The sequence below is a fragment of the Dyella lutea genome, assembly GCF_024158035.1.
Taxonomy (GTDB): domain Bacteria; phylum Pseudomonadota; class Gammaproteobacteria; order Xanthomonadales; family Rhodanobacteraceae; genus Dyella_A; species Dyella_A lutea.
This window is the reverse complement of sequence record NZ_JAMZEK010000002.1, coordinates 57476-115146: the sequence shown is the minus strand read 5'-3', so window position 1 is coordinate 115146 and position 57671 is coordinate 57476. Positions and strand designations below refer to the sequence as shown.

The window sequence follows — 57671 nt, the reverse complement described above, 5'->3', positions numbered from 1 at the left end:
CCGCCATTTCGTGCCGTTCGCCGGCGGAGCGCCGGCGAACGTGGCCGTGGCCGTGGCCAGGCTGGGGGGTGAAGCACGCTTCGCCGGCATGCTCGGTGAGGACCGCTTCGGCGACTTCCTGTTGGCCCACCTGCGGGACGCCGGCGTTTGCACAGACGACGTGGCGCGTACTGACGAGGCGAACACGGCGCTGGCGTTCGTGAGCCTGGACGCCGACGGGGAGCGGAGCTTCAGCTTTTACCGCCCACCTTCGGCCGACCTGCTGTTCCAGCTGTCGCATTTCCGCGAAAACGCGTTCGAGGGTCTGCGTATCTTCCACGTCTGCTCGAACAGCCTCACCGAGCCGGAGATCGCAGCGGTGACGCTCGAGGGCATGCAGCGCGCGCACCGTGCCGGCGCGCTGGTGAGCTTCGACGTGAACCTGCGCCCGTCGCTGTGGCCGCGAGAACGCGACCCGCTGGACCATGTATGGCCGGTACTGCACGCGGCGGACGTCGTGAAGCTCAGCGCGGAGGAGCTGAGCTGGCTGGCGGTGGATGGCGAACAGCCCACGCTCGATCGCCTCTGGCGCGGACGCACCCGCCTGCTCGTCGTTACCGACGGGCCTCGCACGATGCGCTGGTTCCACCCCGACGCGGACGGCGAGCTGCCCACATACGCGGTCGATACCGTCGACAGCACGGGGGCCGGAGACGCCTTCGTCGGCGGCCTGCTGTGCCGGCTGGCCCAGCTGGATGGCGACGGCGACCTGCTCGACCACCTGGTCGGCAAGCTGCCCTACCTGCACGAGGTGCTGCGCTACGCGGCGGCCTGTGGCGCACTGTGCGCATCGCGCCAGGGTTCGTTTACCGCCATGCCGACCGATGCCGAAACCCGTGCCTTCATGGATACCCACGCATGAGTGACACCACGCCCCCCTTCCCCGATTTCCGCTCGCCGTCCTTCCTGCGTGAGCACATCGCGCAGACGATGGCGTTCTACCACCCGCACGCGATCGACCCCGCCGGCGGCTTCTTCCAGTACTTCAGGGACGACGGCACGATCTACGACCACAGCCACCGCCATCTGGTGAGCAGCACGCGCTTCGTCTTCAACTACGCGATGGCGTGGCTGGCCTTCGGCGATCCGGACTATCTCGACGCCACCCGGCATGGCCTGCGCTACCTGCGCGAGGTACACCGCAACAGCGCCAACGGCGGCTATCACTGGACCATCCGCGACGGCCGGCCGGAGGACAGCTCCAACCAGGCCTACGGCGTGGCCTTTGTGCTGCTGGCCTACGCCACGGCGGTGAAGGCCGGCATCGATGAAGCCAGGGCCTGGATGGACGAGACCTGGGACCTGCTCGAAGCCCGCTACTGGGAAGCCGAGGCCGGGCTCTATCGCGACGAAGCGGACGCCGACTGGCATTTCTCGCCATACCGCGGCCAGAACGCCAACATGCACCTGTGCGAGGCGATGATCGCCGCCTACCAGGCCACCCGCGAACCGCGCTACCTCGACCGCGCGCTGACCCTGGCCGACCACATGACCCGCCGCCAGGCGGCCAAGGCCAGCGGCCTGGTGTGGGAGCACTACGACACGGCGTGGAACATCGACTGGGCGTTCAACAAGGACGACCCGAAGAACCTGTTCAAACCGTGGGGTTTCCAGCCCGGCCATCAGACCGAGTGGGCCAAGCTGCTGCTGATCATGGATCCGCTGCTGCGCGAGCGCGGCACCGGGCAGGACTGGCTGGTGCCGAAAGCGAAGGAGCTGTTCGACCGCGCGCTGGCCGCTGCCTGGGACGAAGTGAACGGCGGCATCTGCTACGGCTTCGCGCCGGACGGCAGCGTCTGCGACGGCGAAAAGTATTTCTGGGTGCAGGCCGAATCGCTGGCCGCCGCGGCGCTGCTGGAGGATCGCACCGGTGACTCCGCCTACCGCGAGGTCTACGAGAAGATCTGGCGCTACAGCTGGCAGCACATGATCGATCACCGTTACGGCGCCTGGTATCGCATCCTTACCCAGGACAACCGCAAGATCGACGACAAAAAGAGTCCTGCGGGCAAGACCGACTACCACACCATGGGCGCGTGCCACGAAGTGCTGGCGCTGCTGACCGGCTGATCCCTCGACCCCCGGCAGCCGGCTTCCGTCGGTCGCCGCCCCCGCGCGGGCCGGGCAGGAACCGGTCCGCATCCGCAGCCTGTCCCGCGTGGCATCGCAGGAGCGGTCCACGCCGGCCTCTCACGACCGGAGTCTGCATGTCGCGCGCCCCTGCCCCCTGCCTGTCCGTCCTCGTCCCCCTGCTGCTGGCGGCCTCGTCCGCGCTGGCCGGCGCGGCCTTGCCTTCGCCCGCCGAGGCGGTCAATCCGCTGATCGGCAGCAGCCACGGCGGCAACACCTTTCCCGGCGCCATGCGGCCGTTCGGCATGCTGCAGTGGAGCCCGGAAACCACGCGCGGCAAGCACAACCGCACCACCGCGCCGGGTGGCTATGCCTACGACCACCCCCGCATCCGCGGCTTCGCGCTGACCCATCTTTCCGGCACCGGCTGCGCCGGCGCCAGCGGCGACATCCCGTTCATGCCAATCACCACGGCAGTGACCCGCTCGCCGTCCGCCGACGCCACCGACAGCCTCTATGCCAGCGATTTCAGCCATGCCGACGAGACCGCCCAGGCCGGCTACTACCGGGTGAAACTGGCCAACGGCAGCACGGTAGCGCTCACCGCCGCGATGCGCAGCGGCATGGCCGACATCGACTTCCCGGCCGGCAAGCCCGCCAACTTGCTGATCCGCACCTCCGACTCCGAAGTCGGCTCGAGCAACGCCCATGTCATGGTCGACCCGGCCGCCCGCACCGTCACCGGCTCGGTCACCAGTGGCAACTTCTGCGGCTACCTCGCCAAGGCCGACCGCAAGAGCTACTACACGCTGTACTTCGTCGCCGAATTCGACCAGCCGTTCATCGCCCGTGGCGCCTGGGTGGACGGCACCGTGCACAAGGGTGCGAAAGCCGCCAGTGGCGGCACCACCTACGGCAAGAAGGGCTTCTTCCCCGACGGCAAGGGCTCGGGCGCGTGGATCGACTTCGGCAACAAGGGTGCCAGGGTCGGCGTGCGCGTGGGCATTTCCTACGTCAGCCTGGCCAACGCCCGCGCCAACCTGCACGCGGAGATCCCCAGGGGCACCACCTTTGCCACCGTCCGCGAAGAGGCCACCCGGGCATGGAACAAGGAACTCGGTCGGATCGCCATCGACGGCGGCACGCCGGACCAGCGCACCACCTTCTACACCGCGCTGTACCACGTGATGATGCATCCCAACGTCTACAGCGACGTCAACGGCCAGTACCGCGGCTTCGACCAGAAGACGCACACGGTGACCGGCACGCAGGAGATGCAGTACGCCAACTTCTCCGGCTGGGACATCTACCGCTCGCACCTGCAGCTGGTCACCTGGCTGGATCCGAAGCGCGGCAGCGACATTGCGCAGTCGCTGTACAACCAGGCGACGCAGAACCACGGCGAGTGGGACCGCTGGACCCACAACTCCGGCGGTACCCACGTGATGAGCGGCGACCCCGCCGTGCCGGCGCTGGCCGATATCCATGCCTTCGGCGGCCACGATTTCGACCTCGCCGGCGCCTATGCGTCGCTGAAGAAGGCCGCCACCGTGGTCACCGCCCACGATCTCTCAGACGCCGGCTGCAACGTCGAGTGCGTGGGCGAGCGCCCCTCGCTCGACCAGTGGCTGACGCTGCACTACATCGCCCGTCAGTCGCACGCCTGGGGCGGCGCCGGCGAGACGCTGGAGGAGACCACCGCCGACTTCGCGCTGTCCGAGCTGGCCCGCCTCGCCGGCGATGCCAGGGGCCAGGCGCAGTTCCTCACCCGTGCCGGCTACTGGCGCAATCTTTTCAACCCGGACGCGACGCCGGCAGTCGGCTACATCCAGAACCGCAACGCCGACGGCAGCTGGCCCAAGTTCACCCCGGACACCGACGACGGCTTCGTCGAAGGCAGCGCCTCGGTCTACCTGTGGATGGTGCCGTACGACGTGCACGGTCTGTTCGACAGGCTCGGCGGCAAGGCCACCGCGACCCGGCGGCTGGACGCGTTCTTCCATACCCCGGACGGCCAGTGGGCACTGACCCATGCCGGTCCGCTGCACGCCGAGCTCGACAACGAGCCCTCGGTCGCCACGCCCTGGCTGTACGACTACACCGGCCAGCCGTGGAGGACCCAGGAAGCGGTGCGCATCGTCACCGACACGATCTGGAAGAACGCGCCCGACGGCATCCCCGGCAACGACGACCTGGGCGAGATGTCGTCCTGGTACGTGTGGGCCGCGCTCGGCATGTATCCGGAAATTCCCGGCCGCGCCGAACTGGTGCTGGGCAGCCCGCTGTTCCCGCATGCGGTAATCCACGGCAGCGGCGGCGACGTCATCATCGACGCGCCCGGCGCCTCGGCATCCACGCCGTTCGTGCAGTCGCTCACCCTCGATGGACAGCCGCACGACAAGCCTTGGCTGACCACTTCGCTGGTCGAGCATGGCGGCACGCTGCATTACGTGCTCGGCAGCAAGGCCGATACGCGCTGGGGCGCGGGTGATGCGGGCGAGCCACCGTCGTTCCCGCCGCCGCATGGCTGACATGACCATGATCGCGTAAGGTGGAGGAACGGCTGCGGCAACGCGCCGTTCCTCCGCAACTTCTTGCCAACCCAGGGGAACCCCATCCCATGCGTATCCCATCGATGCGGCACGCCACCGCCCTGGCGATGCTGTTCGGCGCGGCGCTACCGCTGCACGCCGCCGATACCACGTCCGGCGCGTTCAATCCGCTGGAAACCTTCGCCCCGTTCGTCTATCCGCATGCGTCCAACGCGATGCGCGATGCCAGCGGCAAGCCCGGCCCGCTGTTCTGGCAGAACCGTGCCGACTACACCATCCAGGCCTCGCTCGATCCGGTCGCGCGCAAGCTCACCGGCAGCGAGACGATCACCTACACCAACCACAGCCCCGACGCGCTCGACGTGATCTGGCTGCAGGTGGAGCAGAACCGCTACACGAAGGACGCCCGCGGCGCCTTCGGCGACGGCAAGTTCCCGACCGAGTTCACCGACGGCGAGCACATCCGCTCGGTCGAGGTGGAAGACGCCTCCGGCCATCGCCAGAAGGCGCAGTGGATCGTCAGCGACACCCGCATGCAGGTGATCCTGCCCGCGCCGCTGAAGGCCCGCGACGGCAAGCTGAAGCTGCACATCGCCTGGGACTACACCGTGCCCGGCGAATTCGGCGGCCGCACCGACTGGAACGCCAACAAGCAGGGCGACATCTTCGAGATGGCGCAGTGGTACCCGCGGGTGTGCGTCTACGACGACCTGCGCGGCTGGGATACCCAGCCCTTCCTCAACAGCGAGTTCTACCTCGAGTACGGCAACTTCGATTACCGCATCACCGTGCCGTCGGACATGATCGTGGTCGGATCGGGTGAACTGCTCAACCCGCAGGACGTGCTGACGAAGACCGAGATCAAGCGCCTGGACCAGGCCCGCCACAGCGACGCCACGGTGATGATCCGCACCGCGGCAGAGGTCACCGACCCGGCCTCGCGCCCCAAGCAGGGCGGCACGCTGACCTGGCACTTCGCGATCAGGAACGCCCGAGACGCGGTGTTCGGCGCCTCCAGGGCGTACATCTGGGATGCCGCGCGCATCAACCTGCCCGGCGGCAAGACCGCGCTGGCGATGTCGGCCTACCCGGTGGAGAGCGCCGGCGACAAGGCCTGGGGCGTGGCCACGCAGGACCTGAAGAAATCGGTGGAGTTCTTCTCCAAGACCTATTTCCCGTATCCGTACCCGGTGGCCATCAACGAAGCGGGCACCGCGGGCGGCATGGAGTACCCGGGCATCACCTTCGACCACAAGAAGGCCGCCGGCCCGATCCTGCGCATGCTGATCGCGCACGAGATCGGGCACACCTGGTTCCCGATGATCGTGGGCAGCAACGAACGCCGCGACGCCTGGATGGACGAAGGCTTCAACACCTTCGTCGACGTGTACGAAGCCGAGGCCTTCGACGGCGGCAAGTACGCGCCCAAGCGCGACAGCGAGTACGCACCCGGCAAGGGCACGCCGGCCGAGCAGATCGCCGCGCTGCTGAAGGACCCGGACGCCCCGCCGCCGATGACCTACGCGGACGCGGTGAAGGAGAAGTACCGCCACCCGATCACCTACTTCAAGACCGCCTTCGGTCTGGTGCTGCTGCGTGAGCAGATCATCGGCCCGGAGCGCTTCGACCCGGCCTTCCGCCGCTACATCGCCACCTGGGCGTACAAGCACCCCAGCCCGTCGGACTTCTTCCGCTTCATGGACAGCGAGACCGGCGAAGACCTCAACTGGTTCTGGCGCGGCTGGTTCGAGCACAACTGGCAATTCGACATGAGCGTGGACAAGGTCGCGCCGGCCGCAGGCGGCTGGAAGAACGGCGCGGACATCACCGTGTCCAACCACGACAAGCTGGTGCTGCCCAATACCATGGAGCTGACCTACGCCGACGGCAGCAAGCGCGACGTGCGCGTGCCGGTGGAAACCTGGATGCAGCACACCAGCTACGCGGTGCATGTCGATGGCGCCCAACCGGTGACCTCGGTCGAGCTCGACCCGAAGCACGAGTTGCCGGATGAAGATCGCGGCAATGACACGATCACGGTGAAGTAGGTCCGCGACCCGGCGGGCATGTTCGAAAGCCCGCCGCCCTGGCGGGCTTTCGTCTTTTGGGGGAAGCGCGCGGAGCCCGCACGCGCAGATACGGGTGACAGGCAGGCGATGCGGCACAAGGCACTGGATCCCGGCTTTCGCCGGGATGACGGCCAGGGGGCTTGAGGGCGACGCAGCCATCCGGCGCCGATAAGCTCTTGTCGATCGACACCCGTCTACTCCTTGGCTGACTCTCAGTGCCAGGAACCGTCATCCCGGCGAAAGCCGGGATCCAGCGTCTTGGGCATGCAAGGCGCGCTCGACACCGGACTCACCATGACAGCCTATCCACCCATCCGCGTCGGCCTGATCGGCTACGGCTACGCCGGCAAGACCTTCCACGCGCCGCTGATCTGCGCCACCCCCGGCATGGAACTCGCCGCCATCGCCTCGCGCGACGCCACCAAGGTGCACGCCGACCTGCCCTGCCTGCGCGTGCTGCCCACGCCCGACGCGCTGATCGCCGACGACGGCATCGACGTGGTGGTGATCGCCACGCCCAACGACACCCACGCGCCTCTGGCCAGCACCGCCCTGCGCGCCGGCAGGCACGTCGTGATCGACAAGCCGATGGCGCTGGACCTGGCCGAAGCACGCGCGCTCATCGCGCTGGCCGAGGTCTCGCCCGGCCAGCTCTCGGTATTCCACAACCGCCGCTGGGACAGCGACTACCTCGCGGTGAAGCAGGCGATCGACGACGGCGCGATCGGCGAGGTGATGCATTTCGAGTCGCACATCGACCGCTACCGCCCTGCGGTGCGTGACCGCTGGCGCGAATCGGCCGGGCCCGGTGCTGGTATCTGGTACGACCTCGGCCCGCACCTGGTCGATCAGGCGCTGCAACTGTTTGGCCTGCCCGAGCGCGTACACGCCGGCCTGGCGATCCAGCGCACCGGTGGCCTGAGCGAGGACTGGGCACACGTGCGGCTGGACTACGGCACTCGCCAGGTGATCGTGCACGCCAGCATGCTGGTCGCCGGCGGCGCGCGACGCTTCGTCGTCCACGGCACCCGCGGCAGCCTGGTCAAGGCCGGTGCCGACCGCCAGGAGGCGCAGATGCTGGCCGGACAGATCCCCGGCACTCCCGGCTGGGGCGACGATCCCGACGCGCTGATCGTGATCGATGGCGAGGGACGCGAGACCCGGCGAGCGACGGCGCCGGGCGACCAGCGCGCCTACTACGCCGGCCTGCGCGACGCCCTGCGGGGTGAGGCGCCGATGCCGGTGCGTGCAATCGAGGCACTGGCGACCATGGCGGTGATCGAGGCCGGGTTCGCCTCGCAGCGCGAACAGAGGGCAATCGACCTGCCACTCACGACCGACGAGCGCATGGCATTCTCCCGCGCCTGATCGGCGGCGAGGCAGCCAAGCCACGCGCATGCTCCAGGCATCGTCAGCCATCCCATCGCCGGGGCGTTTCGCGGGCACGCCCCGGCAGGCACGACCGTCAGCGCTTCAACGGCAGCGGCGCATTCGACAAGATGCCGATCTCGCTCACGCAGCTGGCCCCATTGACCATGGTGAAAGGTAGGTTGGCCGGCGGCACCGGCACGTCCAGCCACAGATTCCCACCGGGGAACGTCCTCGCGAATTCGACCGCCCTTGCGCCCGGATTGGGCTCCATCGGCGGTGCATTCTTCAAGCCATAGCGGGCGATGACCGCCTTCGCATTGATGCAGACTTCCGGACGGAAATGGACGTCCAGACGAAGCACCAGACGCTTTGCACCGACCACCTCGATTTGGAGATCGCCGATCTCGCTCCCCATGCGCCCTTGCTGGTTCGGATAATCCAGCAGGTCGGAGACCGGTGCCTTGCGATCATCCGGCATCCCGTAGGTGTAATGGCCTATCACCACGCTGCCGCCAGCATTGAACAGCATCTCCGCACGCGCCTGCGACAAAGCCTGGTTCTGCTCAAGCACCTGGACGATCGCATCCCATGCATCGCCTCGTAACGCTCCTGTGATGGTCACCCGAGCGTGACTGGAGCCGGTGAGTGCCATCAAGGGCGCGATGGCGATCGATGCGAGACGTTTCATCCTAATCCTGGCTTCCTTTTGCCTTTTCGCCTCGTGCACAAGTCACTCACACTGGCACTTACAGTCAAGCAGGCACTCCTCCGAAGTCAATGACGAGGCGAAAGCGGGGATACTTCCACGGCAAAGCCGACCGAGCGGCAGGCGCTCGACCACCCCGGATACTGACCATCGTCAAGTAGTGACCTGCCCGCCCGGAGGATGCTCTGGCCCCACGTAAGCGGGACGAAAGCCGGCACGCGCAGGCTCGGGGCGTCCGGGGCTCGTCCCCGCGATGATCGGGGAGATTCGCCATGCGCCGCCTTTGCCTTGCCTTGTGCCTGTTCGCCACGGTCCTGGTCACGTCGCCAGTTCGCGCCGCTGGCGGCCCGTTCGGCATCGACCACCGCCTGCACTACGACAACAGCGGCATCTGGAAGCGCAACAACCAGCTGGCGCTGATGTACGGCAGCATCCTCACCGTCGGCGTCGGCGCGCTGGCGCTGGGCGACAACGACAAGCTCGGCGACACCTTCTGGCGCTCGGTCGATTCGATGGTGATCACCGGCGTCGCCGCCACCGGCATGAAGTACACCTTCCGCCGCGAGCGACCATCGCAGACCGCCAGCCCGGACCAGTGGTTCAAGAGCTCGCACGCGCAGAGCTTCCCCAGCGGCGAGGTCGCGGCGATCTCCGCCGCGGTGACCCCGTTCATCGTCAACTACGGCGACGAACACCCCGCGGTCTACGCACTGGCCCTGCTGCCGGCCTATGACGCCGTCGCACGCATGAAGGTCCGCGGCCACTGGCAGAGCGACGTGCTGGTCGGCGCCGCGCTGGGCACCGGCATCGGCATCTGGTCGGCCAAGCGGAAGTCCCCCCTGATCCTGAGCTGGCTGCCCGGCGGCTTCCAGGTCGGCTTCATCCACCATTTCCGTTGAGCGCCTGACAGACCATCAGAGCGGGGCTCCGCGCGGCGATGCGCGGCGACCGGATCCGGAGCGGGAGTTCGCGGGATGGTCTGCGCATGCTTGCGCCGACACGGTCGGCCGACCCGTTCCACGCTCTCGTCCTGGCGCGCTCCTACCCGCGATGAAGACAGGTGACAAACGACACTTCGGGGCGCCGTTTGCACCGTGCTAGCTTGATCTGCGGCAGGTCGGGGAGACCGGCGAACAGGGAGCAGTGCGCGTGTCCAGCATCAGCGTTGAATCGGTAACCAAACGGTTCGCCGGCCATACGGCCGTGAGCAATCTGTCGTTGCAGGTACCGTCCGGTGGCATCTATGGCCTGCTCGGCCCCAACGGCGCGGGCAAGTCCACCACCATCCGCCTCATCATGGGCATCCTGCAACCCGACGAAGGACGCATCGCCCTGTTCGGTCCCAGCGGCAGCGGCAGCGGCCGCAACCTCTCCTCACGCATCGGTTACCTCCCCGAAGAGCGCGGTCTCTACAAGAAGATGAAGGTGCTGGATCACCTGGTGTTCCTGGGTGAAGTGAAGGGGATTTCGCGCGCCGAGGCGCGGCGTCGCGCACTGGTCTGGCTGGAGCGCCTGGAAATCGCCAACTGGACGCAGAAGAAGGTGGAGGACCTCTCCAAGGGCATGCAGCAGAAGGTTCAGTTCGCCGGTGCGCTGCTGCACGAACCGGAGCTGGTGATTCTGGATGAACCGTTTTCCGGCCTCGACCCGATCAACGCACAGGTCATGAAGGACATCGTGGTGGAGATCGCTGCCGGCGGCCGCACGGTGCTGTTTTCCACCCACGCCATGGAGCAGGCCGAGCGCATGTGCGATCGCGTGGCGATCATCGCCCGCGGCAAGCTGGTGGCGAACGGGACCGTGGCGCAGGTGAAGGCCGACTTCGGCGGACGTCACGTCGCACTGGGGTTTTCCGACAATCGACCGCTCGCCGACGCCGTACTCGCCGATCCGCGACTGATCGCACGGATGGACGACTACGGCGCCAGCGCCGAACTGAAGATGGCTGAAGGCGCACAGCCCGAGCAGCTGCTCGCGGCACTGGTCAACGCCGGCGTGGGCCTGCGCCGCTTTGAAGTGGTGGAGCCCTCGCTGCACGCCATCTTCGTGGCCAAGGTCGGCTCCGATCTCGACGCCACCCCCCTGCCGGTTGCCACCGGAGCCGCCGCATGAACAAGACCTTTGCCGTGATCCGCCGCGAGTACGTGGAACGCGTGCGTACCCGGGCCTTCCTGATCTCCACCTTGCTGTTGCCGGTATTCATGGTGGCGATGGCGGTACTGCCGGCACTGTTGATGCGCGGCGGCGACCACACCAGCCGCGTGGCGGTGGTGGATGCCTCCGGCGCCGGGCTCGGCCAACCGGTCATCACCGCGCTCGGGACCGCCACCTTCGGCGACAGCGCGCAGGTCAGGCCGCGCTACGAACTGACCCTGTTCACCACCGATACCGAACATCTCGACCAGGTACGAAGCGGCCTGATCGCCAAGGCCGGCTTCGCACGGGACACGCAGCCGGATGGCTGGAATGGCGTACTGGTTCTCGATGCCGACACGCTGGCCAGCGGCAAGCTGCACTACTACGGCGACGACGTCAGTTCGCCCAACGGCATGGGCCGGCTGCAACGCGAAATCTCCAAGGCGCTCGCCGGCGTGCGACTGTCGCATGCCGGCGTCGACCAGGCGCTGGTCGCCAAGGCGATGGCGCCCGCGGACGTAGACACCGCCAAGGTCACCGACGGCAAGCTCACCGGACAGAGCGGCAAGGCATCGTTCGTGCTCGCCTACGCAATGGGCTTCATCCTCTATATCGCCATACTGTCCTATGGCAGCCGCACCCTGACCTCCGTCATCGAGGAAAAGAATTCCCGAATCATGGAGGTGCTCACCTCTTCGCTCACCCCGTTCCAGATGCTGATGGGCAAGGTGCTGGGCGTGGGACTGGCCGGCCTGACCCAAATGGCGATATGGGTGGGCACGGCCCTCGTGCTCGGCAGCCAGGGCCCGCACCTGGCCGGTGCATTCGGCATCGGCGCTGCCGCAGGAAATTTCGCCATTCCCAGCATGCCGCCATCGTTGCTGGCGGTGTTCCTGCTCTACTTCACGCTGGGCTTCCTGATCTACGGTTCGCTGTACGCAGCGATCGGCGCGATGTGCAACACCATTCAGGAGGCGCAGCAGTACGCCGTCTTCGTCACCATGAGCATCGTGGTCGGCTTCATGTCGATGTTCGGGCTGATCAACAACCCCTCGGGCATGCTGGGTACCACCATGTCCTTCATCCCGTTCTTCGCTCCGTTCACCATGCCCGTCCGCTGGTCGATGACCGCCGTGCCACCCACGCAACTGGCGCTGTCACTTGGCCTGATGGTGCTGGGTCTGCTGGCCTGCGTGTGGCTGGCCGGGCGCATCTACCGCACCGGCATTCTGATGTACGGCAAGAAGCCAAGCTGGGGCGAACTGTGGCGGTGGATCCGGGCGTAGCGCGCCGGACACGAAAACGGCAGCCCCGAGGCTGCCGTTTCTGCATTGATAGGCTGAAGCAGCGACCGCTTCAGAACGGAATGTCGTCGTCGTCGAAACCGCCGGTATCCGCCGGAGCAGGCGCCTGCCGGGGCATGTCGTTGCCGCCGCGCTGGAAGTCGTTGTTGTTGCCACCACGACCACCGCCGTATCCACCACCGCCGCCACCACCGGAACGGCCACCGCCGCCCTGGCCACGCTGCTGGTAGCCACCGCCACCACCGCCACCGCCGCCCATGCCACCTTCGCTGCCGCCACCGAGCATCTGCATCTCGCTGGCCACGATGTCGGTGCTGTAGCGCTCCACGCCCTGCTTGTCGGTGTACTTGTCGGTGCGCAGCGAGCCTTCAACGTAGATCTGCCGGCCCTTCTTCAGGTACTCGCCGGCGATCTCGGCGAGGCGGCCGAACAGCTTGACGCGGTGCCACTCGGTGCGCTCCTGCTTCTCGCCGCTCTGCTTGTCGGTCCAGCTCTCGGAGGTGGCGACGCTGAGCGTGGCGATGGCGGTGCCACTGCCGGTGTAGCGCACCTCGGGATCGGCGCCCAGATTGCCGACCAGGATGACCTTGTTGATGCCACGTGCCATGGAACTACCTCGCTGTGCTTGACCGGCCCGGGAGGCCGGCCGGCGGTCGTGGATGACCGGGTCACCGGCGTCGGCCGGCTCCGGAATGGCCCCCTATCATAGCCCGAGCCCACCGCCGCGGCTCGGCCCGTGCCCGGGCCGGCATCTCCCGCCGCATCCGCGGCGCAGCGGCGCGCGTAAACACGTTGGACAGCGCCATGACCATGGCGCCACCTGCTCCCGCCGGCGTGGAGGCCGACCTTGAGGACCATCCCCCTGTTGCCCGTGCTCGCGGGCCTGATCCTGTCCGCGGCTTCGGCCGGCCATGCCACGGGCGCCGCGCCCACGGGCGGCACCGGCATCCGCCAGCTCGAGGGCCGGGCCTATGCCACCGGAGACGGTCACCTGATGTACACCGAGAGCCACTGGCTCTACGCCGACCACGGCGTTCCCGCCCGACTGGTGCTGTATCGCTGCCCCGATGGGCGGCCGTTCGCGCGCAAGTGGCTGCGCGAGGACGGGCCGGCCCAGGCGCCGGACTTCGAGCTGACCGACGGCCGCAGCGGCTACCGCGAGGGCGTGCGCCGGACCGGTGACGGCCGGGTCGTGTTCGTGCAGCCGGGTGGCGGGGCCACCGAGCGGAGCGCAAGACTGCCGGCTTCGCCCGATCTGGTGATCGACGCCGGCTTCGACGCCTACATCCGCCAGCACTGGGACCGTCTCGGCCGCGGCGACGCCGAGACCGTGCCATTCCTGATCCCCAGCCGCCTGGGCGCACTCGACTTCAAGGTGCGCCGCCTCGACGACGCACGGGTCGAGGGGCGACCGGCCCGTCGCTACCGGCTGGGGCTGGCCAGCTGGATCGGCTTCGCCCTGCCCCATATCGACGTGGCGTACGACGCCGCGGACCGCGAGCTGCTGCAGTTCGTCGGACTGGCCAACATCAGGGGCAGCAACGGCGACAACGTTCGGGCAAGGATCGTGTTCGATCCGGTTGCCGCGCACCCGGCCACGCCCGGGTCGCTCGACGCGGCACGGGGCGAACCGCTGGATGGCCGCTGCCCGATTCCCTGAGCGGGCGGCTCAGGCGGCGCGGTCGTGCGCTCCGCCGCGCTCGCCCGACAGGGTGGCCACCGGGTAACCCGCCTCCTGCCAGGCCTCCAGCCCGCCCTGCAGTGGCCGCACGTTGCGGTAACCCAGCGACATCAGCAGGCTGGCGGCCTTGGCCGCCGAGACCTCGTTCGGGCAGCTGCAGTAGATCACCAGCTCGCGGTCCCGCGGCACGTCGGCCAGCGCCAGGTGCACGCCCTCCAGGTCGGCCAGCAGCGCGCCGGGGATGGCGCGCCCGTCCAGCAGTCGCGCCGCGGACGAACGCACGTCCACCACCACCGGGTTGCGCCCGGCGGCGATGGCCTCGTTGAGGTCCTCGACCGAGATCCGCGCCATCCGCAGCGAGACCAGCAGGCGGTGGCGCTGCCACCACTTGACCACGATGTAGAGCACCAGCAGGACGGCCAGACCCTGCAGGGCGACCACGCCGGCCTGCTCGATGGCGTCGATCACCCGGTCGATCTGCGGCGCGAAGACGTAGCCCACGCCCACCGCCGCGCCCGCCCACAGCAGCGATCCGACGCCGTCCAGCAACAGGAAGGCGCCCGGGCGAAGACCCATCGCGCCGACCAGCGGCGGTGCCACGGTGGACAGCCCCGGCACGAACTTGGCGACCAGCAGCATGCGTCCGCGCCAGCGCTGGAAGCGCAGCTCGGACTGTTTCACGCAGGAATCGGGCGAGAGCGAGATGCGGCACAGCGTGCGCATCACGCCGCCGCCGAACCGACGACCGGCCAGGTACCAGCCGGTATCGCTGATCAGGCTGGCCGCCAGCGCCGCCAGCAACACGCCGGGTAGCGGCAGCCGATCGCCCGCCGCCAGTGCGCCGGCCACCACCAGGGTCGGCACCGCCGGCACCGGCACGCCAGCCTGTTCGGCCAGCACGTTGATGAACACCACGAACAGGCCGTAGTGCGCGATCAGCGCTATCAGGTCATGAGCCATGCGCGACGTCCCTGACGCGGCCGTAACCGGCCGCAGGACGTCATGATTGGGTCGACAGGCCCGTCTTGCAATCGGCCTCGGCAGCGACCGCCCGGGCGGCGATCCGGCGCGCGCCGACCACCACCAGCGGCAACCACAGCAAGGTCATCGCCGCGGCGCATGCGAACACGCCGGCCGGCCCCAGCCGCCCCAGCGCGTAACCACCCAGCGCACCGCCGACGAAGGCGCCGACGAACTGGCTGGTGGAATACGCCCCCATCGCCGCGCCACGCAGCTCGGCGGGCGCCAGCCGCGAGACCAGGCTCGGCAGCGAGGCCTCCAGCAGGTTGAAGCCGGAGAAGAACAGCGTCGCGGCGACGCCGAGCAGGAGCACGTGATCGCCGCCAAGCGCGAACAGCACCAGCGACACGCCGATCACCACGATGCACGCCTGCACGATGCGCAGGCTCTGCGCGACCTCCTTCATCCGGTGCATCATCCCGCCCATCACCAGGGCGGCGATCACCATCACCGGCAGATACAGCTCCCAGTGCTTCTGCACCGGCAGGTGCAGCTGGTTGACCAGCAGCAGCGGCAGGCCGACGAAGCTGGCGGTCAGCAGCATGTGCAGGAAGAACACCGAGCCGTTGAGCACCATCAGCCGGCTGTCGCCCAGCATCGAGGCGACGCCGCCGAAACTGCTCGCCGCCGGCGCCTTCGAACGCTCCGGCGTGGGCACGATGAGCCACAGCAGGATCAGCGCGAACAGCGCCAGCAGCGACGTGGCCGCGAACAGGCCAGGCAGGCCGTCGATCGCCTCCAGCGGCGGGCCGAGGATCAGCGCGAGCAGGAAGGCCATGCCGATCGACACGCCGATGATGCCCATCACCTTGGAGCGGTTCTCCTCGCGGGTGAGATCCGCCGCCAGCGCGGTGCCGGCCCCGGCGACCGCCCCCATGCCCTGCAGCGCCCGACCGATCACGATGCCCACCAGGGTGTGCGACGCGGCGGCGACCAGCCCGCCGACGATGAACACCCCCAGGCCCAGGGTGATCGCCGGCTTGCGCCCGATGCGGTCGGACAGCATGCCCAGCGGGATCTGCAGCAGCATCTGGCCCAGGCCGTAGACACCCAGCGCCATGCCGATCAGCCAGTCCGACGCATCCGGCATCGTCTGCGCGTAGACCGAGAACACCGGCATGATCAGGAACAGGCCGAACAGCCGCAGGCTGATCACGCAGGCCAGGGTCAATGCGCTGCGGCGCTCGAGTCGGGAAAGTGCACTCACGGGAGGTTCCGGATCGGCGAAGGTATCCGCCAATTATACGAATCGCGACCGGGTCGTCCGTTGTGGCGACGTGTCGCGCCATCGCGCGATCCTGCGCCCGCCCTATAATCGGCCGCTTGTGACCACCCTGACCGCAAAGATGCCGATGCCCGCCGACGCCCTCCGCCCCGACGATTTCACCCGAGTGCGCGAGCTGGCCGCCGGCGACATGCGGCACGTCGATGCACTGATCCGGCACCGGCTGTCCTCCGACGTGGTGCTGATCAACCAGATCGCCGAACACATCATCGCCGGCGGCGGCAAGCGGTTGCGACCGATGCTGCACGTGCTGGCCGCCGGCGCGGCCGGCTACCGCGGCGACAAGCACACCAAGCTGGCGGCGATCATCGAGTTCATCCACACCTCCACGCTGCTGCACGACGACGTGGTGGACGAGTCCGACCTGCGCCGCGGCCGCAAGACCGCCAACGCGCTGTGGGGTAACGCGGCGAGCGTGCTGGTTGGCGACTTCCTCTACTCGCGCTCGTTCCAGCTGATGGTGGAACTGGACGACATGCGCATCATGCGCATCCTCGCCGACACCACCAACACCATCGCCGAAGGCGAGGTGCTGCAGCTGCTCAACATCGGCAATGCTGACGTGGACGAGGCAGCCTACCTGGCGGTGATCGAGCGCAAGACGGCGGTGCTGTTCGCCGCCGCCACCGAGCTCGGCGGCCTGCTCGGCGGCCTGCCGGTCGACCAGGTCGCCGCGCTGCGCCGCTACGGCATGGAGCTGGGCTACGCCTTCCAGATCGCCGACGACCTGCTCGACTACGTCTCCGACGCCGACACGCTGGGCAAGAACATCGGCGACGACCTCGCCGAAGGCAAGCCGACCCTGCCGCTGATCTACGCCCTGCAGAAAGCCAGCCCCGAACAGACGCAGTCGCTGCGCCATGCGATCGAGCACGGCGGACTGGACTCGCTCGACCGCATCGTCGCCGCCATCCGCGACTCCGGCGCGCTGGAACGCACCCATGAGCGCGCGCTGCAGCACGCCCGCGCCGCCCGCGCGGCGTTGGCCGAACTGGCCGACTCACCTCATCGCGACGCCCTGCTGGCGCTGGCCGACTACTCGGTCGAACGCCGGCACTGATCCGGCATCGACCGCCCCACCACGGTGGCCTCGGAACGAGGCCCGGACGGCTCTTTGACGGCATTTGCCCCCGGCGGCACAAATCTGTGGCAGGGTCTGGCGGATGCAGATCAGATCGATCCAAATTTTCGCTCGCTGCTGCGCCTGGGGACTGCTTGCGGGGCTGCTGCCTGGGCCGGCTTCGGCCGGTCCGACGGCGTTTCGCACGATGCGCCTGGATCACGGCTGGGAACTGCGCCTCGCGCCCGGCTCACCGGCGGCGAAAGTGCATCCAGAAGCCGCCCCATGGCAGACCGCCACCGTACCCGGCAGCGTGCAGGCCACCCTGCTCGCCGATGGCCAGTTGCCCGATCCCGATTGGCGTGACAACGAGGCGAAGGTGCAGTGGGCCGGGCTGGCAGACTGGCAGTACCGCCTGCACTTCACCGTCGATCCCGCGCTACGCCACGAACGCCACCTCGCGCTGGTGTTCGACGGCCTGGACACCCTGGCCGACGTCACCCTCGACGGACGCCCGGTATTGCACGCGGACAACATGTTCCGGCGCTGGCGCGTACCGCTCGACGGCCTCGACCGGGCCGCGGAGCACACGCTGGAAATCACTTTCCACTCGCCCGTGACACGGCTGCAGCCGTGGCTGGCGAAACAGCCCTACGCGCTGCCCGGCGAGTTCGACTCCGCCTTCGGCGACGAACCTCCCGGTCGCCAGGTCGCCAACTACGTGCGCAAGGCGGCCTACCAGTTCGGCTGGGACTGGGGCCCACGGATCATCACCGAAGGCATCTGGCAGCCGGTGCGGCTGGAAGCATGGAGCGGCTGGCGACTGGACGATTTCCATGTGGCGCAACTGCACGTCGACGCCGACCAGGCACGACTGCGCGCCGGCTTCGCGATCCGCGCCGATGCCGCCGGCCCGGCGCAGCTCACCGTGCACTGGCGCGCACCCGACGGTCGCGAGGGTTCGGCCACGCGCGCGGTGCAGCTCGTCGCCGGCGAGCAGCAGCTCGACCTGCCACTGACCATCGCCCATCCGCAACGCTGGTGGCCGGCCGGCTACGGCGCGCCGAACCTCTACGCAATGTCGGCCGAAGTCACCGTCGGCGACCGCGTGGTCGCGCAGGAGCAACGCGAGATCGGCCTGCGTTCGATCGAGCTGTGCCGCACGCCCGACCGCTGGGGCCAGAGCTTCGCCTTCGTCGTCAACGGCGTGCCGGTATTCGCTAAGGGCGCCAACCTGGTGCCGTTCGACTCGCTGCCCTCGCGCACCACCGACGCCCGCATGCGCCGCCTGCTGGACGATGCGCGCGACGCGCACATGAACATGCTGCGCGTCTGGGGCGGCGGCTATTACCTGCCCGACGCGTTCTACGCCATGGCCGACCGCCGCGGCCTGATGATCTGGCAGGACTTCATGTTCGGCGGGGCGATCCCGCCGCCCGATGCCGTCTTCCGCGCCAACGTGAAGCAGGAGGCGATCGAGCAAGTGACCCGGCTGCGCGACCATCCCTCGATCGTGCTGTGGTCGGGCAACAACGAGGTGCAGACCAGCTGGGAGAGCTGGGGCGACCGGCAGGCATTCCGGCGGCGCATCGGCCCGACCGAAAGCGCGCGCATCGAACAGGGCATGCAGGCGCTGTTCGACGGCACCCTGCACGACGTTGCCTCACAGCTCGATCCCGACGTGCCGTACTGGCCGGGCTCGCCGGACAGCGAAGGCGGTGCGCCGGCCAACAGCCCGGACAGCGGCGACGCCCACGTGTGGGACGTGTGGGGCGGCTCGGCGCCGGTGGAGAATTACCTCAAGAGCACGCCGCGCTTCCAGTCGGAATTCGGCCTGCAGTCGCTGCCGGTGATGGCCACCATCCGCCGCTTCGCCACGCCGCAGGACCTGGCGATCGACTCGCCGGTGATGCGCGCACACCAGAAATTCGACCATGGCAACGGCAACCAGCGCCTGATGCTCTATGTGCGCCGCGGCTACGGCGAGCCGAAGGATTTCGCGTCGTTCGCCTACCTCAGCCAGGTGATGCAGGCCGACGGCATCGCGCTGGCGGTGGACCACCTGCGCAGCGCACGGCCGCGCAGCATGGGCGCGCTTTACTGGCAGCTCAACGACGTGTGGCCCGGCGCGTCGTGGTCGAGCATCGACGTTGATGGCCGCTGGAAGGCGCTGCAATTCCGCGCCCGGCGCTTCTACGCGCCGGTGCGCGCGGTGCCGCTGCGCCGGGACGGCCGCACCGGGGTGTTCCTGGTGTCCGACCGCACCACGCCACTGGCCGCCCAGTTGCGCACGCGGGTGATCGGCATGGACGGCACGATGGTCTCGGACACCACGCGCGCCGTGACGCTGCCGCCGCTGGCCAGCACGCGCATCGCAGATCTCGCCGATGCCGCGCTGCTGCGCGGCGCCGACCCACGCCGCACCGTGGCAGTGTTCGAGCTGGTCGCCGACGGCGTGGTGCTGTCGCACCATCTGCTGTACTTCCGGCCAGCAGTAGATCTCGCCCTGCCGCAGCCGGACATCCACGCCACCCTGCGGCAGGGCGACCGCGGCCTGGTCCTCGACCTTGAGGCAGCGCGTTTCGCCCGTGCAGTGTGGATCGACTTTGGCAACCTCGACGCCACCCTATCGGACAACGACATCGACCTGCTACCCGGCGAGCCGATCACACTGCGCGTGGATTCGCGCGACAGCCTCAACACACTGCGGCACGCTATGCACCTGCGCTCGCTGGTCGACGCCACCCTGCCGCATGGAACCACGCCATGACGATGACCCGCCGCACCCTGCTCAAGCTCGCCGGCGCCGCGGCCGGTGGACTGGCCTCGGGCACCGGCTTCGCCCGGGCACAGGCCGCAGCCACCGCCCGGCGCTACGCCAGCCACCGTCCGCCGCCGGCCAGACGCCTGTTCACCAGCGCCGCGGTGGAGCGGCAGCTGGCGCAGACCACGGCGAAGATCGGCGATCCGGAGCTGGCCTGGCTGTTCGGCAACTGCTACCCGAACACGCTGGACACCACGGTGCACCTGGACTCGCTGGATGGCCGGCCGGACACCTTCATCGTCACCGGCGACATCGACGCGATGTGGCTGCGCGACTCGTCCGCCCAGGTCTGGCCCTACCTGCCGCTGGCGCGCGGAGACAAGGCGCTGCAGCGGCTGTATCGCGGCCTGATCCATCGCCAGGCCCGCTGCATCGCGATCGATCCCTATGCCAACGCCTTCCTGCCCGACCCGCGCAGCCGCGCCGCACTGAGCTGGGCGCTGCACGACGATACCGACATGCGTCCCGGCGTGGCCGAGCGCAAATGGGAGATCGACTCGCTGTGCTGGCCGATCCGGCTGGCCCATGGCTACTGGCAGGCCAGCGGCGATACCGCGCCGTTCGACGACGACTGGCGCGCGGCGATGCACAGCGTGCTGGCCACCTTCCGCACTCAGCAGCGCAAGCACGATCGCGGCCCCTACCACTTCCAGCGCCTGTCCGAAGTGGCCTCGGAGAATCCGCCACTGGGCGGCTACGGCAACCCGACGCGGCCGGTCGGCCTGATCCACTCGATGTTCCGGCCCTCCGACGACGCCTGCCTGTATCCGCTGTCGGTACCGTCCAACTTCTTTGCCGTCACCTCGCTGCGCCAGCTGGCGACAATGAGCGAATCCATCCACCACGACTCGCGCTTCGCCACCGACTGCCGCGCACTGGCCGACGAGGTGGAACAGGCGCTTCACCGCCATGGCCGCTTGACCGGCAACGACGACGTCTGGGCTTACGAAGTGGACGGCTTCGGCAATCAGGTATTCATGGACGACGCGAACTCGCCCAGCCTGTCCAGCCTGGCCTATCTCGGCGCCTGCACTGCCGACGACCCACGCTACCGACGCACCCGTGCGCTGGCCTGGAGCGACCGCAACCCGTACTTTTTCGACGGCAAGGCCGCGCAGGGTATCGGTGGCCCGCACCAGGGCCTGCGCATGATCTGGCCGATGTCGATCACGATGCGTGCGCTGACCAGCGACAGCGACCCCGAGATCGCGCAGTGCCTGGACTGGCTGAAGACCAGCCATGCCGGCACCGGCTTCATGCACGAGGCGTTCGACCAGGACGACCCGGCCAAATACACGCGCTCCTGGTTCGCCTGGGCCAACAGCCTGTTCGGCGAGCTGATCGTCAGGCTGGCCGAACAGCGCCCCCGGCTGCTCCAGGCCTGAACCCTCCCACCTTCCCCGCCCACGGAGAAACAGCACCATGGTGACCCGCCGCCGCTTCCTGCAAGGTTCCGCCACCGCCCTCACCCTGCTCGGCACCGGGCTGGCGCGCACGACGCCGCTGGCCGCCGCGCTGGTTGATGCGCTGCGTACGCCGACATCCGCCGCAACGCTGGGCGCAGGGCTGGCCCGCTACGTCGACGTGTTCGTCGGCACCGGCGGCCACGGCCACACCTATCCCGGCGCCTCGGTGCCGTTCGGCATGGTGCAGCTCAGCCCCGACACCTACGACGCCGGCTGGGACGCCTGTTCGGGCTACCACCAGGGCGACGGCTCGATCATGGGCTTCTCGCATACCCACCTGTCCGGCACCGGCGCCTCGGACATGCTCGACGTGCTGGTGATGCCGGCGCAGGGTCCGGTGGAACTCGAACCCGGCGACCGCGGCCGGCCGGACATCAACTACCGCTCGCGCTACGACCTGCCGCCGGCGCCGGGCAAGCCGCAGCAGCTGCCGCTGGACGCGGTGATCACGCCGGGCAAGGGCTATCGCCAGCGCTTCAGTCGCGACGAGGAATCGGCGCACCCCGGCTACTACCGCGTGCGCCTGAAGGACCACGACATCCTCGCCGAGCTGACCGCCACCGAGCGCACCGGCCTGCATCGCTACACCTTCCATCGCGAGGGCAAGGGCCATCTGCTGGTCGACCTCGCGCACGGCTTCCACGACGATCCGAAGACGCCCTGCAAGGTCAGCGACGCCACCCTCCGCGTGGTCGGCCATGACACCTTGGTCGGCTCGCGCCGCGTGCACCAGTGGGCCAACGGACGGCACATCCATTTCGCCATGAAGCTCTCGCGGCCGTTCGCTCGTGCCGAGCTGTTCAGCGACGACGCCACGCAGGGCAGCGCAGCCGAAGCCCGTGGCAACCACCTGAAGGCGGCGTTGCATTTCGACGAGGTGGGCGAGGCACCGCTGCTAGTCAAGGTCGGCCTCTCCGGCGTCAACATCGACGGCGCGCTGCGCAACCTGGAACACGAGCAACCCGACTGGGACTTCGATGGCACCCAGGCACGGGCACTGGCCGGCTGGGAACGCGAGCTCGGCCGCATCCGCATCGACGCGCCGTCGGACGAGGTGAAGCGGGTGTTCTACACCTCGCTCTACCACACCATGCTGGCGCCCACGCTGTTCGACGACGTCGACGGCCGCTACCGCGGCATGGATCTCAAGATCCACCAGCTCGAGGCCGGGCAGCACAACTTCAGCACCTACTCGCTGTGGGACACTTATCGTGCCTTGCATCCGCTGTTCACCCTGGTGCAGCCCGAGCGCGTGCCGATGCTGGTGAACGGCCTGATCCGCATGGCCGCGGAAAGCCCGGACGGCCCGCCAGTATGGCCGCTGCAGGGCATGGAGACCGGTTGCATGATCGGCTACCACTCCGCCTCGGTGGTCGCCGAGGCGGTCGCCAAGGGCTTCCCCGGCATCGACGTGGCCAGGGCCTGGCCACTGTTCCGCCAGCGCGCGATGGTCGACGACTACCGCGGCCTGCCGTACTACCGCAAGCTCGGCTACATCCCCAGCGACAAGGACTGGGAGGCCGTCAGCAAGACGCTGGAGTACTGCTACGACGACTGGGCGGTGTCGCACATCGCCGATGCGGCCGGTGCGCACGATGAGGCCAAGGCACTGCGCCAGCGCTCGCGCAACTACCGCAACGTGTTCGATAAGTCAGTCACCTTCGTGCGTCCACGCGGCGCGGATGGAGCGTGGCTGGAGCCGTTCTCGCCCGATGCCGTCGGCCACTCCGACAAGTGGCGCGACTTCACCGAGTCCAACGCCTGGCAGGCGACCTTCCTCAACCAGCACGACCTGGCCGAGTACATGACGCTGTTCGGTGGCGACAAGGCGTTCGAGGCCAAACTGGATGGCCTGTTCAACGCGGCCCCTTCGCTGTCCGGCAACGCACCGCCGGACATCGCCGGCATGGTCGGCCAGTACGCCCACGGCAACGAACCCAGCCACCACGTGGCCTACCTTTATGCCTACGCCGGTGTGCACCACAAGACGCAGTCGCGGGTGCGCATGCTGCTGGACACCATGTACCGCGCCGCGCCGGACGGCCTGGCCGGCAACGAGGACTGTGGCCAGATGAGTGCCTGGTACGTGCTCGGCGCGCTGGGCCTGTACGCAGTGGACCCGGTCAGCACGAACTACGTGTTCGGCAGCCCGTTGCTGGACCGGGCCGAACTTGCCCTCGGCGGCGACCGTACGCTGGTGATCGAGACGAAGGGCAACGGCCAGGACGCGCCGTACATCCAGTCGGTGACATGGAATGGCCAGCCGTGGACGCGCAGTTGGATCGGTCACGCCGAGCTGGCCAGGGGCGGCACGCTGGTGTTCCGCATGGGGCGGACGCCGAATCCGGCATTTGGTCGTGACGTGGCAGACCGGCCGCCATCGATGCGGGTTTAATAGCTTGCATCCGCCCGCGGAGGACCTGGCGAAGCGCGCGGTCCCACGCCCGAAGCCCCGACGTTTCCCGGGGCTTCCTGTTTCCTGTTCAGCCATCCCTCGGCAGCGAACACCGCGTCGCGCCCGGTCCGGCCGAAGAAACCGGCGATCAGGCCAGCGCCAGCCGCAACGCCTCCAGTTGCGCAGCGTAATGTTGCCACTCACCGAGTCCGCGGCTGTGGATGGCCTCGCGAACCTGGGCGCTGCTCGGCGTCGCCACCGGTGCGGTATTGCGTTCGGGGTGCAGGCAATCCTCTTCCAGGTCCAGCCGGCAATACGCCAGCACCTCGTGCATCACCTTCTCCGGCTGCCGGACCAGCGCGGCATATGAAACATCGAGCACGGCACTGGGGAGCGTGGCGCGCCAATGTCTCATCAGACGAACGTACTGCCCGTGGTAATGCGCCAGCGACGCTAGGTCGTAGCTGTAGGCCGAGGTATTGCCGAACATGGCCTTGAGATTGGAAAAGCACACGTCCATCGGTTCCCGCACCATGTGCAGGATCGGGGCATGTGGCAATGCTCGGTGAATGATGTCGACGAACGGGAAGTTCGTCGGCAGCTTGTTGATGTAGTACCCGCGTCCCTGCGCGCGCCACTGAGTCTCCCTCAGGTAGCGCGCTCCGAGCTCCTTGAAATCGATGTCCCTGCTGCGATTGATGAGCTCCAGCCTGCGCTGCACGCCGCCATCGGGCACATCCGCGAGCCACTGCAGCTGACGCAACAGTTCATTGATCTCCCCCGCGGAAACCACTTGCGAATGGTTCGACAACATGCGATCGAGCAGGGTCGACCCGGACCGGGGCATGCCAACGATGAAGATGGGTATGGGGCCACCGGACTCAGGCAGCTGCGTGCTGACGGCCGGGCCGGCCAGGGGCTGGCGAATGATCGCGTCCGTGACTGCAGCTTCACCGGCAGCATCGTACGGATTGAGCGCATGCATGATTGCATTGCTGCGCTCCAGCGCCGACCAGGCCTCGCCGTATTGCCCGAGGTCATCGAGCTCCTTGAAGAGGGCGTGCTCGAATTCGGCACGTACAAGATTGTCCGCGGCGACATGGCTGTTGACCGGGATACGGCCAAGCTGTGCCCGAAGGAAGTCGATGTGGTTCGATCCTGCGGTCTGCCGGCGCAGGCGAGCTCGCGCCATCGCCGCACCGCTGAAGGTCGGCCAGCGGCGCAAGCACGTATCGAGCACCGCCCCCGCCGCCTCCATCTGACCGGAAAACTGAAGCAGCATCGCGTGCAGGTAATGCTCGTCCGGCGTGTCGACACCCGCAGCCATTGCACGCTCGAGCAAGACAAGTGCCGCTGGAATCTCATTGAGCATCCAGCGCAGGTGGGCCTGCACGGCGAGCAACGAGGCTGACGATTCGTGCGCGATCGAGGGGTGCTCAAGGCAAACCCGAGCCGCAATGGTTTCGCCGCGGATGCACAGGCGCCGAGCCAGTTCCGTGAGCAGCGCGGCGTCATCGGGAAGCCCGGACATGACTGCCAGCAGTTCCCTGGTGGATGCGCGCAGTTGGCCACGTTCGAGCAACACGTCGGAGAGTTGCATGCGGGCGACGGCATCGTGGGTCACCCGCTCGAGCAGGGTCTCGAGTGTCGCCTGTGCAGCAACCAGCTGGCGATTTTCGATGTACTGCCGCGCCCGGCGCCGAAGGCGATCCTCCGACGCATGAAGGGGGTCGATTGTCATCGGCAGATGTTGCATCGTGCTTCTCCGCCAAGGCAAATGCCGGCCGCCGCGGTCCAGGTCGGGAACCGGCCGCCTGTTGCCGGCCGGACGCCGCGCGCGTCACCTCGGGATCGCGGCAGCCATGTCACGATCCCGCCCCCGGCCATCCGGATCCCTCGCCGTCCGATGCGCTTTTGCCGGGGCAACGCTGTCCGGTGACCCGGGACCTAGTTGGTGCCGGCGAACGCGTGATCCAGCCAGTCGTGCATCAGCCGGTAGCTGCGCGCGGCGGCGCGGGCGTCGTACATGCAGCCGGGGCTGTGCTGGTCGGTCTCGGTGAAGCAGTGCACGGCGTGGCCGAGCACCACGAACTGCCAGTCGGCCGGGCTGCCGCGCATCTCGTTCATGAAGGCATCGGCATCCTTCATGGTCCAGCTGTCGTCGGCGCCGTTCATCACCAGCACGCGGGCCTTGATCTGCTTCGCCAGGGCGGGATCGTCGGTGGTGAGGCCACCGTGGAACGACACCACCGCCGCCACGTCGGCACCGCTGCGCGCCAGGTCGAGCACGGCCGTGCCGCCGAAGCAGAAGCCGATCGCGGCCAGGTGCGTCAGGTCGATCGGCGCATCCTTGGCCTGCGCCTTGAGCTGCGCCAGTGCCTCGTTCATCCGCTGACGCATCAGCGGGCGGTTGGCATACAGGGGCTTGGTCGCGACCTCGGCCTGGTCATTGCTGGTTGGCCGTACGCCCTCGCCGTAGAGGTCGGTAACCAGGATCACGTAGCGCGAGCCGGCGATCATCTCGGCCTTCTTCACGGCCATGGCGTTGACGCCGTACCAGTTCGGCACCATCACCAGCCCGGGGCGCTTGGCCGAAGTCGCGTTGTCGTAGACCAGCACGCTCTTGAAGGTGGTCCCGTCCCGGGTCCAGGTCACTGTCTTGTGCACCATCGCCGCATGGGCGGCGACCGGACCGAGTGTAAGCAGCAATAGCGAGGCAAGACGAAGCAGGCGCATGGGACGACTCCGTGGTGGCGAAAGGGCGAGCGGTCAGCGACCGGCAGCGTGGTCGGACAGCCTCTGCTTGAGCGGTGCGAAACGGTCGATCAACCGCACGCCCAGGGCACGGGCGGCGACCAGCGGCGGCGCCTGCCAGGCGTAGACCCGGGCCAGCGCATCGAAGCCCAGCGCATCCAGCGTGTCGGCGCTGCGTCGGCGGCGCGCGTAGCGGCGCAGCACGTGCGGTGCGGCGATGTCGCGGCCCGCACTGCGCGCATCGATCAGGGTCTCGCGCAGTTCGGCCACGTCGCGCAGGCCGAGGTTCACGCCCTGTCCGGCCAGCGGATGTACCGCATGCGCCGCGTCGCCGAGCAGCACGAAGCGCGGCGCGTCGTAGCGTTCGGCCAGCTGCAGCCGCAACGGGAACGCCGCGCGCGCACTGCAGCCGGTGACGCGGCCCAGACGGAAGTCGATCGCCACGCCCAGAGCGTCGCGGAAGGCCGCCTCGTCCAGCGCCAGCATGCGCGCCGCCTCATCCTCGGGCAGCGACCAGACGATCGAGCTGCGCCCGTCGGCCAGCGGCAGCAGCGCCAGTGGACCGCCGGGCAGGAAGCGTTGCCACGCGGTGTGTTCGTGCGGCCGCTCGGTCGCCACGTGGGCGACCACGCCGCACTGCGCGTAGTCGCGGCCGCGGGTATTGATGCCGGCCATCGTGCGCAGCGGCGAGCCGGCGCCGTCGGCGGCAACCAGCAGGCGCGCGGCCAGCGTGCGGCCATCGGCCAACGCCACGTCGACCCGGTCATCGCGCGACTCGAAACCGGCCACCTCGGCCGGGCACACGCGCTGCACGCCGGTGCCGTCCAGTGCCTGCCACAACGTCGACTGCACCAGCGCGTTCTCGACGATGTAGCCCAGCGCCGCCAGGCCCTCGCGACCGGCGTCGAAATCGATCGCGGCGCCGCTGGCGGCATCCCACACATGCATGCGCTCGTAGGGGCAGGCGCGTGCATCGCGGATCGCCGGCCACACGCCCAGCTCGTCCAGCAGGCGGATCGAGGACGCGGCCATGCCGACCACGCGCAGGTCGACCTCCTGCTCGCGCTGCCACGGTGCCGGCTCGCGCGACTCGACCAGCGCGGTGGCGAAACCGGCCCGGCCCAGCGCCAGCGCGGTGGCCGCGCCGACCATGCCGCCGCCCACCACCACCACGTCCAGCGCCGGACCGCGGCGGCGTACGCCATCCTCCCGCCCGATCATCCGGCTCATGGCAACGGCTCCCGCACGGCGCGCGGTGGCTCGCCGCGGAAGCCCATGCCGCGCCGGGCCAGCAGGCGCTGCAGCGGCGGCACGCGGTCGTAGGCCAGCAGGGCCAGCGAGCGAAACGGCGCCAGCAGCGGCTGCGGCAGGCAGGCCAGCTGCACCAGGCCGTGGCTCATCATCATCGTGCCTTCGCGATCGGGCGCACGGCGCGCGGCGTACGTGTCCAGCAGCGCCGGGGCACCGAGATCGGCCGCTTCGGCAACCAGCTCGGCCAGGGTCAGCGCATCGCGCAGGCCCAGGTTGAAACCCTGCGCGCCGATCGGGTGCACGGTCTGCGCCGCATTGCCGACCAGCACGGCGCGCGGGCCGGTCAGCCGCGCCGCCGCCACGCGGCGGATCGCCCAGGGCTGGCGTCGGCCGGGCCGGGACAGGCGCCCCAGCTTGCCGCCGAAGCGCCGCTGGGCCAGCGCGGCGTAGTCCTCGTCGTCCAGCGCGGCGATCTCATCCGCCTGCTCGGCCGGCACGGTGAGCACCAGGCCGGCGCGGCGCTCGGCCAGCGGCAGCAGGGCGATCGGGCCGTCGTCGCCGAAGCGCTCGAAGGCGCGACCGGCCGGATCGCGTTCCGGCGTGATGGTGCAGACGAACAGGGTCTGGCCGTAGTCGTGGCGTTCGGCGGCGATGCCCAGCCGCTCGCGCACGAAGGATTCGGTGCCGTCGGCGCCGACCATCAGGGCGGCATCGAACGTGCGGGCTCCGTCGGGCGTGCGGACGGTGGCGCGCCAGCCGCCCTCGACCGGCCCCATCCCTTCCAGCGTGGCCGGTGCCATGCGCACCAGGTTGCGGCAACTGTCCAGCCGGCGCTCCAGCGCTTCGCCCAGTTCACGGGCCGGCAGGGTCCAGCCCAGCGCGTCCACGCCGTGGCGGGCGGCATCCAGCCGGGCGGTGCCGAACTCGCCGGCGCGGCTGACCTGGATGCGGGTGATCGGCGTGGCGCGCGCCTCGGCATGCGGCCACACGCCCAGGGCACGCAGGCCGTTGACGGTGGCGCGGGCCAGCGCCAGGTTGCGTTCGTCGTAGCTGGCGGGCGCGGCGCGGCGCGGCGGCGCCGCATCGAGCAGGGTGGCCGGCACGCCGGCGGCATCGAGCGCGATCGCCAGGCTGGCGCCGACCAGCCCGCCACCGACAATGAGGACGCCGCGCGGAGCGGCCGGGTCGTTCAGGTTCATCCGCCGCATGATACGCGCCCGGCCCGCGGTTCCCGCAGCGGCGGGGCGTCGCGGCGGTGCGGGTCGCCAAGCGACGGACGGCCGACTAGACTAGGGGGTCGATTTTCGCCGCATTCCCAGGAGCCCTTCATGGCCATGACGCAGACCCAGCGCCTCGGCACCTTCAGCCTTCTTGCCTTGGTCATGGCCGCCACGCGCCTGCACCATTTCGACGCGATCCCGGATGCGTCCTGGGGTGTGTTCTTCCTGGCCGGTTTCTGGCTGCGCGGCTCCGCGCGCTGGGCGTTCCCGCTGCTGATGGCGCTGGCCGTGCTGGTGGACTTCTTCGCCATCACCAGCCAGGGCCTGAGCTTCTGGAGCCACTACTGCGTCTCGGCCGGTTACTGGTTCCTGGTACCGTCCTACTTCGCGCTGTGGCTGGGCGGCAGCTGGCTGGCCCGCCATCAGGTTGGCCTGCGCGCGTCCACCCTGGGTATGGCGGCGCTGGCGCTGCTGGTCGGCGAGGGCGTGTGCTACCTGCTGTCCAACGGCAGCTTCTACTGGCTCTCGCCGGTCACCGCTGCCGTGCGCAGCCTGGACGGCTGGTTCGCGAACCTGGGCGACTGGTACCTGCCGTTCCTCGGCACCACGGCGATGTACGTGACCATCGGTGCGGTGTTCCACGTGCTGGTGTCCCTGCTGGCCCGCACCGCCGACGCTTCGCGGACCAAGCTGGCCGGCTGAAGCCGCCATGGGCAACCGCCTCTCGAAGATCTACACCCGCACCGGCGACGACGGCAGCACTGGGCTCGGCGACGGTTCGCGCGTCCCGAAGGACTCGCTGCGGGTCGCCGCCTACGGCACCGTCGACGAACTCAACAGCACGATCGGCATGGTGCTCGCCTGCGACGGCGTGCCCGAGGACATCGCCGAGGCGCTGACCCAGGTCCAGCATGAGCTGTTCGACCTGGGCGGCGAGCTGTGCATCCCGGGCATGGCGATGATCGACGACGCCGACATCACCCGGCTGGAGCAGGTGCTGGACCGTTTCAACGACCCGCTGCCGCCGCTGAAGGATTTCATCCTGCCCGGCGGCGGCATGGCGGCCTCGTGCTGCCATCTGGCGCGTACCGTCTGCCGCCGCGCCGAGCGTGAAGTGGTGGCGCTGGGCCGCGAGGAAAGCATCCGTCCGCAGGCATCGCGCTATCTCAACCGGCTCTCCGACCTGTTGTTCGTGCTGTGCCGGGTGCTGGCCCGCGCCAGCGGCCACGGCGAGGTGCTGTGGCAGCACGAGCGCCGGCGCAAGCCCGCCCCTCCCGCTGCCTGATTTCCATGCTCCGCCTGTACACGCACGCGAGTTGCCTGCGGCACGACCCCGGTCCGGGGCATGCCGAATCGCCGTTGCGCCTCAAGGCCGTGCTGCAGGCGCTGGACGCCGACCGCTTCGCCGCGCTGGACCGGGTCGAGGCGCCGCGCGCCACCCGCGAGCAGCTGTTGCGCGTGCATGACGCTGCCCACGTCGACCGCGTGCTCGGCAGCGCCCCCCTGGAAGATCGGGTGCAGCTGGATCCGGACACCTGGATGTCGCCGGGCTCCGACGAGGCCGCGCTGCGCGCCGCCGGGGCCACCTGCGCCGCGGTCGACGCGGTACTCGCAGGCCAGGCGCCGCGCGCATTCTGCGCCGTCCGCCCTCCCGGTCACCATGCCACCCCGGGCGAGGCGATGGGCTTCTGCCTGTTCAACTCGATCGCCGTGGCGGCCGCGCATGCCGTCGCCGCGCACGGTCTGCAGCGCGTGCTGATTGCCGACTTCGACGTGCACCACGGCAACGGCACGCAGGACATCTTCGAGCGCGAGCCGCGGGTGATGTTCGTCTCCAGCCATCAGTCGCCGCTGTACCCGGAAACAGGCTTCGCGCACGAGCACGGCGTCGGCAACGTCATCAACGCCCCCTTGCCGGGCGGTGCCGGCTCGATGGAATTCCGGGAGACCTGGCATCACGAACTGCTGCCGCGCATGCACGCCTTCAAGCCGCAACTGGTGCTGGTCTCGGCCGGCTTCGACGCGCACCGCGACGACCCGCTCGCGGACCTGCGACTGGGCACCGAGGACTACGCGTGGATCACCCACCAACTGGTCGAACTGGCCCATGCGCATGCCGGCGGCCGGCTGGTGTCCAGCCTCGAAGGCGGATACGACCTGCGTGCGTTGGCCGCCAGCGCCGCCGCGCACGTCGAGGCGCTGCTCTACTGAGCTCGGCAAAGGCGGCCTGCGGCTGAATCCGCAGACCCTTTCGACGCCTTCGAGCCTGCCGGCTGCGGGACGTTTCTGCTAGCTTAACGGGCCATTTCCGCCTAAAGACTGCCATCGTGACGATGACGCTGCGCCCGTTGCCTCCGCGCCGCCTGCTGGCGGTCGCTGCCGCCCTCGCCCTGCTCGGCGCACCGCTCGAGGCGGATGCCGCCACCGGCCAGACGCCGATTCCCGGCAACATGCGCGCTCCGGAAGAGATCGGCTGCCCGCTTGGTTCGTTCTTCTGTCCGGCCCGCCCGATCAGCTATGCGATGTGCCGCCCCAATGCGCTGCTGTCGTTCTACGACCCGACGCTGCCGCTGGACAGTTCCGGGCGCGATACCGCCAACACGGATATCCACGCCGAGCGCGCGGACAGCTCCAACCAGTCGGTCTACCGGTTCACCGGCGAGGTCCGCATGCAGCGCGCCGATCAGCTGCTGCGTGCCGACCGCGTCGACTACAACGACCAGACCACTGATTACGACGCCCGCGGCAACGTGCGCTACCAGGAAGCCGGCGAGCTGCTGTCCGCCGATCGCATCAAGGGCAACAACACGGCCAAGCGTGGGGTCGCCGACAACGTCACCTACCAGTTACTGCAGTCGCGCGGCAATGGCGTGGCAAAGCAGGCCGTTCTGACCGACGCGCAGCACAGCCACTACCGGGACGTCACTTATTCGACCTGCGATGTCGGCCACCGACTGTGGGAGTTCAGCGCCAACCGACTCACGCTGAACCGCGAGACCGGCGTGGGCGTGGCCCATGGCGCTGTCATGCGCTTCGCCGATGTGCCGTTCTTCTACCTGCCGTACCTCACGTTCCCGATCGACAACCGGCGCAAGAGCGGCTTCCTCGCCCCCACGTTCGGCAACTCCAGCCACTCCGGCGTCATGGTGAGCGCGCCGTATTACCTCAACCTGGCGCCGAACTACGACGCGACGCTCGAACCACGGCTCTACTCCAAACGTGGGGCGATGCTGGCCGGGCAGTTCCGCTACCTGCTTCCCGGCACCAGCGGGCACCTGGATTTCGAATACGTGGCCAAGGACCACGGCCCCAACCTGGTGGATTCCAAGCTGATCACGCAAGGCAAACAGCGCTATCTGTACAAGTTTGGCGACGCGACCCGCCTATGGCCGGGCTGGGTATTCACCACCAGCGTCAATCGGGTGTCGGACAAGAACTACCTGCGGGACTTCAGCAACGACCTCTACACCAACGCAACCAACTTCATCCCCTCCAACGCCTACGTTCGCGGATCGGGGAACTGGTGGAGCGCCTCGCTGGGTGTGGATGCCTACCAGAACACCGACCCCTATCTGAACGACAACTCTCTCCAGTACCGGCGCTGGCCGCGTGGCACCTTGAATCTCGATGTGCCACTCAACAACTGGCTCGAGTTCGGCATGAACAACGAGGCCGTCGCCTTCCGCAAGAGCGGATACATCAGCGGCAATCGCGCCGACCTGTATCCGTACCTGGAAGCGGACTGGCAGGGAGCGGCGTGGTTCGTGCGACCGCGCCTGGCCTATCGCTACACCGCCTACCAGCTGGACGACAATTTCCAGCACTACGGCTTCGGCGGGCGGCTCGGAACAAATCAGCAGTCGCCATTCACCAGGCAAGACCCAACGCGCTCGCTCCCGGTCGCGAGTCTGGACACCGGCCTGATCTTCGACCGCAGCACATCGCTGTTCGGAACAAGCTACACGCAGACCCTGGAGCCACGGCTCTACTACCTCTACATCCCCTACCGGAACCAGGACAACCTGCCGCTGTTCGACACGCGGCTGATGAATTTCGACTACTGGCAGTTGTTCTCTCCGAATCAGTATTCGGGCGCCGACCGGCAGATGAACGCGAACAACCTCACCGGCGCCCTGACCACCCGGCTGCTCGACGACAACGGTGTCGAACGGTTTTCCGCCAGCCTGGGGCAGATCCGTTATTTCGACCCGCAGCGGGTGAAGCTGCCCGGACAGAAGGTCACGGACTGGACCGGCTCCGATTACGTCGCCCAGGCCGCCGTCCAGCTCAACGACCAGTGGCGGGCCAGCACCGCTTACCAGTGGAGCCCGAACACGCGTCAGGTCGACCTCGGCACCTTCCAGATCCAGCGCCGGATCAAGACCGACGGCGTCCTCAACTTCTCCTATCGGTTCCGCCGCACGCCGGGCAGCACCTCCGTGTTGCTGGAACAATACGACGCGTCCACGGTCTATCCGGTCTCGGATCGCTGGCGCCTGCTCGGACGGTGGACCTATTCGGTCAAGGATCGCCGCACGGTGGAAGCACTGGCGGGCGTCCAGTACGAGAGCTGCTGCGTGATCTTCAGTGTGGTCGGGCGGCACTACGTGAGCCAGTACGCTCCCATAGGCAGCACGTCGAAACGAATCCCCTCGAACAATGCGGTGATGTTCGAGCTGCAGTTCAAGGGACTGGGTGCGTTCAACGGCCAGGTCGAGGACTTTTTCCGGCGTGCTATTCTGGGATATCAATAATTTGTCCATCGCCCGCAGGCGATCCAAGGCACCGTTCCGATGAAGCAATCTCTCGCGCTGTTCCTGTTCGCGGTCGTCGCCGCGTCCGTCGCCCCCGCACACGCCCAGCTCCTGGCACCGGCCGCCCAGACCGGCTCGAACACCGGCGAACAGCCGCTGGACCGCATCGTGGCAGTGGTCGACGACGGCGTGATCCTGCAGAGCGAACTGGACGATGCCGTCCGCGCCATCCAGCAACAGTACGCCAGCAATCCCGGCCAGTTGCCGCCGCTGAACGTGCTGCAGCGCCAGGTACTCGAGCGCCTCATCCTGATGAGACTGCAGGTCAACAAGGCCAATGACCAGGGCATCCGTGTCTCCGACGGCGAAGTGGATCAGGCGGTCAACCGCGTGGCCCAGCAGAACCACATGACGGTGGACCAGTTGCGCGGTGCCATCGCACAGAGCGGTGCCAGCTATGCGGCGTTCCGGCGCCAGATCGGCGAGCAGCTCACCGTGCAGCGGCTGCACGACAGCGTGGTCCGCGACTCGGTGCAGATCACCGACAGCGAGATCAACAACCTGCTCAACAGCCCGACCTACAAGGCCGGCGAAGTGCACCTCGCGCACATCCAGATCAGCGTGCCGGCAGGCGCCACCGCTGCAGACATCCAGGCTGCCCAGACCAAGGCCGCCGAGGCCCTCAACGCGATCAAGGGCGGCATGGATTTCAATGCCGCGGCAATCCGCTACTCTGACGCGCAGGACGCGCTCGACGGCGGCGATCTCGGCTGGCGTCGCATGGACGAGGTCCCGCCGGCGTTCACCGATACGGTGGCCGCGATGAAGCCCGGCGACGTTACCCCGGCGCTGCGTGGTCCCACCGGCTTCACCATCCTCAAGCTGGTCGGCCAGCGGCAGCCCGAGCGCCAGGTGATCACCGAATACCACGCCCGCCAGATCCTGATCAGCCCCAGCGAGCTCATCACTCCCGCGCAGGCACAGCAGAAGGCGCAGGACCTCTACCAGCGCATCGTCAACAAGCACGAAGATTTCGCCAAGCTGGCCAAGGCCGACTCCACCGACGACACCACCGCCAATGCCGGTGGCGACATGGGCTGGTTCGCCAAGGACGCCTGGGGTGCTGCGGTCGCGCAGCAGTTGTCCGCGCTCAAGCCGGACCAGGTCTCCAAGCCGTTCCAGACGGAAGCGGGCTGGCACATCATCGAGCTGCTCGGCACGCGCCAGGCCGACCGTACCGATGAGATCGCCCGCAACCAGGCGCGTCAGGCCATCGGCAACCGCAAGGCCGAGCAGGCGTACGAGGACTTCCTGCGCCAGCTCAAAGCAAGCGCGTACATCCGGATCCTGGTGCCGGAGCTGCGCGCGCCCGGCCAGCCGGACGACGGCACCGCCTGATCCGGCCACCATGGACATCCGACCCCGTCCCCGGCTGGCCCTGACTGCTGGCGAGCCGGCGGGTGTCGGCCCCGAGCTGTTGGCTCGCCTCGCTTCGATTCCGTTCGATGCCGAGCTGGTGGCGATCACCGATCGCGAGCTGCTGGAGCGAGCCGCACGACGTTGCGACATCCAGCTCGAGCTGCTGGACGAAGACGCACCTGCGCCCGCCATCTCCACGGCGGTCCAGCTGCGCGTCCGCCACGTGCCGCTGGGAGTGACCGAGCGCCCCGGCCATCCCGATCCCGCCAACGCGGCGCACGTACTCTCCACCCTGGCCGTGGCCACCGACGGCTGTCTCTCAGGGCGCTACGATGCCGTGGTGACCGCTCCCCTGCAGAAAGCCTCGATCAACGAGGCCGGCATCGCCTTCAGCGGCCACACGGAATTCTTCGCCGAGCGAGCCGGTGCCGACGTGGTGATGATGCTGGCCAGCCCGGAGCTGCGGGTGGCGCTGGCCACGACACACCTGCCTCTGGCTGCGGTTCCCGCCGCCATCCAAGCCGATCTCCTGACCCGCACCCTGCGCATCGTCGATGCAGAGCTGCGCGCGAAGTTCGGTATCGAACATCCCCGCATCGGTGTGCTCGGACTGAATCCTCACGCAGGCGAGGGCGGACACCTGGGCCACGAAGAAATCGACATCATCGCCCCTGCGCTCGATCGCCTGCGCGACGAAGGCATGGATCTGCTGGGCCCGCTGCCGGCGGATACCGCTTTCGTGCCCGCCATGCGGGCCCGCTACGATGCGGTGCTGGCGATGTACCACGACCAGGCCCTGCCGGTGCTCAAGAGCGAGGCCTTCGACCGCACCGTCAATCTGACGCTCGGCCTGCCCTTCATCCGCACCTCGGTCGACCACGGTACCGCACTCGACCTGGCCGGCAGCGGCCGCGCCGATGCCTCGAGCCTGATCGCCGCCACCCGCATGGCGCTGGACCTGGTCCAACGCGCCCGCGGCAACGCCTGACCCGACGTGCCGAACCCACCCATGAATGCACGTCCCAAGAAAAGCTTCGGCCAGCACTTCCTGCACGAGAAGCGCTACATCGAGCGCATCGTCAGCGCGATCGCACCAAAGGACGGTGATACGCTGATCGAAATCGGGCCCGGCGAGGGCGCCCTGACCCTGCCACTGCTCGCCGCGGCCCACCGACTGACCGCGATCGAACTGGACACCGACCTGATTCCCGCGCTGGACGAGCGTGCGGCACCGATCGGCGATCTGCGAATCGTCCACGCGGATGTGCTGAAGGTCGACTTCGCCGCGCTGGCCCGCGAACTGGGAGCCAGCCGCCTGCGCATCGCCGGCAACCTGCCTTACTACATCTCCAGCCCGATCCTGTTCCACTGCATCGAACATGCCGCGGCTATCCAAGACATGCATTTCATGCTGCAGAAGGAGGTGGTCGACCGGATGGCCGCCGACCCCGGCAGCAAGGTGTACGGACGCCTCTCGGTGATGCTGCAGCTGGCCTGCCGCGTAGTACCGCTGTTCGATGTACCGCCCGGCGCGTTCCGCCCCCCGCCGAAGGTCGACTCGTCCGTCGTTCGGCTGGTGCCGCTGGCGCCGGAAGAACGTCATGACGCCGACCCCGACGCCGTGCATGCCGTGGTCAAGGCGGCGTTCGCCCAGCGCCGCAAGACTCTCTCCAATGCGCTCCGGCAGCTGCTCGGCGCCGACTCGATCCGGGGGGCCGGCATCGACCCCGGCGCGCGCGCGGAAACGCTGACGCCGAACGATTTCGTGCGACTCGCCAAGGCGTTGCCGCCGCAGGTGGCGAAAGACTGAAGGCTCTGGCGCTCCACTGAGCGGATGCACACCACAGGCCGTACAATCGCAACATGAGTCCGAAATCCCCCTACACGATCGACGTTCACGTGCACACCCGCTTCGTTCCCGACCAATCGAAGCCCGACGACAACCGCTACGTGTTCGCCTACACGGTCACCCTGCGCAATGCGGGCGATGTCCCCGCCCAGCTGCTTCGCCGGCACTGGGTGATCACCGACGCCAACGGCAAGATCGACGAGGTGCGCGGCGATGGCGTGGTCGGCGAGCAGCCCTGGCTGCGTCCAGGCGACGATTACGAGTACACCTCCGGCGCGGTGCTGGAGACCGCGGTCGGCACCATGGCCGGCAGCTACCAGATGCTCGCCTACGACGGTACCGAATTCGACGCTCCGATTCCCACCTTCACCCTCTCGATTCCGCGCACGCTGCACTGATGGCGACCTACGCAATCGGCGACGTGCAGGGCTGTTATCCGGAGCTGCAGCGCCTGCTCGACAAGCTGCGCTTCGATCCGGCGCAGGACAACCTGTGGTTCTGCGGCGACCTGGTGAATCGAGGTGGACAGTCGCTGGAAACGCTGCGTTTCATCCATGGATTGCGCGAGCGGACCGTGGTGACGCTCGGCAATCACGATCTCAGCCTGCTCGCCATCGCGCAACGCAAGCCGGATGCCCAGGCCCGGGTCAACCCCGAACTGCGCGAGGTGCTGTTCGCCGACGACGCCCCGGTGCTTTTCGAATGGCTGCGCTCGCAGAAGCTGCTGCACCACGACGAGCAGTTGGGCTGGACGATGGTGCACGCCGGGCTGGCGCCGAGCTGGACACTCAGGCAGGCCCTGCGGTCGGCGCAGGAGATCGAGCGGGAACTGACCAGCCCGCGGCACCCCCGGTTGCTGAGGAATCTGTTCGGAAACCGACCGGCCGCCTGGTCGAGCCGGCTGCAGGGGATCGAACGGATGCGCGCCTCGATCAACACCCTCACCCGCATGCGTTATTGCGACATCCAGGGACGCATCGACTTCGAGGGCAAGGGCATCCCCGGCACGCAGAAACCCGGCATGTATCCCTGGTTCGAGGTCCCCGGCATGCGGCGGCGGGATACACGCGTCGTCTGTGGCCACTGGTCGGCGCTTGGCCGTTTCGCCGGGCTGGGGGTATACGCCATCGATACCGGCTGCGTCTGGGGCGGTCAGTTGACCGCCCTGCGGCTGGACTCCGAGGAGCCGGCCTACTTCACGGTGAACGCCGAACCGCATCGCAAGCGCCCGCCCGGCGCAGAGGACTGAGCAAAAAGCAAGGGAGGCGATCGCCTCCCTTGCTTTTTGCCGTTACCCGCAAGCTCAGCTCAGCTGGCCATGACAATGCTTGTACTTCTTGCCCGAACCGCACGGGCAGGGATCGTTGCGCCCAACCTTAGGGCCATCCGCAGCGGCAACGGCCGGCAGGGCATCGCCGGCCGGAGCGGTCGGGGCACCGCCACCCGATGCCAGCATCTGGCGCTGCAGGCGCTCGGCCATCCGCTGCTGCTCGGCCTCCATCGCGGCGACCTCTTCCTCGCTGCGGACACGGATCCGCGCCAGCATCTGTACCACCTCGGTCTTGATCCGGTCGAGCATGTCCGAGAACAGGTCGAAGGACTCGCGCTTGAACGCCTGCTTGGGATCCTGCTGGGCATAGCCGCGCAGGTAGATGCCCTGGCGCAGATAGTCCATGCTGGCCAGGTGCTCCTTCCAGGCATTGTCGACCACGCTGAGCATGATGTGCTTCTCGAGCTGGCGCATGGTCTCGGCACCGATCTGTGCCTCCTTGGCCTGAAACAGCCCTTCAACCAGAGCGCGAACATGCTCGAGAATGGCATCGGCATCCAGTTCGTGCTGCTGCTCGATCCACGACTTGAGCTCCGCGTGCAGGCCGAACTCGGACTCCAGCTCGCGGTCCAGCCCGGCGATGTCCCACTGCTCGTCGATGCTTTCCGGCGGCACATGGCCACGCACCATCTGCTCCACCACGTCTTCGCGGATATCGGCGATGGTGGCCGACACGTCATCGCCGTCGAGCAGCTCGTCGCGCTGCTTGTAGATCACCTTGCGCTGCTCGTTGGCGACGTCGTCGAACTCGAGCAGATGCTTGCGGATGTCGAAGTTGTGCTGCTCGACCTTGCGCTGCGCCTTCTCGATCTGCCGGCTGACCATGCGGTCTTCCAGCGCATCGTCTTCCTTCATGCCGAACATGCGCATCCAGCGGCCGACCCAGTCACCCGCGAAGATACGCAGCAGGTTGTCTTCCAGCGACAGGTAGAAGCGCGACGAACCCGGGTCGCCCTGGCGACCGGAGCGGCCGCGCAGCTGATTGTCGATGCGCCGGGACTCGTGGCGCTCGGTGCCGATGATGTGCAGGCCGCCGGCGGCCAGTACCTGATCGTGGCGCTGCTGCCATTCCGCTTTCACGCGCGCCCGGTCCGCCTCGGTCGCCTCGGCCGGAAGCGCGGCCAGCGCCACTTCCAGGCTGCCACCGAGCACGATGTCGGTGCCGCGGCCAGCCATGTTGGTGGCGATCGTCACCGAGTGCGGCGCGCCCGCCTGCGCGACGATATGGGCCTCGCGTTCGTGCTGCTTGGCGTTCAGCACCTCGTGCGGGATCTTTTCCTTGCTGAGCAAGCCGGACAGCAACTCCGACACCTCGATCGAGGTGGTACCCACCAGCACGGGCTGGCCGCGCTTGTGGCAATCCTTGATGTCCTCGGTCACGGCGCGGTATTTCGCCGTCTGCGCGAGAAACACCATGTCCGGATTGTCCTTGCGGATCATCGGCTTGTGGGTGGGAATCACCACCACCTCAAGACCGTAGATCTGCTGGAACTCGTACGCCTCGGTATCCGCCGTGCCGGTCATGCCGGCCAGCTTGGTGTACATGCGGAACAGGTTCTGGAAGGTCACCGTGGCCAGCGTCTGGTTCTCGCGCTGGATCGGCACGCCTTCCTTCGCCTCCACGGCCTGATGCAGGCCGTCCGACCAGCGACGACCGGCCAGCGTGCGTCCGGTGAACTCGTCGACGATGATCACCTCGCCGTCCCGCACGATGTAGTCGACGTCGCGCTGGTAAATGGCGTTGGCGCGCAGGGCCGCGTTGAGGTGATGCACCACGGCCAGGTTCTTGGCGTCGTAGAGCCCGCTGCCGGATTCGATCACACCGGCCTGGCGCAGCAGTTCGTCGGCGTGTGCCATCCCCTCTTCGGAAAGATGCACCTGCTTCTGCTTCTCGTCGACCCAGTAGTCGCCGGCACCCTCTTCTTCGGCCTGGCGTACCAGATGCGGGACGATCTTGTTGACCTTGAGGTAGAGCTCCGGCGAATCCTCGGCCGGGCCGGAGATGATCAGCGGCGTGCGCGCCTCGTCGATCAGGATCGAGTCCACTTCGTCGACGATGGCGTAGTTCAGACCGCGCTGGTAGCGCTGCTCCTTCGAGAGCGCCATGTTGTCGCGCAGGTAGTCGAAGCCGAACTCGTTGTTGGTGCCGTAGGTGATGTCCGCGGCGTAGGCGGCATGCTTGTCGGCATGGTCCATGCCCGGGTAGACCACCCCGACGGATAGGCCCAGGAAGTTGTAGAGCTTGCCCATCTGGGCCGAGTCGCGGCGGGCCAGATAGTCGTTCACCGTCACCACGTGGACGCCCTTGCCTTCGAGCGCATTGAGGTACACCGGGAGGGTACCGACCAGGGTCTTGCCCTCGCCCGTCCGCATCTCGGCGATCTTGCCCATGTGCAGCACCATGCCGCCGATCAGCTGCACGTCGTAGGGGCGCATGCCCAGCACGCGCTTGCCGGCCTCGCGCACCGTGGCGAAGGCCTCCGGCAGCAGATTGTCCAGCGCCTCGCCGGTGGCGAGCCGCTGCTTGAACTCGTCGGTCTTGGCACGCAGCGCATCGTCATCGAGGGCGGCGTATTCGGACTCCAGCGCATTGATGCGGGCGACGGTCTTGGAGAGCTGGCGCAGTACGCGGTCGTTACGGCTGCCAAAAAGGCTCGTCAGGGCACGATTGAACATCGATCATCCGGTGACTGGAGACAGGAAAACCCCGCCAGCGCGCGGCCGGCTGGGGCAAATTCACGATGATACTAGGGTCCGGCGGCTATCCCAAACGCACCGTCCGGCGCAAGGAAACGCGCCACCCCAGTCCGTCGCCGCATTGAGGGGTGGCGGCGGGACGAGGCTGTTTCAAGTCCCCGCCCCCGGTCTTCGCCACCCGCTTCAGCGGTGGCTGCGGACGTAGGCCAGCGGATTGACCACGCGTCCCTTGAACCAGACCTCGAAATGCACGTGGGAGCCGGTCGATCGCCCGGTCGACCCCGCATCGGAGATCACGTCGCCCACGCGGACGCGCTGCCCCGGATGGGCGATCAGCTTGCTGTTGTGGGCGTAACGGGTCATGTAGCCATTGCCATGGTCGATTTCGATGACCTTGCCATAGCCGGTACGGATGCCGGCGAACGTGACCATGCCCTCGGCCACGGCGTGTACCGGCGTTCCCAGCGGGACGGCGATGTCGATGCCCGTGTGACGCGCGGCGTGACCAGTGAACGGATCGGGGCGAACGCCAAAATACGAGGAAATGTAACCCTGCACGGGCATGCCGGTGGGCTTGAGGTTGGATTCGATACGCGCGTCCATCAGCAGGCTTTGCAGGGCGGTCAGCTGGGCCTGCTGGGCGTCGAACTGCGATGAAAGCTGGTCGATGCTCGACTCCAGTGACTGCGGCAGGGTGTAGGAGGATGCGCTCGAATCCTCCACGCCACCTACCGGCGGGGCCTGATCGAAATCGAATTCGCCGTTGTCCAGCTTGCCCATCTGGGCGAGACGCTCACCAAGCGCGTTCAGACGGGTCGACTGCGCCTGCAATTGACCCAGCTTGATCGCCAGCGCGTCGAGGTTGCGCTGGGCGTCGCGTTTCACCTCGACCAGCTGCTGATTCTGCTGGTCGATGGCCTGCTCGAGCTTGCGAACCTGCGCAAGTGCCTGATCGCGGGGACTGGCCACGACCAGCGCCGTGACGGCACCCATGGCCATGCATGTGCCGACCGCGATGGCCGCCAGGGCACCGATCCGCCAGCGCATGCGACGACTGGCCAGATCAAGGGTCTTGGGCACCTTCTTGGTGCGGGACACAAGTATGATTTGCATGCGATTCCACGTTGAAGAAGTCGTCACCATGCAGCGCGCGGTCCCACCCATCTCTCGCCGCCCGGCCCCGGGGCTCAAACCCCTGGCCGAATGTGGCGCGTTCGCGCGGCTTGCCTCGAAAGCCGCGGAACTGGATGCGCTGGACCGAGCCCTGCGCCAGACGCTGCCGACATCACTCCGCGACCAGGTGCGTTTCGCACAAAGGCGCGGCGACCGCCTCGTCTTTCTGGCGTCTTCCCCGGCATGGGCTTCCCGTCTGCGCCTTGTTCAGACGCAACTTCTTGCCACCGCGCGCGCCTTGGGCGCACACGCCAGTTCAGTCACCGTGAAAGTGGCCCCCCAACCGCCGGTCGCAACGCAACCGGATCGGTCAAAACCGCTTTCTCCCGCTGCAGCCGTCCATCTCAAAGCGGCTGCAGAGTCAGTCACAGACCCCGAACTGCGGGCGCTGTTCCTGGAGTTGGCGTCCCTCGCCGAAACTGCTGATTGAGCCCCTGCCGGGCGTTGACGGCCTTCAAGCCAACGCCCCTCGTCCGACACCCTCGGCATCGAAAAAGCTGCCCGGCCGGAGCCGGGAGCGGTCGGTTTATAACACGCGGATATGAAGGCATGCCAATCCCGCGTGTCCGCAGCGTGAGGTACTCGTGAACTGTTGCGTGATACGGCCCACAAAACAAAACGGCCACGCTCTTCAGCGTGGCCGTCCTGCTTACCCTCATGATTTGGTGCGCGTTATGCGGCTCAGATGGCCTGCGCAGGATGTGCGTAGGAGATCGGGGCAGTGGCCGGATCGTCCTCGTAGCTGACCTCTTCCCAGGCGCTGGCGTCGGCGATCAGTGCCCGCAGCAGCTTGTTGTTGAGCTCGTGCCCCGACTTGTGCGCATGGTAGGCGCCGACCAGGCTGTGACCCAGGAGATACAGGTCGCCGATCGCGTCGAGAATCTTGTGCTTGACGAACTCGTCCTCGTAGCGAAGACCGTCCTCATTGAGCACGCGGTAGTCATCCAGCACCACCGCGTTGTCCATCGAGCCGCCGAGCGCGAGGTTGTGCTCACGCAGCATCTCGATGTCGCGCATGAAACCGAAGGTGCGGGCGCGACTGACTTCCTTCACGAACGACGTGGTGGAGAAGTCGATTTCCGCACGCGAGGTGCGCTTGTTGATGATGGGGTGATTGAACTCGATCGAGAAGCCGACCTTGAAGCCTTCGAACGGTTCGAAGCTGGCCCACTTGTCGCCTTCCTGCACCTTCACCGGCTTCTTGATGCGGATGAAGCGCTTGGCCACCGGCTGCTCCTCGATGCCGGCAGACTGCAGCAGGAACACGAACGGACCGGCACTGCCATCCATGATCGGCACTTCGGGTGCCGACAGGTCGACGTAGGCATTGTCGATGCCGAGACCGGCCATCGCCGACAGCAGATGCTCGACCGTGGACACGCGGACATCGCCGCTGACCAGGGTCGTCGACAGGCGCGTATCGCCCACACAGTCCGGGCGCGCATGGATGTCCACCGGCGGATTGAGGTCGGTGCGACGGAACACGATGCCGGTATTCGGCGCCGCCGGGCGCAGCGTCATATAGACCTTGTCGCCGGTATGAAGGCCGACGCCGGTCGCGCGAATGATGTTCTTGAGCGTACGCTGCTTGATCATTTTTATGGGTACCTGTGGAAGGCAGCAGCCAGAATGGACGGGGATGCTAACACAGTCTTAACCTCGGACAATAGCAAACCGGACCGTACAGTCTTTAACCGTCCTTCATGCTTCCAGCCTGTCGACAGGCTTGCTCCCGATCGTGAAAGCGCTCTGGAAACATCAGGTTGCACGAAACAAGAGACCTCATGGCCGGGGACGGGATTCCGGCCATGAGGCTTGCCGCGGGTCATCCGGACAAGCGGCCTTGCTGACGCCTTCACATTTTTGAAGCCATCAGCCATCCGGCTTGATCGACAGTGAACCCGGCCGGCAGTCGCAACGACCGGTTCCAGTGCCGCCAAAGGTGCACAGACCGGAGGACCGGGGAATGGTTCCTCCGGATCCGGCCAGGTGCATCTTAGTCGGCCTGCCGGCGCAGGAAAGCCGGAATGTCGAGATAGTCGAAACTCGAGTCCGCCGACTTCGCCGGGGCGGTCTCCTGGCGACTGGTCGGCACGACATCGGGCTGGGCGTAGTCCACCACCTCGTTGCCGGTGCCCGTGCGAAGCACCACGGGGCGCGGACGCTGGCGCATTTCCACCTGCTGGGTCTGTACCGGGCGCACCGGCTGACGGGCGGAGGCGCGGTTGAGGCCCGTGGCCACCACCGTGACGCGCACGTCGTCCTGCATCTCCGGATCGAGCGAGGTGCCGATCACCACCGTGGCGTCCTCGGAGGCGAAGTCGTGGATCACCCGGCCGATCTCGTCGAACTCCCGCATGGTCAGGTTCGGACCGGCGGTGACGTTTACGAGGATGCCGCAGGCGCCGTTGAGGTTGACGTCCTCCAGCAGCGGGTTGTTGATCGCGGCCTCGGCCGCGGCCTGCGCGCGGTCGTCGCCGCGGGCGGTGCCCGAGCCCATCATCGCCATGCCCATCTCGCTCATCACGGTGCGCACGTCGGCGAAGTCGACGTTGATCAGGCCAGGCGCGGTGATCAGGTCCGCGATGCCCTGCACCGCGCCCTGCAGCACATCGTTGGCGGCCTTGAAGGCGTTCAGCAGGGTCACTTCGCGACCGAGCACCGACAGCAACTTCTCGTTCGGTACGGTGATCAGCGAGTCCACGTGCTGGGAGAGGTCCTCGATGCCCTTCAGGGCGACCTGCATGCGGCGGCGACCCTCGAACGGGAATGGCTTGGTCACCACGGCCACGGTCAGGATGCCCTTTTCCTTGGCCAGCTGAGCCACCACCGGGGCCGCACCGGTGCCGGTACCACCGCCCATTCCCGCGGTGATGAAGACCATGTCGGCACCCTCCAGCATCTCCTCGATCCGCTCGCGGTCTTCCAGCGCCGCCTGGCGGCCGACCTCGGGGTTCGCACCCGCGCCCAGGCCCTTGGTGACGTTGGCGCCGAGCTGCAGGTGGGTGCGCGAGCCGCAGTTCTTCATGGCCTGCGCGTCGGTATTGGCGACGACGAACTCGACGCCTTCGATGTTCGCATTGAGCATGTGGGCCACGGCGTTGCCGCCGCCACCACCCACGCCGATGACTTTGATAACCGCGTTGGGGGTCAATTTATCGATCAGTTCAAACATTTCCCGTCCTCCGTAGAGCTTTCGTTGTCGTTGTAACCGCGGTGGGCGACTCCTGTCGGACCGCGGTGGTGGGCGACTCCCTTCGCCCGGGGCACGGCATCCGGCCGCGCCAATTCCGTCAGAAATTCTTCTTGAACCAACCTCGCAACTTGTCCAGCGAGGTGCCCATGCTTCCACCCACCGGCCCGCCGTGGCGCACGCCGACGCTGCGCGCGCCGTGCAGCAACAGCCCGACGCCGGTGGAATGCAGGGGGTTGGCAATCACTTCTCCGAGTCCGCCCACGTGCTGCGGCACTCCGACGCGCACCATCTTGTGGAACATCTCCTCGGCCAGTTCGAGCGCGCCTTCCATCTTCGCGGCGCCGCCGGTGAGCACCACGCCGGCGGCGATCAGGCTGTCGTAGCCGGAGCGACGCAGTTCGTCCTGCACCATCTCGAAGATTTCCTCGTAGCGCGCCTGCACGCTCTGCGCGAGTGACTGGCGGGCAAGCCGACGCGGCGGGCGGTCGCCTACGCTGGGCACCTGGATGGTCTCGTCGGCGTGCGCCAGCTGGGCCAGCGCGCAGGCGTACTTGATCTTGATTTCCTCGGCATGCGCGGTCGGCGTGTGCACGCCGTAGGCGATGTCGTTGGTGACCTGGTCGCCGCCGACCGGCAGCGACTTGGTGTAGCGGATCGCGCCCTGCGTGTAGATCGCGATGTCGGTGGTGCCGGCGCCGATATCGACCAGGCACACGCCGAGTTCGCGCTCGTCGTCGGTGAGCACCGACTTGCTGCTGGCCACCGCCGAGGGCACCAGCTCGTCCACCGACAGGCCGCAACGCTGGATGCACTTGGTGATGTTCTGCACCGCCGCAGCGGCGCCGGTAACCAGATGCACCGAGGCCTCCAGGCGCACGCCACTCATGCCCACGGGCGAGCGGATGCCGTCCTGGCCGTCGATGCGGTATTCCTGCGACTCCTTGTAGAGCACCTTGCGGTCGGCCGGGATCGCCACCGCGCTGGCCGCCTCGAGCACCTGCTCGAGGTCGCCCGGGGTGACCTCGCGGTCGCGGATCGCCGCAGTGCCGTGCGAGTTGCGCGTCTCCAGGTGGCTGCCGGAGATCGACGCGAACACCGAGCGGATGTCGCAGCCGGCCATCAGCTCGGCCTCCTCCACCGCGCGCTGGATCGAGTGCACGGTCGACTCGATGTCCACCACCGAGCCACGCTTAAGGCCGCGCGAGACGTGCGAGCCGATGCCGATCACCTCGATCGGCTCGCCCGGCTCGTACTCGCCGACGATCGCCACCACCTTCGAGGTGCCGATGTCCAGTCCGACGACCAGCTGCTTGTCGTTGCGCGTCTTCATAGGCGGGGGTTCTTCATGTGCGGGGCGCGCCCCTGTCGTTGGAGGCCGGAGCCGCCGAAGGCAACCAGCGCACGGCAAAGCCGTTGGTGTAACGGAGGTCCGCGTAGGCGAAGCCGGTGTCATGCCCGGCGATCACCTTCGGATACACGTCCAGGAAGCGCCGTAGCCGCTTGCCGGCCTGCTCGCGGTCACCCAGCACGATCTGCGCGCCGTCCGCGGTGACCAGGCTCCAGCTGCCGCGCTCGGTCAGCGTCACACCGGTGATCTGCAGATGGGTGCCGGCGAAAGCCTTGCGCGCATCGGCGTAGAAGCTCACTACCTCGGCCAGGTGATCGTCCGGCCCATGCAGGCTGGGCAGATCCGGCGCCAGGTCGCTGGCTGGGACACTGAACACCTGGCCCTGGCGGCTGATCAGCTGCCTGTCGTTCCAGCGGGCGAAGGGCTGGCGTTCGTAGATGCGCAGCAGCAGCGTGTCCGGCCAGCGCTTGCTCGCCTCGACCGACTCCACCCACGGCAGCGACGCGACTGCCTTCTGTACCGCGTCCAGGTCCAGTGCAAAGAATCCGTGCCCGAGGTGCGGCAGGACCGCCGCGCGCACCTGTTCGGCCTTCACGTGCTTGAACTCGGCCTGCACGGTGAGCTGGGTGACCGGCCAGCGATCGGCCGCAAACCAGCCGCGCAGCACGCCGACCACCGGCAGCACCACCAGCGTGATGGCCAGGCACCAGGCGACGAGGCGCAGGCTTCCCCTCACGCGCGTCCTCCCGGAATGCCACGTTCGTGGTCGAAGCTGGTTTCCAGCACGCGCCAGCACAGCTCTTCATAGGAGATACCCGCGGCCGCGGCGGCCTTGGGCACCAGCGAGTGCGAGGTCATTCCCGGCGCGGTGTTCACCTCCAGCAACCAGTTGCAGCCCGCACGGTCGCGCATCACATCGACGCGGCCCCAGCCGCTGCAGCCGAGCGCGTCAAAGGCGGCCAGCGCCAACGCGCGCAGCTGCGCCTCCGCCTCGCCATCCAGGCCCGGGCAGATATAGCGGGTATCCTCGGCGACGTACTTGGCGTTGTAGTCGTAGAACGCGCCCTGCGGGACGATGTGGATCGACGGCAGCACCTCGCGGCCGAGCACGGCCACGGTCAGCTCGTCGCCCTCGATCAGGGTCTCCATGAGCAGGTCGCCGGGATACCGCGCCGCCAGCTCCACCGCCGCGTCAAGGTCCTTCTCCTCGAACACGCGGGTCACGCCGACGCTGGAGCCTTCGCAGGCCGGCTTCACGATCAGCGGAAAGCCGATTTCGCGGGCGGCCGCATGCACGTCGGCGCCACGCGGCAGAGCCGCGAACTTCGGCGTCGGCAGGCCCAGCGACTGCCACACCCGCTTGGAGCGCGTCTTGTCCATCGACAGCGCCGAGCCGAGCACGCCCGAGCCGGTGTACGGCACGTTGAGCGACTCCAGCGCGCCCTGCAGGACGCCGTCCTCGCCACCGCCGTGCTGGCCGTGCAGGATGTTGAACACGCGCGCGAAATGGCCGGCGCGCAACGCATCGAGCAGGGCTGGAATGCCGTCGATGGCGTGCGCGTCCACGCCGCGCGCCGTGAGCGCAGCCAACACGTTGCGGCCGGAGTCGAGCGACACCTCGCGCTCGGCGGAGCTGCCGCCCATCACCACGGCGACGCGTCCGAACTGGGCCGGGTCGTTGATCTTGCTCATCACTTGGTCGTCCTCAGACTGCCCAGCTGCGCCAGTTCCAGTGCCGCGGCACCGATGTCGCCCGCGCCCAGCAGCAGCAGCAGGTCGCCGTCGCGCAGCAGCGTCGGCAGGGTTTCCTTGAAATCGCGCGGATGCTCGACCAGCACCGGATCGACCTTGCCGCGCGCACGCACGGCGCGGGCCAGGGCGCGGCCGTCGGCGCCGGCGATCGGCGCCTCGCCAGCCGGGTAGACCTCGGTGAGCACCAGCACGTCGGCGTCCGCCAGCACGTTGGCGAAATCGTCGAGCAGGTCGCGCGTGCGGCTGTAACGGTGCGGCTGGAAGGCCACCACTAGGCGGCGGTCCGGCCAGCCGCCGCGGGCCGCGGCAAACACGGCGGCGAGCTCGCGCGGATGATGGCCGTAATCGTCCACCAGCAGCGCGGTACCGCGGTCCAGCTGCAACTCGCCGCGCGCGTGGAAGCGTCGACCCACGCCCTGGAAGCCGGCCAGCGCGCGGCCGATCGCCCCCGCCTCCACGCCCAGCTGCCAGCCGATCGCGGCGGCGGCCAGCGCGTTGAGCACATTGTGGCGCCCCGGCAGGTTCAGCTGAACCGGCAGTGGGTCGCGACCGGGCAGGAGCAGATCGAAGTTCATCGTGAAGCCGCGCTGGGAGACATTCGTCGCGCGCACATCGGCATCGGTGCGATCGATACCGTAGGTCATGATCCTGCGCGAGGTGTCCCGGGCCAGCTCGGCCACTTCCGGATCGTCAAGGCACAGCACGGCCAGGCCGTAGAACGGCAGCCGGTGCAGGAAAGTGGCGAAGGCCTTCTTCACCTCGGCGAAATCGCCGTGGTAGTTCTCCAGGTGGTCGGCATCGATGTTGGTGATCGCGGCGACCACCGGCGACAGCAGCAGGAACGAGCCGTCCGATTCATCCGCCTCGGCGACCAGGTACTGGCCGGTGCCCAGGCGCGCATTGGCGCCGGCCGCATTGAGCTGGCCGCCGATCACGAAGGTCGGGTCGTAGTTCGCCTCGGCCAGCACACTGGCCGCCAGGCTGGTGGTGGTGGTCTTGCCGTGCGTGCCGGCGATCGCGATGCCACGGCGGAAGCGCATCAGCTCGCCCAGCATCTCCGCGCGCGGGATCACCGGTATGCGGGCTTCGCGCGCCGCAACAAGCTCCGGGTTGTCGGCGCGGATCGCGCTGGAGGTGACCACCACATCGGCATCGCCCACGTGGGCGGCTTCGTGGCCGATGCGCACATCGATACCGAGCCCGGCCAGGCGCTGTGCAGTGGCCGAGTTCGACTTGTCCGAGCCGGACACGGCGTAGCCGAGGTTGTGCAGCACCTCGGCGATGCCACTCATGCCGACGCCACCGATGCCGATGAAGTGGACCCGACGGAAAGTGCTCATCAGGTCTTCGTGCTGGAGCAGGCGGCGCGGGGTCATGCAGCGACCTCCAGGCAGGCACGGGCGATTTCCGCGGCCGCGCCGGGCTTGGCCAGCGTGCGTGCCGCCGTGGCCATCGCCAGCAGCGCACCGCGGTCGTGAAGCAGGGCGTCGAGGCGCCCGGCGAGGGTCTGTACGTCCAGGTCGCTTTCCTTCGTCAGTTCGGCCGCGCCGGCAGCGACCATCGCCTCGGCGTTGCGGGTCTGGTGGTCGTCCACCGCGTGCGGGAACGGCACCAGCAGGGCACCGAGGCCCGCGCTGGTGAGCTCAGCCAACGTCAGTGCGCCGGCACGGCAGACGGCGAGGTCGGCCCAGTCGTAGCGGCCCGCCATGTCGTCGATGAACGGCACCACCTCGGCAGTCACGGCCGCCTCGGCATAGGCCTGTCGCGTCTCGTCCAGCCCGCGCTTGCCGCACTGGTGCAGCACCTCCGGGCGGCGCGCGGGCGGCAGCAGGGCCAGCGCCTTCGGCACGGCGAGATTGAGCGCGCGCGCGCCCAGGCTGCCGCCGAGGACGAGCAGGCGCGGCGCGCCCTCGCGGCCGGCCATGCGCGCGGCCGGCGGCGGCAGCGCAGAGATGGCATCGCGCACCGGATTGCCGACCCACATACCGTCCGGCAGGGCATCGGCGAAGCCGGTCAGCACCCGGCGTGCGAAGCCGGCGAGCTTGCGGTTGGTGTAGCCGGCGACCGAGTTCTGCTCGTGTACCAGCAGCGGAGTGCCGGTAAGGCGCGCGGCGATCCCGCCGGGTCCGGCCACGTAGCCGCCCATCGACAGCACGCTGCGCGGACGCAGCCGACGCAGCACCCGCAGCGAGGCCAGCAGCGCGCGGGCCAGCATCAGCGGTGCGCCGAGCCGGGTCTTCCAGCCCTTGCCACGCAGGCCGCCGACCGGCACCACGTGCAGCGGCAGCCCATGCGCGGGCACCACCTGGGTCTCCATGCCGCCGGCCGCTCCCAGCCACGCCACTGGTACCCCCTGCGCACGCAGCGCGTCGGCCACGGCCAGTCCAGGAAAGATGTGGCCGCCGGTGCCGCCGGCCATGATCAGCACCGGGCGCTGCGTCGCGTTCATGCGGCCACCGCCTCGCGCTCACGCGGCGCGTTCACAGGATTGGCATCAGCCACGGCCAGCGCCGGCATGCGCGTGGCCATCTGGCGAGCGTCGAGCGCCCGGTTGATCTCGTAGGTGGCGCGCAGCAGTACGCCGGCCATGGCGCAGGTCAGCAGAACCGAGGAGCCGCCCGAGCTGATCAGCGGCAGGGTGAGCCCCTTGGTCGGCAGCGCACCGAGGTTCACGCCGATCGACACCAGGGCTTGCAGGCCGATCATCAGCGAGATGCCGAAGGCGACGTATCCGGCGAAACGCTGCCCGACCTCGACACCCCGCAACCCCATCACCAGTCCGCGGGAGATGACCAGGGCGAAGAGCGCCATCACCCCGATCACGCCGGCCAGGCCCAGTTCCTCGCCGATCACCGCGAGGATGAAGTCGGTGTGCGCTTCCGGCAGGTAGGACAGCTTGAGCACGCTCGAGCCCAAGCCCACCCCGGTCCACTCGCCGCGGCCGATCGCCATCAGCGACTGGGTCAGCTGGAAGCCGTCGTTGAACGGATCTTTCCACGGGTTCATGAACGACGTGAGGCGCTTCATGCGATAGCTTTCGCTGGTCGCGGCGATCGCCAGCAGCGGCATCAGCGGCAATCCCATGCCGAACAGGAATACCGGGCGCGCGCCGCCAAGCCAGACCATGCCGATGGTGACCGCGATCACCAGCGTGGCCGAGCCGAAGTCCGGCTGTGCCAGCAGCAGCAGCACGATCACCCCGGCCACGATGATCGGGCGCAGCAGGCCCCAGAAGGTGTTCTCCACGCTCTCTCGGTGGCGTACCAGGAAGCTGGCCACGTACACGACCAGGATCAGCTTCATCGCCTCCACCGGCTGGAAACTGATCACCACGAGGTTCAGCCAGCGGTGTGCGCCGTTGATCTTCATGCCGAAGTGGGGCACGAACACCGCCAGCAGGGTGCAGGTAGCGGCCAGCAGCAGCGGGACCGAGTATTTCTCCAGCAGCTTCAGCTCCACCCGCATCGCGACACCCGCGAGAATCACGCCGAGGGTGAGGTAGGCGAGGTGCTTTTTCAGGTAGTAGAACGGCCCGAGGTGGTCAGCGTCGGCCACCGCAATCGAGCTGGAGGCGACCATCACCACGCCGATGCTGGCGAGGCCCACCAGTCCGATGATCAGCCACAGGTCGTAGCTGCCCCGCGGCCCGGTGCGCTTGATCGCCTGGCTGTTGCCGAGTCCGAGCATCAGCGCACCTTCAACGTGGCGAGGCCGATCAGCACCAGCACGACGCTGATGATCCAGAAACGCACGATCACGCGGGGCTCGGGCCAGCCCTTGAGCTCGAAGTGATGGTGGATCGGCGCCATCCGGAAGATGCGCCTGCCGGTGAGCTTGAAGCTCGCCACCTGCATCATCACCGAGACGGTCTCCATCACGAACACGCCGCCCATCACCAACAGCACGATTTCCTGGCGCACGATCACCGCAATGGTGGCCAGTGCCGCACCGATCGCCAGCGCACCCACGTCGCCCATGAACACCTGGGCCGGATACGTGTTGAACCACAGGAAACCCAGCCCCGCGCCGGCCAGCGCACCGCAGTAGATCGCCAGCTCGCCGGCGCCCGGAATCGAGGGGATGCCCAGGTATTCGGAAAACACCTTGTTGCCGGCCAGGTAGGCGAACACGCCCAGAGCGCCGGAGACCAGCACGGTCGGCATGATCGCCAAGCCATCGAGGCCGTCGGTGAGGTTCACCGCGTTGGAGAAGCCCACGATCATGAAGTAGGCCAGCACCACGAACAGCGCGCCCAGCGGAATCGCTACCTGCTTGAACAGGGGTACGTACAGGGCGGTCTCGGCCGGTATCTGCGCGGTGTGGAACAGGAACCAGGCGGCGATCAGGCCGAATACCGACTGCCAGAAATACTTCCAGCGCGAGGCCAGCCCGCGACTGTCGCGCAGGACGATCTTGCGGTAGTCGTCGTAGAAGCCGATCGCGCCGAAACCCAGCGTCACTGCCAGCACCACCCACACATAGCGGTTGTGCAGGTCGGCCCACAGCAGCGTGGAGATGGCCACCGACAGCAGGATCATCACCCCGCCCATGGTCGGCGTGCCGGCCTTGGTCAGGTGGGTCTGCGGGCCGTCGCTGCGCACCACCTGCCCGGCCTTGAGCATCGCCAGCTTGCGGATCACCGCCGGCCCGAACAGCAGCGACAGCGCCAGCGCGGTCAGCGCCGCCATGATGGTGCGGAAGGTGATGTACTGGAACAGGTGCAGCGTCGCGAAATGACGAGCCATCCAGTCGGCCAGATCAAGCAACATGAGGCGCGCCTCCGGTATCGGTTGGGGGGCGCAAGGCCGAAGCCACCTGGTCCATGCCCGACGAGCGCGAGCCCTTGACCAGGCAGGTGACGCCGGCGTGCAGCAACGGCTGCAGCGCGGCCACGAGGGCTTCCTTGCTGGCGAAGTGCATCGCACCCTCGCCGAATGCCTCCACTGCGGCAGCGCTGAGCGCCCCGACCGCGAGCAGGCGATCCAGCCCGCGCTCGCGCGCGTGCGCGCCGACGGCGGCATGTAGCGCGCGCGCGCCGGGGCCGAGTTCGGCCATGTCGCCCAGGACCAGCAATCGCTCGCCGGCCGCCAGCGCCAGCGTGTCGATGGCGGCGGTGACCGAGCCGGGATTGGCGTTGTAGCTGTCGTCGATCAGCGTCCAGCCCGCAGGCATCGGCTCCACCTTCAGCCGTCCGGCCACGCCATTCACCTGCTCCAGCCCGGCCACAACGACGTCCAGCGGAACGTCCAGCGCCAGTGCGACCGCCGCGGCGGCCAGTGCGTTGGCGATGTTGTGACGACCGGCCAGCGGCAATGAGACGTCGGCATCACCCATCGGCGTGCTCAACACGAAGCGCGAACCGTCCACGCGCTGCTCGACGATCTCCGCACCGACGTCGGCGGAGTGGTCGAGCGCATAGCGCAGGATCCGGCGCGTACCGGCAAGGCCGGTGAAGAACGAGGCGAACGCGTCGTCGGCATTGATCACCGCCACGCCATCGGCCGGCAGCGACTGGTATAGCGCGCCCTTGGTCTCGGCCACGCCCTCGATACTGCCCATCCGCTCCAGGTGGGCCGGCGCGACACAGGTGATCACGCCTACGTCCGGCCGCGCGATCGATGCGAGGTAATCGATGTCGCCCGGCTTGCCCGCGCCCATCTCCAGCACGGCGTACTGGGTGTCCTCGGGCATCGCCAGCAAGGTCAGCGGCAGGCCGAGTTCGTTGTTGTAGTTGCCGGCATTGACATGCGTGTGGCCATGGCGCGAGAGGATCGACGCCACCAGTGTCTTCACCGTGGTCTTGCCGTTCGAGCCGGTGATGCCGATGACCCGCACATTGCGCTGCGCACGCACGGCGCTGGCCAGGTCACCCAGCGCGGCCGACGCATCGTTCACCAGCACCTGCGGCAGGTCGATGTCCAGCTTGCGCGTGACCATCGCTGCCGCGGCGCCACGCGACTTCGCTTCGGCGACAAAATCATGTCCGTCCACCCGCTCGCCCGGCAGTGCCACGAACAGATCGCCCGCGCGGAGCTTCCGGGTATCGATCGCCACGCCCTGCACGGCCACGTCGTCACCGTAGCGGCGACCGCGGGTCCACAGCGCGATGGTATCCAGCTGCATCATGCGCAGGCCTCCAGCGCGACGCGCGCCACTTCCATGTCATCGAACGGGCGCTTTCCGTGCGCGCCCTCCTGATAGGTTTCGTGGCCTTTGCCGGCCACCAGCAGCACGTCGCCGGCATGGGCCATCGACAGCGCCAGGCGGATCGCCGTCTCGCGGTCACGCTCCACGCGTGCCCTCGCCGGATCGGCGAAGCCGGCCACGATCTGCGCCACGATGGCGTCGCCATCCTCGCCGCGCGGGTTGTCGTCGGTGACGATCGCCACATCGGCGAGACGCTCGGCAATCGCCCCCATCACCGGACGCTTGCCGGCATCGCGCTCGCCGCCGCAGCCGAACACGCACAGGAGGCGTCCGGCGCAGTGCGCGCGCAGTGCCGTGAGGGCCTGCTCCAGGGCGTCCGGCGTGTGTGCGTAGTCCACCACCACGAGCGGCTGGCGCAGACCGTCGCCGAGGCGGTTCATCCGGCCATTGACCGGCGCCAGCGTCTGCACCGCTCCGACGATGTCCTCGAACGATTCGCCGAGCGCACCGAGGCAGGCCACCACGGTGAGCAGGTTGGCCACGTTGAAGCGGCCCAGCAGCCGGCTGCGCACCGGCCGCGAGCCCCAGGGCGTGCGCAGCAGGAAGGCCAGTCCCTCGCCCGAGGTCACGACCTGTTCGGCCGCCACGTCCGCACCGGCCAGGCCGGCGGCGCTCACGCGCAGGCCTGCCACCCCGGGCGGCAGGCGCTCGGCCAGCGTCGCACCGAACGCGTCATCGACGTTGATCGCTGCAGCCCTCAGTCCCGGCCATGCAAACAGGCGGGCCTTGGCTTCGCCGTAGGCTTCCATCGTGCCGTGGTAGTCCAGGTGGTCGCGGGTGAGGTTGGTGAAGGCCGCCACCTCGAACGCGACCCCGTTGACCCGACCCTGCACCAGTGCGTGGGAAGAGACTTCCATGGCCACGTGGCTGGCCCCGGCCTCGCGAAACGCCGCCAACGTTGCCTGCACATTGATCGCGTCCGGCGTGGTGCGCTCCCCCTCGCGCAGCTCGCCGACCAGTCCAGCGCCGAGCGTGCCGATCGTCGCTGCCCGGTGGCCGAGCGCATGCAGGGCCTGCGCCAGCAGTTGCACGGTGGAGGTCTTGCCGTTGGTGCCGGTCACGCCGATCAGGCGCAAATGCCGCGAGGGCTGTCCATGGAAGCGCGCGGCGATCTCGCCGATCCGCGCGGCCAGACTGTCCACCCACACCACCGGCACCCCCAGCCCGGGCACGTCGGACGGCACCGGAGCCTCGGCGATCACCGCCACCGCACCACGCGCCACCGCGTCGGCGGCGAACGCCATGCCGTGTTGGCGGGTGCCGCGCAGGGCAACGAACGCGAAGCCCGGCCGGGCATCGTGCGAATGGAGGGTGAGCCCGGAAACGGCGAGACCGCCCCACGGGGCGGTGTCGGCGAGACCCTGCAGCAACTGGTCGAGTCGCTGGATCGTCATGGCGTTACCCGGTCCACCGGGGCCTCCTCGATGTCGGGCGCCTCGGGGGCCTTGCTGCCGATCAATCCGTTCTTGTCCTGCAGCGGCTGGCCGACGTACCAGCGACCGATGTTGTCCGGCGGGATGTCCAGCAGGCGCAGCGCGCCATCCATCACCCGGGCGAATACGGGACCGGAAACCAGGCCGCCGTAGTAGCTGCCCTTCTTGGGGTTGTCGACCACCACGGCCGCGACCAGGCGCGGATGGGTCGCCGGCACGATGCCGACGAAGGCGGAGGTGTAGCTGTTCTTCGAATAGCCTCCGGCACTGGCCTTGTGCGCGGTACCGGTCTTGCCCGCCACGGCGTAGTTGGCGACGTAAGCGTAGGGTGCACCGGTGCCGCCGGGCTGGATCACCGTTTCCAGCATCTGGATCAGCTCGTGCGCGATCTGCGGCGAGATGATCGCCCTGGGTGGCGAGTCGCTGCCCTTGATGAAGCTGGGCGAGTGCATCACGCCGCCGTCGGCGATCGTGGCGTAGGCGTTGGCGAGCTGAAGCACGGTCACGTTCAGGCCGTAGCCGTAGCCCATGATCGCCTTCTCCAGCGGACGCCAGTCGCGGCCGATCTTCAGGTAACCGGAGGCCTCGCCGGGGAACCCGCTGTCGGTGCTGTTACCGAAGCCGAAGGCCCGGTAGGTGTCGTACATCAGCTTGGTATCCAGCGACATCGCGATGTGCGCCGCACCGACGTTGGACGACTTGGTGATCACACCCGTGGGCGTCAGCACGCCCCAGTTGTGGGTGTCGTGGATATCGTGGCCCTGGAAATACCAGTGCCCACCGGTGGTGTCGATCAGCGGGCCGGTCGGGGTGTACTGGCCACTGGATAGCGCCGCGGCCATCAGCACCGGCTTGATGGTCGAGCCAGGCTCGAGCACGTCGGTCATGGCGCGGTTGCGCCGCGACGACGCCGTGCTGGAACCGATCGCGTTCGGGTTGTAGGTGGGCATGTTGACCATGGCCAGCACCTCGCCGGTCTTCACGTCGAGGATCACCATCGAGGCGGAATCCGCCTCCGACTTCTCCACCGCGTTCTTCAGCTCGCTGTAGGCAAGGAACTGGATGCGGCGGTCGATGCTCAGCGTGAGGTTGTGGCCGGGTTTGGGTGCGCGGATCTGCTCCACGTCCTCGACGATGTGACCCTTGTTGTCACGGATCACCCTCTTCTTGCCGGGCTGGCCGGACAGCCAGTCGTCGAAAGCCAGCTCCAGCCCCTCCTGGCCGTGGTCGTCGATGTTGGTGAAGCCGAGCACGTGCGCGGTCACCTCGCCCGAGGGGTAGTAGCGACGGAACTCGCGCTGGCCGTTGAT

At 68.1% G+C, this 57671-nt stretch carries 45 protein-coding genes (2 of these 45 running past the window's edge); 23 read left to right on the top strand and 22 right to left on the bottom strand.

Translation table 11 applies throughout. From position 1 onward, the window contains the following. The 5 genes from NC595_RS07710 to NC595_RS07690 form a co-directional block, all read left to right on the top strand. A protein-coding gene (locus NC595_RS07710; protein WP_253565797.1) for a carbohydrate kinase family protein crosses the window boundary here: on the top strand, positions 1 to 901 show its 3' portion. Its footprint begins 77 nt before the window's first position; only the last 901 of its 978 coding nucleotides appear in the window; its start codon lies off the left edge, out of view; the stop codon is at positions 899 to 901. Beyond that, positions 898 to 2109: an AGE family epimerase/isomerase gene (locus NC595_RS07705; RefSeq protein ID WP_253565796.1), complete on the top strand. Its 1212-nt coding sequence runs from the start codon at positions 898 to 900 to the stop codon at positions 2107 to 2109. The genes NC595_RS07710 and NC595_RS07705 overlap by 4 nt, the downstream gene beginning before the upstream one ends. A gap of 137 nt (positions 2110 to 2246) precedes the next feature. Further along, positions 2247 to 4640, top strand: a complete 2394-nt coding sequence (locus NC595_RS07700) for a GH92 family glycosyl hydrolase (RefSeq protein WP_253565795.1) — start codon at positions 2247 to 2249, stop codon at positions 4638 to 4640. A gap of 89 nt (positions 4641 to 4729) precedes the next feature. Continuing rightward, the gene (locus tag NC595_RS07695; protein WP_253565794.1) at positions 4730 to 6709 is read left to right on the top strand and encodes a M1 family metallopeptidase; all 1980 of its coding nucleotides are present in this window, start codon (positions 4730 to 4732) and stop codon (positions 6707 to 6709) included. Between the two features lie 315 nt (positions 6710 to 7024). Then, positions 7025 to 8098 carry an oxidoreductase gene (locus NC595_RS07690; RefSeq protein WP_253565793.1) on the top strand — a complete coding sequence of 358 codons (1074 nt, stop codon included), beginning with the start codon at positions 7025 to 7027 and terminating at the stop codon, positions 8096 to 8098. A 97-nt stretch (positions 8099 to 8195) separates the two neighbouring features. Here NC595_RS07690 and NC595_RS07685 read toward each other — a convergent pair whose 3' ends face one another. Then, entirely contained in the window at positions 8196 to 8789 is a 594-nt protein-coding gene (locus NC595_RS07685; RefSeq protein ID WP_253565792.1) for a hypothetical protein, read from the bottom strand. 290 nt (positions 8790 to 9079) lie between these two features. On the opposite strand from NC595_RS07685, the gene NC595_RS07680 reads away from it, so the two are divergent. The 3 genes from NC595_RS07680 (at position 9080) to NC595_RS07670 (ending at position 12229) form a co-directional block, all read left to right on the top strand. Beyond that, the gene (locus NC595_RS07680; protein WP_253565791.1) at positions 9080 to 9706 is read left to right on the top strand and encodes a phosphatase PAP2 family protein; all 627 of its coding nucleotides are present in this window, start codon (positions 9080 to 9082) and stop codon (positions 9704 to 9706) included. A gap of 250 nt (positions 9707 to 9956) precedes the next feature. Further along, positions 9957 to 10919, top strand: coding sequence for an ABC transporter ATP-binding protein (locus NC595_RS07675; protein ID WP_253565790.1), 963 nt, complete (start codon positions 9957 to 9959; stop codon positions 10917 to 10919). Continuing rightward, the gene (locus tag NC595_RS07670; protein WP_253565789.1) at positions 10916 to 12229 is read left to right on the top strand and encodes an ABC transporter permease; all 1314 of its coding nucleotides are present in this window, start codon (positions 10916 to 10918) and stop codon (positions 12227 to 12229) included. Before NC595_RS07675 ends, NC595_RS07670 begins: the two co-directional genes overlap by 4 nt. A gap of 70 nt (positions 12230 to 12299) precedes the next feature. On the opposite strand, the gene ssb is transcribed toward NC595_RS07670, so the two are convergent. Next, on the bottom strand, positions 12300 to 12854 hold the full coding sequence (gene ssb, locus NC595_RS07665) for a single-stranded DNA-binding protein (RefSeq protein WP_253565788.1): 555 nt from the start codon (positions 12852 to 12854) through the stop codon (positions 12300 to 12302). A gap of 240 nt (positions 12855 to 13094) precedes the next feature. Between ssb and NC595_RS07660 the strand changes: the two genes are divergently transcribed. Further along, positions 13095 to 13907, top strand: coding sequence for a hypothetical protein (locus NC595_RS07660; RefSeq protein WP_253565787.1), 813 nt, complete (start codon positions 13095 to 13097; stop codon positions 13905 to 13907). A 9-nt stretch (positions 13908 to 13916) separates the two neighbouring features. Here the strand turns inward: NC595_RS07660 and NC595_RS07655 are convergent, their stop codons facing one another. Then, the gene (locus NC595_RS07655; RefSeq protein ID WP_425493088.1) at positions 13917 to 14888 is read right to left on the bottom strand and encodes a VTT domain-containing protein; all 972 of its coding nucleotides are present in this window, start codon (positions 14886 to 14888) and stop codon (positions 13917 to 13919) included. Between the two features lie 40 nt (positions 14889 to 14928). Then, on the bottom strand, positions 14929 to 16155 hold the full coding sequence (locus NC595_RS07650) for an MFS transporter (RefSeq protein WP_253565786.1): 1227 nt from the start codon (positions 16153 to 16155) through the stop codon (positions 14929 to 14931). 145 nt (positions 16156 to 16300) lie between these two features. Between NC595_RS07650 and NC595_RS07645 the strand changes: the two genes are divergently transcribed. From NC595_RS07645 to NC595_RS07630, 4 genes are all read left to right on the top strand, one after another. Next, positions 16301 to 17293: a polyprenyl synthetase family protein gene (locus tag NC595_RS07645; RefSeq protein ID WP_425493087.1), complete on the top strand. Its 993-nt coding sequence runs from the start codon at positions 16301 to 16303 to the stop codon at positions 17291 to 17293. A gap of 103 nt (positions 17294 to 17396) precedes the next feature. Then, complete coding sequence (locus NC595_RS07640; RefSeq protein WP_425493086.1) at positions 17397 to 20063, top strand: beta-mannosidase; 2667 nt, start codon at positions 17397 to 17399, stop codon at positions 20061 to 20063. Next, on the top strand, positions 20060 to 21502 hold the full coding sequence (locus NC595_RS07635) for a glycoside hydrolase family 125 protein (protein WP_253565783.1): 1443 nt from the start codon (positions 20060 to 20062) through the stop codon (positions 21500 to 21502). The genes NC595_RS07640 and NC595_RS07635 overlap by 4 nt, the downstream gene beginning before the upstream one ends. Before the next feature lie 37 nt (positions 21503 to 21539). After that, positions 21540 to 23978, top strand: a complete 2439-nt coding sequence (locus tag NC595_RS07630; RefSeq protein ID WP_253565782.1) for a GH92 family glycosyl hydrolase — start codon at positions 21540 to 21542, stop codon at positions 23976 to 23978. Between the two features lie 148 nt (positions 23979 to 24126). On the opposite strand, the gene NC595_RS07625 is transcribed toward NC595_RS07630, so the two are convergent. From NC595_RS07625 to ubiH, 4 genes are all read right to left on the bottom strand, one after another. After that, a complete protein-coding gene (locus NC595_RS07625; protein ID WP_253565781.1) occupies positions 24127 to 25734 on the bottom strand; it encodes a tetratricopeptide repeat-containing sulfotransferase family protein in 1608 nt (535 codons plus the stop codon). A 191-nt stretch (positions 25735 to 25925) separates the two neighbouring features. Beyond that, positions 25926 to 26714: a dienelactone hydrolase family protein gene (locus NC595_RS07620; RefSeq protein ID WP_253565780.1), complete on the bottom strand. Its 789-nt coding sequence runs from the start codon at positions 26712 to 26714 to the stop codon at positions 25926 to 25928. Between the two features lie 33 nt (positions 26715 to 26747). Next, a complete protein-coding gene (locus NC595_RS07615; RefSeq protein WP_253565779.1) occupies positions 26748 to 27962 on the bottom strand; it encodes a UbiH/UbiF/VisC/COQ6 family ubiquinone biosynthesis hydroxylase in 1215 nt (404 codons plus the stop codon). Next, positions 27959 to 29182 (bottom strand): 2-octaprenyl-6-methoxyphenyl hydroxylase, encoded by a 1224-nt coding sequence (gene ubiH, locus NC595_RS07610; RefSeq protein WP_253565778.1) that lies wholly within the window; start codon positions 29180 to 29182, stop codon positions 27959 to 27961. Before ubiH ends, NC595_RS07615 begins: the two co-directional genes overlap by 4 nt. A 129-nt stretch (positions 29183 to 29311) precedes the next feature. Here ubiH and NC595_RS07605 point away from each other — a divergent pair, with 129 nt between their 5' ends. The 9 genes from NC595_RS07605 to NC595_RS07565 all read left to right on the top strand — a co-directional run bounded on the left by NC595_RS07605 (position 29312) and on the right by NC595_RS07565 (position 38474). Beyond that, a complete protein-coding gene (locus tag NC595_RS07605) occupies positions 29312 to 29905 on the top strand; it encodes a hypothetical protein (RefSeq protein ID WP_253565777.1) in 594 nt (197 codons plus the stop codon). A 7-nt stretch (positions 29906 to 29912) separates the two neighbouring features. Next, positions 29913 to 30488: a cob(I)yrinic acid a,c-diamide adenosyltransferase gene (locus tag NC595_RS07600; RefSeq protein ID WP_253565776.1), complete on the top strand. Its 576-nt coding sequence runs from the start codon at positions 29913 to 29915 to the stop codon at positions 30486 to 30488. Positions 30489 to 30493: 5 nt separating this feature from the next. Further along, positions 30494 to 31414 (top strand): histone deacetylase family protein, encoded by a 921-nt coding sequence (locus NC595_RS07595; protein ID WP_253565775.1) that lies wholly within the window; start codon positions 30494 to 30496, stop codon positions 31412 to 31414. Positions 31415 to 31536: 122 nt separating this feature from the next. Continuing rightward, positions 31537 to 33957, top strand: a complete 2421-nt coding sequence (locus NC595_RS07590) for an LPS-assembly protein LptD (protein ID WP_253566782.1) — start codon at positions 31537 to 31539, stop codon at positions 33955 to 33957. Positions 33958 to 33996: 39 nt separating this feature from the next. After that, on the top strand, positions 33997 to 35355 hold the full coding sequence (locus tag NC595_RS07585; protein ID WP_253565774.1) for a peptidylprolyl isomerase: 1359 nt from the start codon (positions 33997 to 33999) through the stop codon (positions 35353 to 35355). 10 nt (positions 35356 to 35365) lie between these two features. Further along, positions 35366 to 36364 (top strand): 4-hydroxythreonine-4-phosphate dehydrogenase PdxA, encoded by a 999-nt coding sequence (gene pdxA, locus NC595_RS07580; RefSeq protein WP_253565773.1) that lies wholly within the window; start codon positions 35366 to 35368, stop codon positions 36362 to 36364. A 21-nt stretch (positions 36365 to 36385) separates the two neighbouring features. Next, a complete protein-coding gene (gene rsmA / locus NC595_RS07575; protein ID WP_253565772.1) occupies positions 36386 to 37186 on the top strand; it encodes a 16S rRNA (adenine(1518)-N(6)/adenine(1519)-N(6))-dimethyltransferase RsmA in 801 nt (266 codons plus the stop codon). Between the two features lie 53 nt (positions 37187 to 37239). Next, positions 37240 to 37623 carry a Co2+/Mg2+ efflux protein ApaG gene (gene apaG, locus NC595_RS07570; RefSeq protein WP_253565771.1) on the top strand — a complete coding sequence of 128 codons (384 nt, stop codon included), beginning with the start codon at positions 37240 to 37242 and terminating at the stop codon, positions 37621 to 37623. After that, positions 37623 to 38474 carry a symmetrical bis(5'-nucleosyl)-tetraphosphatase gene (locus NC595_RS07565; RefSeq protein WP_253565770.1) on the top strand — a complete coding sequence of 284 codons (852 nt, stop codon included), beginning with the start codon at positions 37623 to 37625 and terminating at the stop codon, positions 38472 to 38474. The genes apaG and NC595_RS07565 overlap by 1 nt, the downstream gene beginning before the upstream one ends. A 54-nt stretch (positions 38475 to 38528) precedes the next feature. Here the strand turns inward: NC595_RS07565 and secA are convergent, their stop codons facing one another. Together secA and NC595_RS07555 are read right to left on the bottom strand one after the other, a co-directional pair. Next, positions 38529 to 41231: a preprotein translocase subunit SecA gene (gene secA / locus NC595_RS07560; protein ID WP_253565769.1), complete on the bottom strand. Its 2703-nt coding sequence runs from the start codon at positions 41229 to 41231 to the stop codon at positions 38529 to 38531. A gap of 204 nt (positions 41232 to 41435) precedes the next feature. Beyond that, a complete protein-coding gene (locus NC595_RS07555; protein ID WP_253565768.1) occupies positions 41436 to 42365 on the bottom strand; it encodes a M23 family metallopeptidase in 930 nt (309 codons plus the stop codon). Between NC595_RS07555 and NC595_RS07550 the strand changes: the two genes are divergently transcribed. Next, positions 42364 to 42855 (top strand): DciA family protein, encoded by a 492-nt coding sequence (locus NC595_RS07550; protein ID WP_253565767.1) that lies wholly within the window; start codon positions 42364 to 42366, stop codon positions 42853 to 42855. The genes NC595_RS07555 and NC595_RS07550 overlap by 2 nt on opposite strands. 251 nt (positions 42856 to 43106) lie before the next feature. Here NC595_RS07550 and lpxC read toward each other — a convergent pair whose 3' ends face one another. The 12 genes from lpxC to NC595_RS07490 form a co-directional block, all read right to left on the bottom strand. Next, positions 43107 to 44021 carry a UDP-3-O-acyl-N-acetylglucosamine deacetylase gene (lpxC, locus tag NC595_RS07545; RefSeq protein WP_253565766.1) on the bottom strand — a complete coding sequence of 305 codons (915 nt, stop codon included), beginning with the start codon at positions 44019 to 44021 and terminating at the stop codon, positions 43107 to 43109. 400 nt (positions 44022 to 44421) lie between these two features. Further along, positions 44422 to 45600, bottom strand: a complete 1179-nt coding sequence (gene ftsZ, locus NC595_RS07540; protein ID WP_017460211.1) for a cell division protein FtsZ — start codon at positions 45598 to 45600, stop codon at positions 44422 to 44424. A gap of 118 nt (positions 45601 to 45718) precedes the next feature. Then, positions 45719 to 46951, bottom strand: a complete 1233-nt coding sequence (gene ftsA / locus NC595_RS07535) for a cell division protein FtsA (protein WP_253565765.1) — start codon at positions 46949 to 46951, stop codon at positions 45719 to 45721. 13 nt (positions 46952 to 46964) lie between these two features. Further along, positions 46965 to 47705 carry a cell division protein FtsQ/DivIB gene (locus NC595_RS07530; protein WP_253565764.1) on the bottom strand — a complete coding sequence of 247 codons (741 nt, stop codon included), beginning with the start codon at positions 47703 to 47705 and terminating at the stop codon, positions 46965 to 46967. After that, positions 47702 to 48661, bottom strand: a complete 960-nt coding sequence (locus NC595_RS07525) for a D-alanine--D-alanine ligase (protein WP_253565763.1) — start codon at positions 48659 to 48661, stop codon at positions 47702 to 47704. The genes NC595_RS07530 and NC595_RS07525 overlap by 4 nt, the downstream gene beginning before the upstream one ends. Further along, positions 48661 to 50097: a UDP-N-acetylmuramate--L-alanine ligase gene (gene murC, locus NC595_RS07520; protein WP_253565762.1), complete on the bottom strand. Its 1437-nt coding sequence runs from the start codon at positions 50095 to 50097 to the stop codon at positions 48661 to 48663. The genes NC595_RS07525 and murC overlap by 1 nt, the downstream gene beginning before the upstream one ends. Then, entirely contained in the window at positions 50094 to 51170 is a 1077-nt protein-coding gene (murG, locus tag NC595_RS07515) for an undecaprenyldiphospho-muramoylpentapeptide beta-N-acetylglucosaminyltransferase (RefSeq protein WP_253565761.1), read from the bottom strand. Before murG ends, murC begins: the two co-directional genes overlap by 4 nt. Next, entirely contained in the window at positions 51167 to 52408 is a 1242-nt protein-coding gene (gene ftsW, locus NC595_RS07510) for a putative lipid II flippase FtsW (protein WP_253565760.1), read from the bottom strand. The genes murG and ftsW overlap by 4 nt, the downstream gene beginning before the upstream one ends. After that, complete coding sequence (mraY, locus tag NC595_RS07505) at positions 52408 to 53490, bottom strand: phospho-N-acetylmuramoyl-pentapeptide-transferase (RefSeq protein ID WP_253565759.1); 1083 nt, start codon at positions 53488 to 53490, stop codon at positions 52408 to 52410. Before mraY ends, ftsW begins: the two co-directional genes overlap by 1 nt. Then, the gene (locus NC595_RS07500; protein ID WP_253565758.1) at positions 53480 to 54847 is read right to left on the bottom strand and encodes a UDP-N-acetylmuramoyl-tripeptide--D-alanyl-D-alanine ligase; all 1368 of its coding nucleotides are present in this window, start codon (positions 54845 to 54847) and stop codon (positions 53480 to 53482) included. Before NC595_RS07500 ends, mraY begins: the two co-directional genes overlap by 11 nt. Next, positions 54844 to 56322 (bottom strand): UDP-N-acetylmuramoyl-L-alanyl-D-glutamate--2,6-diaminopimelate ligase, encoded by a 1479-nt coding sequence (locus NC595_RS07495; RefSeq protein ID WP_253565757.1) that lies wholly within the window; start codon positions 56320 to 56322, stop codon positions 54844 to 54846. Before NC595_RS07495 ends, NC595_RS07500 begins: the two co-directional genes overlap by 4 nt. Continuing rightward, a protein-coding gene (locus NC595_RS07490) for a peptidoglycan D,D-transpeptidase FtsI family protein (protein WP_253565756.1) crosses the window boundary here: on the bottom strand, positions 56319 to 57671 show its 3' portion. The gene runs 471 nt beyond the window's last position; only the last 1353 of its 1824 coding nucleotides appear in the window; its start codon lies beyond the right edge, outside the window; the stop codon is at positions 56319 to 56321. The genes NC595_RS07495 and NC595_RS07490 overlap by 4 nt, the downstream gene beginning before the upstream one ends.

Excerpts from the sequence above, each read along its gene's own strand:
- NC595_RS07705 (WP_253565796.1), top strand. The coding sequence starts at position 898 with ATGAGTGACACCACGCCCCCCTTCCCCGATTTCCGCTCGCCGTCCTTC.
- NC595_RS07700 (WP_253565795.1), top strand. The coding sequence starts at position 2,247 with ATGTCGCGCGCCCCTGCCCCCTGCCTGTCCGTCCTCGTCCCCCTGCTG.
- NC595_RS07695 (WP_253565794.1), top strand. The coding sequence starts at position 4,730 with ATGCGTATCCCATCGATGCGGCACGCCACCGCCCTGGCGATGCTGTTC.
- NC595_RS07690 (WP_253565793.1), top strand. The coding sequence starts at position 7,025 with ATGACAGCCTATCCACCCATCCGCGTCGGCCTGATCGGCTACGGCTAC.
- NC595_RS07685 (WP_253565792.1), bottom strand. The coding sequence starts at position 8,789 with ATGAAACGTCTCGCATCGATCGCCATCGCGCCCTTGATGGCACTCACC.
- NC595_RS07680 (WP_253565791.1), top strand. The coding sequence starts at position 9,080 with ATGCGCCGCCTTTGCCTTGCCTTGTGCCTGTTCGCCACGGTCCTGGTC.
- NC595_RS07670 (WP_253565789.1), top strand. The coding sequence starts at position 10,916 with ATGAACAAGACCTTTGCCGTGATCCGCCGCGAGTACGTGGAACGCGTG.
- ssb (WP_253565788.1), bottom strand. The coding sequence starts at position 12,854 with ATGGCACGTGGCATCAACAAGGTCATCCTGGTCGGCAATCTGGGCGCC.
- NC595_RS07655 (WP_425493088.1), bottom strand. The coding sequence starts at position 14,888 with ATGGCTCATGACCTGATAGCGCTGATCGCGCACTACGGCCTGTTCGTG.
- NC595_RS07645 (WP_425493087.1), top strand. The coding sequence starts at position 16,301 with ATGCCCGCCGACGCCCTCCGCCCCGACGATTTCACCCGAGTGCGCGAG.
- NC595_RS07640 (WP_425493086.1), top strand. The coding sequence starts at position 17,397 with ATGCAGATCAGATCGATCCAAATTTTCGCTCGCTGCTGCGCCTGGGGA.
- NC595_RS07635 (WP_253565783.1), top strand. The coding sequence starts at position 20,060 with ATGACGATGACCCGCCGCACCCTGCTCAAGCTCGCCGGCGCCGCGGCC.
- NC595_RS07630 (WP_253565782.1), top strand. The coding sequence starts at position 21,540 with ATGGTGACCCGCCGCCGCTTCCTGCAAGGTTCCGCCACCGCCCTCACC.
- NC595_RS07625 (WP_253565781.1), bottom strand. The coding sequence starts at position 25,734 with ATGCAACATCTGCCGATGACAATCGACCCCCTTCATGCGTCGGAGGAT.
- NC595_RS07620 (WP_253565780.1), bottom strand. The coding sequence starts at position 26,714 with ATGCGCCTGCTTCGTCTTGCCTCGCTATTGCTGCTTACACTCGGTCCG.
- NC595_RS07615 (WP_253565779.1), bottom strand. The coding sequence starts at position 27,962 with ATGAGCCGGATGATCGGGCGGGAGGATGGCGTACGCCGCCGCGGTCCG.
- ubiH (WP_253565778.1), bottom strand. The coding sequence starts at position 29,182 with ATGAACCTGAACGACCCGGCCGCTCCGCGCGGCGTCCTCATTGTCGGT.
- NC595_RS07605 (WP_253565777.1), top strand. The coding sequence starts at position 29,312 with ATGGCCATGACGCAGACCCAGCGCCTCGGCACCTTCAGCCTTCTTGCC.
- NC595_RS07600 (WP_253565776.1), top strand. The coding sequence starts at position 29,913 with ATGGGCAACCGCCTCTCGAAGATCTACACCCGCACCGGCGACGACGGC.
- NC595_RS07595 (WP_253565775.1), top strand. The coding sequence starts at position 30,494 with ATGCTCCGCCTGTACACGCACGCGAGTTGCCTGCGGCACGACCCCGGT.
- NC595_RS07590 (WP_253566782.1), top strand. The coding sequence starts at position 31,537 with ATGACGCTGCGCCCGTTGCCTCCGCGCCGCCTGCTGGCGGTCGCTGCC.
- NC595_RS07585 (WP_253565774.1), top strand. The coding sequence starts at position 33,997 with ATGAAGCAATCTCTCGCGCTGTTCCTGTTCGCGGTCGTCGCCGCGTCC.
- pdxA (WP_253565773.1), top strand. The coding sequence starts at position 35,366 with ATGGACATCCGACCCCGTCCCCGGCTGGCCCTGACTGCTGGCGAGCCG.
- rsmA (WP_253565772.1), top strand. The coding sequence starts at position 36,386 with ATGAATGCACGTCCCAAGAAAAGCTTCGGCCAGCACTTCCTGCACGAG.
- apaG (WP_253565771.1), top strand. The coding sequence starts at position 37,240 with ATGAGTCCGAAATCCCCCTACACGATCGACGTTCACGTGCACACCCGC.
- NC595_RS07565 (WP_253565770.1), top strand. The coding sequence starts at position 37,623 with ATGGCGACCTACGCAATCGGCGACGTGCAGGGCTGTTATCCGGAGCTG.
- secA (WP_253565769.1), bottom strand. The coding sequence starts at position 41,231 with ATGTTCAATCGTGCCCTGACGAGCCTTTTTGGCAGCCGTAACGACCGC.
- NC595_RS07550 (WP_253565767.1), top strand. The coding sequence starts at position 42,364 with ATGCGATTCCACGTTGAAGAAGTCGTCACCATGCAGCGCGCGGTCCCA.
- NC595_RS07555 (WP_253565768.1), bottom strand. The coding sequence starts at position 42,365 with ATGCAAATCATACTTGTGTCCCGCACCAAGAAGGTGCCCAAGACCCTT.
- lpxC (WP_253565766.1), bottom strand. The coding sequence starts at position 44,021 with ATGATCAAGCAGCGTACGCTCAAGAACATCATTCGCGCGACCGGCGTC.
- ftsZ (WP_017460211.1), bottom strand. The coding sequence starts at position 45,600 with ATGTTTGAACTGATCGATAAATTGACCCCCAACGCGGTTATCAAAGTC.
- ftsA (WP_253565765.1), bottom strand. The coding sequence starts at position 46,951 with ATGAAGACGCGCAACGACAAGCAGCTGGTCGTCGGACTGGACATCGGC.
- NC595_RS07525 (WP_253565763.1), bottom strand. The coding sequence starts at position 48,661 with ATGAGCAAGATCAACGACCCGGCCCAGTTCGGACGCGTCGCCGTGGTG.
- murC (WP_253565762.1), bottom strand. The coding sequence starts at position 50,097 with ATGACCCCGCGCCGCCTGCTCCAGCACGAAGACCTGATGAGCACTTTC.
- murG (WP_253565761.1), bottom strand. The coding sequence starts at position 51,170 with ATGAACGCGACGCAGCGCCCGGTGCTGATCATGGCCGGCGGCACCGGC.
- ftsW (WP_253565760.1), bottom strand. The coding sequence starts at position 52,408 with ATGCTCGGACTCGGCAACAGCCAGGCGATCAAGCGCACCGGGCCGCGG.
- mraY (WP_253565759.1), bottom strand. The coding sequence starts at position 53,490 with ATGTTGCTTGATCTGGCCGACTGGATGGCTCGTCATTTCGCGACGCTG.
- NC595_RS07500 (WP_253565758.1), bottom strand. The coding sequence starts at position 54,847 with ATGATGCAGCTGGATACCATCGCGCTGTGGACCCGCGGTCGCCGCTAC.
- NC595_RS07495 (WP_253565757.1), bottom strand. The coding sequence starts at position 56,322 with ATGACGATCCAGCGACTCGACCAGTTGCTGCAGGGTCTCGCCGACACC.